Origin of the sequence: Cellulomonas sp., assembly GCF_035634735.1 — a bacterium.
In the GTDB taxonomy this organism is placed as follows: Bacteria; Actinomycetota; Actinomycetes; order Actinomycetales; family Cellulomonadaceae; genus Cellulomonas.
Genome location: NZ_DASQCJ010000130.1, coordinates 1 through 42,330 on the forward strand (window position 1 = coordinate 1; position 42,330 = coordinate 42,330).

Sequence of the window (42,330 nt, forward strand, 5' to 3'; positions counted from 1 at the left end):
CGCTCGCCCTCGGCCCCGCCGCCGCGCTGCTGCACCTCGCGCTGGTCGGGGCCGCCTGGGCGTACAACGCGCGGCTCAAGTCCACCCCCTGGTCCTGGCTGCCCTACGCGGTCGCGTTCGGCGGGCTCCCGTCGGTCGCGACCCTGGGCGTGCCCGGCGGCGCGGCACTCGCGCCGTGGTGGGTGACCGCGGGCGGCGCCCTCCTCGGGGTCGGCGCGCACCTCGCGAACGTGCTGCCCGACCTGGAGGACGACGCCGCGACCGGGGTCCGCGGGCTGCCGCACCGGCTCGGCCGGAGGCGGACCGCGTTCGCCGCCGCGGGGGTGCTGCTCCTGGCCGTGGCCGTCGTGGCGCTCGGCCCGCCCGGGGCACCGGGTGCGGTGGCCGCGGCGGGGCTCGCCCTGGCGGCGGCGCTCGCCGCGTCGGGCGTCGCCGTCGCGCTCGCCCGGCCCGCCAGCCGGTGGCCGTTCGGCGCGGCGATGGCGGTCGCCGCCGTCGCCGTCGTGCTGCTGGTGGTGCAGGGGTGACCAGCGCGGCGGGGCGGTCGGGACCGACCACCCCCCGACCGGTCGCGGACGCGAGGGTCGGAGGGCAGCATCGGGGCATGTCCCGCATCGCGGCCGTCGCCCCCGCGCTCCCCGAGCACGTCTACCCGCAGGCCGAGATCACGGCGGAGGTGGCGGGGCTGGTGACCCGGGACCCCCGGCGGCGGGCCCTGCTGGAGCGGGTGCACGCGTCCAGCGGCATCACGACGCGGCACACCGCGCTGCCGCTCGAGAAGTACGCGGGGCTGACCTCGTTCGGCGAGACCAACGACGTGTTCCTGCGCGAGGGCCTGGAGCTGGCCGCCCGCGCCGTGGCCGACGCCCTGCGCGCCGTGGGGCTCCGCCCGGCCGACGTGGACCACCTGTTCTTCACCACCGTCACGGGCGTCTCCGCGCCGTCGCTCGACGCGCTCCTGGTCGGCCGGCTCGGGATGCGGCCCGACGTGCGGCGGGTCCCGAGCTTCGGGCTCGGCTGCGCGGGCGGCGCCGCCGGGCTGGCGCGCGTCGACGACCACCTGGCCGGCCACCCCGACGAGGTCGCGGTGCTGCTGTCGGTCGAGCTCTGCTCGCTCACCCTGCAGCACGACGACGACTCGACCGCCAACCTGGTCGCGAGCGGGCTGTTCGGCGACGGCGCCGCCGCGGCCGTCCTGCTGGGCGACCGGCGCGCCGCGGCGCTGGGCCTGGACGGCCCGGCGGTGGTCGGCGCCCGCAGCGCGCTCTACCCGGGCACCGAGAACGACCTCGGCTGGCAGGTCGGCGGCTCGGGGTTCCGCATCGTGCTGTCCGGCGGCATGGCCGACACGGTCGCCGCGCACGCCGCCCCGGACGTCGAGGCGCTGCTCGCGCCGCTGGGCGCCGGCGTCGCCGACGTCGCGCGCTGGGTGGTGCACCCGGGCGGGCCCAAGATCCTCGACGGCGTGCAGGGCGCGCTCGGCCTCGGGCCCGACGCGCTCGCCGGGTCCCGCGCCGCGCTCGCCCGTGCCGGGAACCTGTCGTCGGCCGCCGTGCTGCACGTGCTGGCCGACGTCCTCGCCGGGCCGCCGCCGGACCCGGGGGCGCTGGGGGCGGTCCTCGCGTTCGGGCCCGGGGTGGGCGCCGAGCTGGTCGCGCTGCGCTGGTCGGGGGTGGCCGCATGAGCCCGCTGGCGTGGTTCGACGTGCTGGTGGCGCTCACGGCGCTGGAGCGGCTGGCCGAGCTCGTCGTCTCCTCGCGGAACGCCCGCTGGTCCTTCGCCCGCGGCGGCGTCGAGTCGGGGCGCGGGCACTTCCCGCCGATGGTCGCGCTGCACACCGGTCTGCTGCTCGCGTGCGTCCTGGAGGCGCACCTCGCCGACCGCCCGTTCCTCCCCTGGCTCGGCTGGCCCGCGCTGGTCCTCGTGCTGGCGAGCCAGGCGCTGCGCTGGTGGTGCATCGCGACGCTCGGCCCGCGGTGGAACACCCGGGTCATCGTCGTGCCGGGCCTGCCGCTCGTGGACCGCGGGCCGTACCGGTGGATCCCGCACCCCAACTACGTCGCCGTGGTCGTCGAGGGCATCGCGCTGCCGCTCGTGCACACCGCCTGGGTGACCGCGCTGGCGTTCACCGTCCTGAACGCGGTGCTGCTGCTCGGGTTCCGGATCCCCGCCGAGGAGCGCGCGCTGGCGGCCGCGACGGGCGGCGGCGACCCCGTGCCCGCGCCGGGCCGGTGACCGGGACGCCCGACGTCGACGTGCTGGTCGTCGGCGGCGGCCCCGTCGGGCTCGCGGCGGCCCTGGAGGCGCGCCGCGCCGGGCTGTCCGCGCTCGTGGTCGAGCCCCGCGGGACGCCCGTCGACAAGGCGTGCGGCGAGGGCCTCATGCCGCGGGCCGTCGACCTGCTCCGGCGCTGGGACGTCGACCCCGCGGGGCGGCCGCTCGCCGGCATCGCGTACGTGCGGGACGAGCTGCGCGCCGAGCACCGGTTCGCCGGGTCGCCCGGCCGCGGGGTGCGCCGGACGGTGCTGCACGCAGCGCTCGCGGACCGGGCCGCGGCGGCGGGGGTCGAGCGGCTCACGGCCCGAGTGGGCGACCTCGCGCAGGACGGGTCCGGCGTGACCGCCGCCGGCGTCCGGGCGCGGTGGCTGCTGGGGTGCGACGGGCTGCACTCGACGGTCCGGCGGCTCGCGGGGCTGGCGGACGGGCCGCGGGGCGGCGCGGGCGGGTCGGGGGCGGCAGGCGGGCGCGGGACGGCGGGCGGCGCGGGCGGCGCGGGCGGATCGGCGGGTGCGGGCGAGGCCGGCGCGCGCGGCGCCCGGGCCCGCGCGGCGCGCCGGTTCGGCGTCCGCCGGCACTACCGCGTCGCCCCGTGGACCGACCTGGTCGAGGTGCACTGGGGCCGGCGCGCCGAGGCGTACGTGACCCCGGTCGCCCCCGACCTGGTCGGCGTCGCCCTGCTCGGGCCGGCGCCGCTCGACGTCGACGCCGAGCTGGCCGCGATGCCCGCGCTCGCCGCCCGGCTGGCCGGCGCCCCGGTCGACGCCGCCGACCGCGGCGCGGGTCCCCTCCGGCAGCGCACCCGCGCGCGGACCGCGGGGCGGGTGCTGCTGGTCGGCGACGCGTCGGGCTACGTGGACGCGCTCACCGGCGAGGGGCTGCGGCTCGGCTTCGCCCAGGCGGTCGCGGCGGTCGCGCACCTGGACGACCCCGCGGGCTACGAGCGCGCGTGGGCCGCCGCCACCCGGGACTACCGGCTGCTCACCTCGACGCTGGTCGCGGTGGCGACCTCCCCGCTGCGCGGCGCGCTGGTCCCGGCGGCGGTGCGCCTGCCCCCGGTGTTCGCCGGCGCGGTCGAGCGTCTGGCACGCTGACCGCCCGGTGCGCGGGCCCGCGGCCGCCCCGCGCGCGGGCTCGCGGCCCGCCCCGCGCGCGGGCTCGCGCGAGCTCGCCGGTCGCGCACCTCACGACCCCGCGGAGCCGGCGGGCTCGCGCGCAAGGAGCGCGCTGGCGGCGCGGCGCCCTACGCGCGGGTGGTCGCCTTGCGGTCGCGCTTGTCCGCGTAGAGGTCGGCGTCGGCGCGCGCCAGCAGGTCCCGCGGGGCGTCGCCCGGCTCGTGCACCGCCACGCCCGCGCTGCACGGCAGCGGGGTCCACGCGCACGCCAGCGCGGCCCACCGGCGCGCCGCCGCCTCGTCGTGCCCGGGCAGCACCGCGACGAACTCGTCGCCGCCGAGCCGCCCGACGAACCCCGCGCGGTCGAGCTCCGCGTGCCAGTGCGCGACCAGGTCGGCCATGAGGTCGTCGGCGCCCAGGTGCCCGTGCGTGTCGTTGACCTGCCGGAAGTCGTCGATGTCGAGCGCGACCACGCCCAGCGGCTCGCCGCGCCGGCGCGCGCGCACCAGGGCGGCGTCGAGCCGCTCGTAGAACGGCCCGCGGGTCAGCGCCCCCGTCAGGTGGTCGGTGCCGCCCGCCTGCCGCAGCCGGTGCCCCTGCCAGCCGAGCAGCACGCAGGACAGCACGCACAGCGTCGCCATGCTGACGATGTTGGTCGCGTGCACCGGGGCGACGGCCAGCCACGCCCCCACCGCGATGGTCGAGGCCGCGGCGGCCACCACGACCGCCGCGCGCCGGGTGTCCAGCACGTACGCGGCGAGCTGCCCCGCCAGGATCACACCGAGCGCCAGGACGACCACGCCCTCGGTCGCGCGGCAGCTCGCGAGCACGCCCCCCGCCACGACGATGCCGGCGACCAGCACCACCTCGGTGCTGGTCGGGTGCGCGGGCAGGGTCACCGCGAGCACGGCCAGGACGGCGTACGCCGCGGCGGCGACCGCCCAGCGGGCCGTCGGCGTCTGCGGGTCGACGGGCGTGAGGCCGCCGACCGCCGTCAGGACCGAGACGACGAGCAGCGCCACGGCGAGCTGCGGACGCAGGTCCCCGTGCGGCGTCTGCTCCACCGTCGGCATGGCCCGATGGTCCCGTGTCCGCGTCCCGCGCGCGCCCGCGCGACCGGGTGAACTCGGTGACGTGCCAGGCGTCGCCCGGGCCCGCCGGCAAGCGCTCACCCGAACGGCGGCGGCCGCGCGCGGGCCGGCTTACCCGTTCGGCCGCGGGCGGTCTCGGCTACCGTCGCGCGGGTGACCGCCGCACCCCCGCCCGACGCCGCCGACCGCACCGCGACCGCCGACGACGGCACGCCGCTGCGCTGGCGCGAGGAGGGCGCCGGCAGCCCGGTCCTGCTGCTCCAGGGCCAGGCGACCGCGATGGCCGGCTGGGACCGCGTCGCGGCGGACCTCGCGACCGAGTTCCGCGTGCTGCGCACCGAGCAGCGCGGCGTCGCCGGCACCGCGCCCGGCCCGGGCGGCCGCGTCCCGGACGACCTGACGACCCGCGACCTGGCCCGGGACGTCCGCGCGGTGCTCGACGCGGCGGGCGTGGACCGGGCCCAGGTGGTCGGGCACTCGATGGGCGGCAAGATCGCCCAGTGGCTCGCCGTGGACGCGCCGGACCGGGTGGCGTCGCTGGTGCTGCTCGCGACGAGCGCCGGGGCCGGCGACGGGGTGCCGCGGGACGCGGAGGCGCACCGGCTGCTGCTCGGCGGCCGCGGCGGGGACGCCGCGGCGCGCACCCGGCTGTTCTTCGACGACGCCTGGGCCGCCGCGCACCCCGATGAGGTGCGGGCGTTCTTCGCGCTCGACGCCGGCCGGCCGACGCTGCGCGCGCTGTACCGGGCCAGCACGGAGCACGCCGCGCTCCCCGCCCTCGGGGCGGTCGTCGCCCCCACGGTCGTCGTGCACGGGACCGACGACCGGCTGGCGGCCCTCGCGTCCGCGGAGCGGCTGGCGGCGGCGGTGCCGGGCGCGCGGCTCATCGCCGTGGCCGGGGCGCGGCACGGGCTGCACCTGGACAGCGCGGAGGCCGCGGCGGCGGTGCGGGCGTTCCTGCGGGAGCACGCGGCGGGCTGACACGGGCCCGGGGCTGGCGCGCCGGACCGTCCAGGGCCTTGACTGGTCGCCCGGCCAGCCGCACCAGGGGGACGACATGACCAGCACCGACCGGCACGACCTGCGCGGGGCGCGCCTCGTCGAGGCCGACCTGCGCGGCGCCCGCCTGATCCGCGCCGACCTGTCGGGCGTCGTCATGCGCGGCGTCGAGATCGACGGCGGCGACATCGACGCACCCTGGCTGCTGGACGGCGGCTCGCTCCTGGTCAACGGGGTCGACGTCGCGCCGTACGTCGACGCCGAGCTGGACCGGCGGTTCCCCGGCCGGGCCCTGCGGCGCGCCGCGCACCCCGACGGCCTCCGGGCGGCCTGGGCCGCGGTCGAGGCGACCTGGGCGGCGACCCTCGCCCGCGTGGCCGCGCTGCCGCCGGGGACCGTGGACGTGCAGGTCGACGGCGAGTGGTCGTTCGCCCAGACGGTCCGGCACCTGGTCATGGCGACCGACACCTGGCTGCGCGGCGCCGTGCTCGGGGTCGAGCGCCCGTACCACCCGCTCGGCCAGCCGAACGAGGAGTACGCCCCCGACGGGCACGACCCCGCGGTGTTCGCGGCCGGCACCCCCGCGTGGGACGACGTGCTGGCCGTGCGCGCCGAGCGGGTCTCGATGGTCCGCGACTACCTGGCGGGCGTCACCGACCAGGACCTGGACGGGACCCGCCCGAACCCGTGGGCCCCCGAGCACCAGGAGACCGTGCTGTCCTGCCTGCACACGGTCCTCGAGGAGGAGTGGGAGCACCACCGGTACGCGGTCCGCGACCTCGACGCGCTCGCGGCCACCGCCTGACCCGGGCCCGCCCGACCCCGCCCGCCGGCCCCGCGCCGACCCCTCCACGGTGGAACGTCGTGACCGACACGCCGTCGGCGTGTCGGTCACCGCGTTCCAGTCAGCCCGGTCGGCGGGCGACCACGAGCCGGAACGCGTTCCGGAACCGGTACGAGCCGTCCGCGTGCCGGAACGGCGCCGCAGCCGCGACCACCACCGGTCCCCGGTCGGCGAGCCCCGCGGCGTCCTCGCCGAGCAGCAGCCCGCGCACCAGCGCGCCCGCGTCCGGCGCGGACCACGGCACGTCCACCAGCGCGACGTGCTCGACGGCCAGCCCGGCGCCGGCCAGCAGCGCGCGCACCGGCGCCTCCCGGCGCAGCGGCCCCTCGGGGCCGGGCTGCTCGCCGTCGTCCGCCGCCAGCGCCGCCTCGACCGCGTCGAGCTCGCACCGGTCCCGCTCCGCCCAGCCGCACACGGCGAGCAGCCCGCCGGGCGCCAGCACCCGCGCCGCCTCCGCCACCGCGGCCGCCGGGTCGTCCGCCAGGTGCAGCACGTTCACCGCCGCGACGACGTCGAACGCACCGTCCGGCCAGGGCAGGTCCTCGGCGTCCGCGACCCGGACGTCGGCCTCCGGGGCGCACCGCCGGGCACGCGCGGCCATCCCCGGCGCGACGTCGGCGCCCGCCGGGGTCGCGCCCCGGGCCGCCGCGGCCGCCAGCAGCTCGCCGGTGCCGCAGCCCACGTCCAGCAGGTGGGTCCCGGGGCCGGCGCCCACGGCGTCCAGCAGCGCCGCGCGCGCCGGGTCGGCGACGGCGCCCCAGGACGCGGCCCAGTCGTCGGCGAGGGCGGTCCAGGGGTCGTCGTCGGGCGCGGGGTCCGGGCCGGGGTCGTCGTGCACGGACCCAGTGTCGCCCGCCCGCGGCGTCCGCCCGCCCGCGTCCGCCCCGGCCCGGCCCGGCGTCAGCCCGCCCACACCCGCAGGTGGTCGAACCGCGCCGTCGCGCGCGGCGCCACCCCGTCCCAGCCGTGCGCGACCAGCCCGACCCGCAGGTCGGTGCCCGGCGGGAACGTCCACACGCCGCCGCCCACCCAGGTCGTCCCGTCGGTGCTGGTGAGCGCGCGCACCTCGTGCTCCCCCGCGTCGTCGGTGCGGTGCACGAGCCGGAGCCAGGTGGTGTCGCCCGGCGGGCCCACGATCGTCCCGCCGTAGGACAGCCGGCCCGCGTACGGCGTCTCGCGGCCGAACTCGGTCTGGCGGGTGTTCCAGATCGCGACGTGCGACAGCCGGGCGAACTCGTCGTCGCCCGCGTACGCGACGATCCCGGCCTGCTGGTAGTTCCGGACGTCGTCGGCGCCGAGGTCGACCTGCACGGCGGTCTCGGCGGTCCAGTCGCCGTCGGGGACGTCCCGGAGCAGCACGCCGGCGTCGTTCCCGGTGCCGGTCAGGTCGGCCTGCTCGACCGGCCAGACCAGGGCCCCGTCCGCGACGGTCACCTGCGGGGCGCGCACCGCGGTCCAGCCCGGCCCGAGGTCGCCGGCGGTGCCGCCCGGCGCCGCGTCGAACGTCACCTCGTCGACCAGCTCACCCGTCGACGGCAGCGGCTCGGTGTCCGTGACCGGCTGCGCGAGCGGCACCGCGCTCAGGTCGTCGACGTGCACGCCGGAGGTGCGCGCGACCGCGCCGGAGGCACCCGGCCGGAGGCGCTGCGGCAGGTCGAGCGTGACCACCGCGAGCGGGTCGCCGAGCCGGGCCTGGCTGACCTCGGCGCGGGCGAGCCGGCCCTCGACCTCGAGCGCGACCGCGTGCCAGGTGGACCAGTCGACCCCGGCGGGCAGCGGCACGGCGGCGCGCGCCGACCCGGACCGGAGGACGAGCTCGCCCGCCGCCGGGTCGAGGACCGCGCTCACCCCGCTGGGCGTCCGGGCGGCGCCGCGCAGCCCCGCCGGACCCGGCGCCGCCGCGGACCCGCCCGTCGAGCCGCCGCGCCCGAGCCCGAACCCGGCGACCACGCCGCCGGACGCGCCCGGGTTCAGCCGCACGTCGGCCTCCACCCGGACCGGCCCGGGCAGCCGTGCGCGGGTGAGCAGTGCGCCCTCCCCGACCGACACCGCGTGCGCGCCGCCCTGCGGGTCGCCCTCGACCGTCCGCCAGGCGTCGCCGCGCCAGCGGGGGCCCATGCCGCCGTCGAACCCCGCGACCGCGGGCCCGCCCGCCGCCGGGGCGGGCTGCGCGTCGTCGGACGCGCCGCGGCCCGCCCGGACCACCGGCCAGCCGTCCACCCAGTCCAGCCGGTCCAGCAGCATCGGCCGCCGGTTGATGCCGTCGGTGCCGTCCAGGTAGGGCTGCTCGCGGTCGATCGCGTGGTAGACGATCCAGTCCCGCCCGGCGAGGTCGGTGACGACGGCGTTGTGGCCCGTCCCGACCCACGCGTTCCCGTTCGGCGCGAGGACCGGCGTGCCGCCGGCGCGGGACTGCAGCAGCGGGACGCCCTCGCGGTCGACGTACGGCCCGGTCAGCGACGTCGAGCGCCCGACCTGCACGGCGTAGCCCGTGGTCGGGCCCGCGCAGCAGTTCGCCGTCGACGCGAACAGGAACCAGTACTCCCCGCGCCGCACGACGTACGCGCCCTCGAACTTGTTGTCGACGGCGATCTGCACCGGGTCGCCGACCGCACGGGTGCCGGTGCCGTCCAGCGCGGTCACCCAGATCCCGCCGTAGTAGGAGCCGTAGACCAGGTGCTCCGTGCCGTCGGGCCCGAGGACGTGCGACGGGTCGTACGTCCACAGGAAGTCGTCGGGCGCGCCGCTGCCGCCGGGGCGGGGGTCCACGACCGGGGCGCCGGCGTCCGTCCACGGCCCCGTGGGGGTGGGCGCGGTGGCGACGCCGATCGCCGAGTCGCCCGCGCCGGGGGTCAGGGTGGTCTCGGTGACGACGTAGTAGAGCCGGTACGCGCCGTCGACGTACCGCACGTCCGGGGCCCACAGCGCGGCGGGGTGCGCGGGGTCGGTGTCGGCCCACGCGGGCAGGGTGTCCTCGGTGAACGCGTCGCCGACGTGCTCCCAGGTGACGAGGTCGGCGGACCGGGACACCGGCAGCAGGTGCCGGGCGCCCTCCCCGGAGCGCAGCGGGTCGGTGGTGCCGTAGGCGTACCACCAGCCGTCCTGGCCGCGGATCACCGCGGGGTCGGCGAACGTGTCGGCGAACCCGGCGCTGACGGGGTTGGTGGACGTGCCGGGGGCGCCGGTCGGGGCCGCGCCGCCACCCCCGGGGAACCGGGCGTCGCCCACCGGGACCTCGGGGAACGCGGCCGCGGGCAGCGTCGCGGGCGCGCGCGGCGTCGCGGGGGCGGGGGCCGCCGCGGCGGCGGGGGACGCGGCCGGCACCGACCCGCCCACCAGCGCGAGCGCGAGGGCCGCGACGGGGGCGGCGGCGCGCAGGCCGGCACCCCCCGGGGCGTGCCGGGGCCGAGGGGTGCGCTGCGCCATCGCAGGCTCCTGCCGTTCGTGGGTCCGGAGCACCCTTGTACGCCCGGCGACGCACAGCCGCCACTCAGACGGGCGATCCGCCGGCGCACGATGCCCGGTTCGCCGGACAGAGTGGGCCCCGCTCCCCTAGCGTCTCCGGTGTCCCGGGGCCGCCCCGCCCGCCCCGGCCCGCCGACGAAGGGTCCCGCCGTGGTCCGGGTGCTGCCCGTCCTGATCCAGCTCGCGCTGCTGGTCTACTGCCTGATCGACTGCATCCAGACGGACTCGGCGCTGGTGCGCAACCTGCCGAAGGCCGCGTGGGTGCTGCTCATCGTCTTCCTGCCGCTGGTCGGCGGGGTGGCGTGGCTGGTCGCCGGGCGGCCCGCTCGGGGCGCCGCCGCGCGGTCCGTGCCCTGGCCGAGCACCGCGACGGCGGGCTTCCCCGAGTACGAGCGCCCGCGCGTGACCGGGCCCGACGACGACCCGGAGTTCCTCGCCGGCCTGCGCGACTCCGACGAGCGGCACGAGCGGATGCTGCGCGACTGGGAGGCGGACCTGCGCGCCCGCGAGCAGGGCCTCCGCGACGGCGGCCCGGCGGGCGACGACGGCACCCCGGAGCCGCGGCCCGGGTCCTGACCGGGCGACCACCACCCCCGCGGTGGAGCGTTCTGCCCGACACACCCCGGGCGTGTCCGGCAGAACGCTCCACCCGAGCCCACCCGAGCCCGCCCCGGCCGGGCGTCAGCGGCGCGAGGTCGCCCGCATCCGCCAGAGCAGCCAGAGGAAGTACGGGGTCCCGACCACGGCCGTGACCAGCCCCGCGGGCAGCTGCGCCGGCGCGATCGCCGTGCGCCCGACGACGTCCGCGACGCACACCAGGGCCGCCCCGAGCACGACGGTGAGCGGCAGCGTCCACCGGTGCCGCTTGCCGATCAGCATCCGCGCGGCGTGCGGCGCGACGAGGCCGACGAACACCACCGGCCCGATCGCGGCGGTCGCCGCGGCGGTCAGCAGCACGGCCACGCCCACGTGCAGCGACCGGGACCGCGGCAGGTCGACGCCGAGCACCCGGGGCGTCACGTCGTCCACCTGCACCAGGTCGAGGTCCCGGTGCGTGCGCGCGACGACGAGCACGCCGATCGCCAGCGCGACCGCCATCGGCACCAGCTGCGGCGTGCCGGCCCCGTACGTCGAGCCGCCGAGCCAGGTGATCGCCTTGGTCTGGTTCCACGGGTCGGTGCGCACCAGCAGCAGGGTCGTGACCGCGCTCGCCGCGGCGCCGGTGCCGAGGCCGACCAGCACCATCCGCCCGGACGACATGCCGGTCCCGGCCGTGGCGCCGAACACCAGCAGCCCCGCCAGGACCGCGCCGACCAGCGCGCCGGCGAACATCAGCGCGAACGACGGGGCGGTGGTGAGCACGATGACGACGACCGCGCCGAGCCCCGCGGCGTGCGAGACTCCCAGCACCCCGGGGTCGGCCAGCGGGTTGCGGGTGACGGTCTGCACCATCGCCCCCGCCAGGGCCAGGCACGCGCCCGCGAGCACGGCGGCCGCGACGCGCGGCACCCGGGAGTCGAGGATGATGTCCAGCCGCACGGACGCCTTGCCCGCGAGCCAGTTCGCCACGTCGCCGAGCAGCACCGTCGAGTCGCCGAGCAGCACGCCCGCGACGACGACGCCGACCAGCGCGAGCACGCCGGCGCCGAGCAGCACCGCGGGCGCGCGGCGGGCCAGGGCGCTGCCAGCGCGCAGCGTGACGAGGGTGTCCGGCTCGAGCGCGGCGCGCGCCCGGCGGGCCAGCACGACCAGGGCGACGGCGCCGATCAGGCTGGTGACGACGCCGGTCGGGACCGTGACGCCGGAGATCGGGCCGAACACGGCGCGCAGCGCGACGTCGGCGGTGAGCACGAGGGCCGTGCCGGCGACCGCGGCGGCAGGGATCAGCAGCCGGTGCCGGCCGAGCGGCCGGACCCAGGTGGCGAGCAGGCGCACGAGCAGCGGCGCGCACAGGCCGACGAACCCGATCGGGCCCGTGACCGTCACCGCGCAGGTCGCGAGCAGCACCGCGAGCAGCACGCCGACCAGCCGGGTCCGGGCGACGTCGATGCCGAGCGACCGCGCGGCGTCGTCGCCGAGGCCCAGCAGGTCGAGCCGGCGGCCGAGCAGCACCAGGCCCGCGAACGCGACGGCGACCACCGGCGCGACCGCGCGGACCGTGCCCATGCCGTTCTGTCCGAGCGAGCCCGCGCCCCAGGCGAACAGCCCCTGGGTCTCCCAGGGGAAGAGCACGAGCAGGGCCTGCGTCACCGACGACAGGCCGAGCGTGATGGCGGTGCCGGCGAGCACGAGGCGCACCGGCGAGGCGGCGGGGCCGCCGGACAGCCCGATGACGACGCCCGCCGCGGCGAGCCCGCCGGCGAACGCCACGACCACGCCGGGCAGCGCCCCGAGCGAGGCCCCGACCACCGCGGCCGCTGTGACCGCCAGGTGCGCGCCCGCGTTGACCGCCAGGGTGTCGGGCGCGGCGAGCGGGTTGCGGGCGACGCCCTGCAGCGCCGCGCCGGACGCGCCGAGCGCGCAGCCGACCAGCACCCCCGCGGCCAGCCGGGGCAGGCGCGAGGCCGTCACCACCGCGGCGGCCTGGTCCAGCCCGCCCTGCCCGGTGAGCGCCCGCCACAGCTCGCCCACCGTGACGTCGGCGGTGCCCTGGGTCAGGTGCCAGACGGCGGCCGCGACCAGCCAGAGGACCAGCAGCCCGAGCGCGACGACCAGCCGGACGGGCCGGCGCCGCGCCGAGGGCTCGAGGCCCCCGGCGGCACCGCGCCCCCCGCCCGCCGGTCCGGCGCCGGGCGCGGCAGGGGGCGCGGCGGCGGCGACGGGGCCGGTGGCGGGGGGCGAGGTGGTCACGGTGTCCCTCAGGGGTGGGCGGTGCGGGTGCGGGTCACTCGGCGGTCAGCTGGGCGACCAGGTCGTCCGACCAGCCGGCCAGCGACTCCGGGCCGCCGTAGGCCCAGATCCCGACGCCGGCGCGGTAGACGTGGCCCTGCTGCACGAACGGCAGCGACTGCCACACCGGGTTGCCCGCGAGGACGGTCTCGACGACGTCGTCCTCGTCGTCGTTGCCCCAGTAGAGGAAGCGGGTCTCGGCCGGCAGCGCGGTCAGGCCCTCGACGTCGACGTAGGACAGGCCGTACCCGTCGTCGCCCGGGTCCTCCGTGGCGGAGCCGAGGCCCATCGCGACGGCGACGGCCTGGAACGCGGAGCGCGGGCCGTGCATGCGGACCGTGACGTTCGCGCCCTCGGCGTACGGCGAGGCGAACACGACGGGCGTGCCCGCCAGGCCGGCGTCGGCGATCTTCTGCGCGTTGTCGGCGATGTGCGCCTCGGTGTCCGCGACGATCTGCTCGGCCTCGTCCTCCGCGCCGACCAGGGTGGCCACGCTGCGGAACGTCTCCTCGACGTAGCCCAGCGGGTCGGACGCGTCGGCGCCGTCGAACAGCGCCACCGGCGCGATGCGCTCGAACTGCTCGAGCGCGCCCTCCGGGATCGACGACGTCACGCCGATGATCAGGTCCGGCTCCAGGCCGGCGACGGCCTCGACCGAGGGCTCGCCGCGGGTGCCGACGTCCTCGGGCTCGCCCTCGAGCGGCACGACGGTGCCGACCCAGGACGTGTAGCCCTCGACGTCCGCCGCGCCGACCGGGGTGACCCCGAGCGAGGTGAGCATCTCCGTCTGCATCCACTCCAGCGACACGACGCGGGTCGCGGGCGCGTCCAGCTCGACGGTCTCGCCGCGGTCGTCCGTGATCGAGACCGGGCCGCCGGCCGCGGCCGCGCTCGTGGCGTCGGTCGCCGGCTCGTCGGTGGTGCCGCAGGCCGCCAGCGCGGCCAGCGCGCCGACGGCGACGAGCGCCGTGAGCGTGCGTCGGGTGGTCATCGTTCCTCGTGTCTGCGCGGGAGGGGTGGGCGCCCGCGCGTCGCGCCCTGGGCCGCGGGGAGGCGCGGCGGGTGGTGGTCGGTGGTCGTGCTCGGGGGTGGTCGTGCTCCGGGGCGGTCGACCGCCGTCAGGCGCCGACCGGGGCGGGGTGCGGCGACCGGGCGGGTTCCGCGCGGCGGCCGTCGAGCCGCCGCAGCAGCAGCCGCGGCGCGTGCACGCTGACGTGCCCGGTCCCCGCGTCGGTGCGCACGACGATGTCGATGTCGTAGACCTCGCTGAGCAGTGCGGAGGTCATCGCGTCCTCGGGCGCGCCGTCGGCGACCACGCGGCCGCCGTGCAGCACCAGCACGCGGTCCGCCACGGCGGCGGCCTGCTCGAGGTCGTGCAGCACCACGCCGACCGCGACGCCGTGCACGTCGGCGAGCTCCCGGACGAGCTCGAGCACCTCGACCTGGTACCGCAGGTCCAGGTGGTTGGTCGGCTCGTCGAGCAGGAGCACGCCCGTGTCCTGGGCCAGCGCGGACGCGAACCAGACCCGCTGCACCTGGCCGCCCGACAGCGCGTCGACGTCGTCGCCCGCGAGGTCGGCGATCCCGGCGAGCGCCAGCGCGCGGTCCACCGCGGCCCGGCCCTCGGGGTCGGTGCCCCGCCAGCCCTGCCGGTGCGGGTGCCGGCCGAACTCGACCGCGTCCCGGACGGTGATGCCGGCGGGCGTGGGCCGGGACTGCGCCAGCAGCGTGACCCGCCGGGCGAAGTCGCGGGCGGACAGCGCGTGCGCGTCCCCGTCCTCGACCGTGACCCGGCCGGCGGACAGCCGCTGCAGGCGCGCCATGCCGCGCAGCAGGGTCGACTTGCCGGAGCCGTTCGGGCCGACCAGCGCGGTCACCCGGCCGGCGGCGAGCTCGACGCTCGCGCCGGTCACGACGGGGTCGCCGCCGTAGCCGATGCTGACGTCGGCGGCGGCCATCGCGGCGGGGTTCACGGGCACGAACCGGGACATTAGCGAAGGCTTACCTCAGAAGTCCATCCGCGTCCGGGTCGTGGCGCCGGCCGCGGGACGGCACCGGCCCGCCGGGCGGGGTCGCGGCGGCTCGCCTAGCGTGGCCGGGTCCGGTCCCCGACGCGCGGAGCGTGGTGCAGTGATGAACGGTCCCCGGCGGCACGACGTGCTCGTCATCGGCGGCGGCAACGCCGGCCTGTCGCTCGCCGGCCGGCTCCGGCGGGACGGCTGCCGCGACGTGGCGGTGGTCGAGCCGCGGTCGGTGCACCACTACCGCCCCCTGCTCTCCTACGTCGCCTCCGGCACCGCGACGCTCGCCGACCTGCGCCGGCCGCAGGACGAGGTGGTCCCGTCGGGCGTCCGGCGGTACGCGGGCACCGTGTCGTCCGTGGACCCGGCCCGGTCGGTGGTCCTGCTGGCCGACGGCACCGAGCTCGGCTACGGCGACCTCGCGGTGTGCCCCGGCTCCGAGGTCGACTGGGACGCGGTGCCCGGCTCGCGCGAGGCGGTGGCGACCGCGCACGCCGCGACGAGCTACCTGCCCGAGCAGGCCGAGAAGACCTGGACCATGCTGTCGTCGCTCCGCTCGGGCCGTGCCGTGTTCGCGATCTCCGACCGGCACGTGCCCTGCGCCCCCGTCGGCCTGAAGCCGCTGTTCGCGGCCGTCGACGTGTGGCGGCGCACCGGGGTCCTGGACGACGTCGAGGTCGAGCTGCTCGTCGAGGGGCCGCACCTGGTCCGGCACGCGGACGCCGACCGCCGGCTGCGGGCGGCGGCGGCCGGGTACGGCGTGCGGGTCCGGACCGGGACCACGGTGCGGTCGGTGGACGCCGAGGGGCGGACGCTGGCGCTCGACGGGCCGGAGGGCGCGTCGTCGCTGGCGTACGACGCGCTGTACCTCGCGCCGCCGCACCGGGCGTACGGCTGGATCGCGGAGAGCGGCCTGGCGGCCGAGGACAGCGAGGGCTTCGTGGCCGTCGACCCGGAGACCCTGCAGCACGTGGCGCACCCGCGGGTGTGGGGCCTCGGCGACGCCGCGACCGTCGGCACGCTGCCGTCGGGCGGGGCGCTGCGCAAGCAGGTGCCGGTCGTGGCGCACAACATCCAGGCGCGCCGCACCGGCCGCACGATGCACCGCTACGACGGCTACTCGGTCGCCCCCGTGACCACCTCGCGGCGCCGGCTGCTGCTCGCGGAGTTCGACCGCGACGGCCGCCCCGAGCCCTCGCTGCCCGTCGTGGACCTCGCGCGGCCGCGCCCGAGCCTGCTCGTGTTCGACCGGTACCTGGAGCCGCTGATCTACTGGCACAAGCTGATCCAGGGCCGCGTGTCCTGACACGCGCGGCGGGCTGGTGGCAGGGTGGGCGGCGTGCAGATCGACGACATCCCGGTCCGGACCCTCCGCGGCGAGGACACCACGTTCGGCGCGCTGACCGACGGGCGCGTGGCCCTCGTGGTCAACGTCGCGTCCCGGTGCGGCCTGGCGCCGCAGTACGAGCAGCTCGAGGCGCTGCACCGGTCGTACGGCGCGCGCGGGTTCACCGTCGTGGGCGTGCCGAGCAACCAGTTCCTGCAGGAGCTCGGCTCGTCCGACGCCATCGCCGAGTACTGCTCCGCCACCTGGGGCGCGACGTTCCCGATGCTGGAGAAGACGCCGGTGAACGGGCGGCACGCGCACCCGTTGTACCGGGCGCTGCACGAGGTCCCCGACGACGCGGGCAAGGCCGGGCGGATCACCTGGAACTTCGAGAAGTTCCTCGTCGCGCCGGACGGGCGGGCGCGGCGGTTCCGGCCGCGGGTGCTCCCGGACGCGCCGGAGGTCGTGGCCGCGATCGAGGAGCTGCTCCCGGAGCGCACGCCGGGCGCGTGACGCGCGGGCCGGCGACCGGCGCGCCCGCCGAGTTCGCCGGTTCCGCGGCCCAGGGCGCTGCGCAACCGGCGAACTCGCGCGCAACCGGCGAACTCGCGCCGGGTCAGCTGCCGGCCGACGCCGCGACCGTCGTCGCTGCCATCGCCGCGGTCATGGCCGCGGTGGACGCCGTGATCGCGTCCTGCACCGCCTTCGCGGCCCAGGCGCCCTCGGCGACGTCCTTGGCGCGGCGGCGGACGTCCCGGGCCGGCACTCCCCCGCGGTCCACGGCCGACGGCGCCGCCCCGACCGCGTGCAGCAGCGCGACCAGCGCCCCGGTGCGCGGGTCGGGGTCGAGCCCCTGCACCAGCACCGCCGTCAGCCGGGCGCGGACCTCGTCCTCGTGCCGGCCGTCGGCCTCGGGCCACCGGGTGCGCGGGAACAGCCCGAGCACCTTGTCGTCCTCGCGGCGCAGGATCCCGCGCTCGGCGAGCCTCGTGGCGAGGGCGTCCCGCGCGCCCTTGCCGAGCCGCGTCACCAGGTCGGAGGCCGCACGCTCCCGCTCGGCGACGCGCCGCAGCGCCTCGGCCAGGAGCGGGTCGGACACCGCGGCCCCCGGCGTCACGGCGACCTTCGCGCCGGACCACACGCTGGTCCGCTCCCGGACGTGCACGGCCTCGGCGAGCGCGAGCTCGACCAGCAGCGCACCGCCGAGCGCGACGTCGACGTAGCTCGACGTCGGGGTGCCCTTCGCGTCGTCCAGGAGCAGGAGCAGCAGGTCCTCGGCGATGAGCGTGGTCACGCGGGCGAGCCTAGCGAGGGGACGCCGGGCGCACGCGGCGGGCAGCCGACGCCGCCGCGGGCGCCCGGCCCGCACGGCCGGGACGGCCCCCACGCGAGGCGGCGGCCCGCACAGGTCCGCGCGCCCTCCACGCGCCCGGACGGACCCGCCCCCGCGCGCCGCCTCAGCCCGCCAGGTGCCCCCACCGCGCCGCGAGGTCCCGCCACGGCCCGACCGCCGCCACCGCGCCCTCCTCGAGCACGACGACCCGGTCCGCCCGCGCCAGCGCCGCCCGCTTCGACGTCGCGCCGACCACCGTCGTGCCGCGCTCCCGCAGGGCCGACCAGAGCTCGATCTCCGTGCTCGCGTCGAGCGCGCTGGACACGTCGTCGGCGAGCAGCAGCTCCGCGTCGGTCGCCAGGGCCCTGGCGAGCGCCAGGCGCTGCACCTGGCCGCCCGAGAGCCGCACGCCGCGGTGGCCGACGAGCGCGTCCGGCCCGCCCGCCTCGGCGACGTCCTCGGTCATCCGGGCGGCGTCGAGCGGGCCCGCCACGGCGCGCTCGTGGTCGAGCCGGACGTTCTCGGCGAACGTCCCGGACAGCACCCGCGGTACCTGGGCCACGTGCGCCACCCGGCCCGGCCGCAGGAACGCCTCGGCGTCCTCGACGTCGGCGCCGTTCCACCGGATCCGGCCGGTGTGCGCCATCAGCCCGGCGAGCGCCGACAGCAGGCTCGACTTGCCCGCGCCGACCCGACCGAGCAGCAGCACCAGCTCGCCGCGGCCGACCGTGAGGTCGACGCCCGCGACGCCGATCGTGCCGTCGTCGTGCACGGCGCCGACCCCGCGGAGCTCGAGGGTGTCGAGCCGGTCCCGCGCGTCCGGCCCGGGGAGCGGCGCGGTCCCGGCCGGCAGGTCGACCCCGGGCGTCTCGGCCACCAGGTCGGCGCCCGCGGCGAACGACGCGGTGGCGCGCTGCCAGGACCGGGTGCCGGGCGCCTCGGTGACGACCGCGCCCGCGACGACCCCGAACCAGTTGAACCCGGCGACGGCACCGGCGACCAGCAGCGTGCTCGCGAGGTCCCAGACCCCGGCGAGCAGCGCGCCCCAGGCCACGACCGCGCCGACCTGCACCATGATGATCGGCACGCCGTCGAGCACGGCCTGCACCCGGTGCTCGAACACCGCGGCCTCGACCCGGCCGCCGTCGACCCGCCGCAGGTGCGCGTGCACCTCCGGCGTCCGCGCCGCGAGCTTGACCGTCCGGGCCGCGTCGAGCGCGGACACGAGCGACCGACCGAAGCCCGCGCGCGCGGCGGCCGAGCGGGTGGCCGAGCGCCCCGCGACCCCGCGGCCGGCGAGCGCGCAGGCCGCGCTCACGACCAGCACCGCGAGCAGCACGCCGCCCGCGAGCAGCGACCAGCTCAGCACCGCCGTGACCGCCACCAGCACCAGGCCGTTGACGAGGTCGACCCACCGGTCGGCGTACTGCACGAACCGGTCCGCGTCGAGGGCGCGCGCGACGACCTCGCCCGGCGGGGTGCGGCGCAGCCGGTGCTGCCGGGTCTGCCCGACCAGCACCGACATCCGCACCCGGAGCAGCAGCTCGATCCACCACTTCGGGTACAGCCGGAACGCCAAGGAGCTGCACGGCGCCACGAGCAGCAGCGTCACGGCCAGCGCGACGACGAGGCCGGTGGTCGGCTCGCCCGCGCGCAGGCCCTCGACGGTGTGGCCCCACAGGTAGCCGGTGACGGCCCCCTGCGCGGCGAACAGGCTCGACAGCAGGAACAGCAGGCCGCCGAGCAGGCCCCACCGGGGCTTGACGACGAGCGCGTGCGCGATGCCCCGGGCCAGGCTGGGCCCGGTCCCGGGGTCGCGCAGCGCGGGCGGCGGGCCGGTGCGCCGGCGGGCGCCGACCTCAGCGCCGGTCCCGGCGGGACCCGCCAGGTCCGCGACCGCCTCGGTGGCCCGCGCCCCCGCCGCCCCCGCGCCGCCGGTCGCAGCGCCGACCGCGCCGGTCGCAGCGCCGACCCCGCCGGACGCCGCGTCGACCCCGGAGCCCGTCGCGTCGACACCCTCGGCGTCGAGCGCGTCCGCGTGCCCCTCGACCCGGCTCGCCTCGAGCAGGGCACGGAACGGCCCGTCGGCCCGCGCGAGCACGGACCGGGGGCCCTGCTGCACGACGCGCCCGTGGTCCAGCACGACCACCTGGTCCGCCCGGTCGACGGTGCCGAGCCGATGCGCGACGAGGACGCCGGTCCGCCCGCCCAGCAGCCGCGCGGACGCCGCGACGACCCGGGCCTCGGTCAGCGGGTCCATCCGGGCGGTCGCCTCGTCGAGCACGACCACCTGCACGTCCCGGACCAGCAGCCGCGCGAACGCGACCAGCTGCTCCTCCCCCGCGGACAGCGAGGTCCCGCCGGGGCCGAGCAGGGTGTCGAGCCCGTCGGGCAGCCCGGCAACCCAGTCCGTGAGCCGCAGCTCGCGCACGGCGCCCTCGACGTCGGCGCGCGGGACGTCGGCGAACAGCGTGATGTTCTCGGCCAGCGTCCCGGCGAGGATCTCCGTCCGCTGCGTCACCACGCCGACGGCGCCGCGCAGGGCCTGGAGGTCGAGGTCCCGCACGTCGACGCCGCCGAGCAGCACCGAGCCGGGCTCCGGCTCGACCGCCCGGGACAGCAGGGACGCGAGCGTCGACTTGCCCGACCCGGTGCGCCCGACGAGCGCGACCGTCTGCCCCGCGGGCACCCGCAGGTCGACGCCGCGCAGGGCGAAGGTGCCCTCGGCGTAGGAGAAGTGCAGGTCGCGCAGCTCGAGGTCGAGCGGCCCCGGGGGCACGGCGCGACCGCCGGCGGGCTCGGGCTCGGTGCCGAGCAGCTCGCGGATCCGGACGATCCCCCCGATGCCCTCCTGCACGTCGGGCAGGTGCCGGGCGAGCTGGTCGAACTGCCCGACGAACGACGCCGTGACCAGGAAGAGCGTGACGAGCTGCGCCACGGACAGGTCGCCCGCGCCGGCCAGCACGACGCCGGCGACGACGACGCCCGCGAGCAGCGCGTGCAGCAGCGTGCCCGCCCGCGCGGTCATCCGGGTCTCGACGGCCAGGACCCGGTCGAGCATCCGGTGCACCAGGGCGGAGGCCTCGGCCAGCCGCCGCACCGCGAACGCCTGGCCCCGGCTGGTCCGCAGGTCGTCCCGGGCCGCGACGGCCTCCTCGAACGCGGCGGCGTTGTCGGTCCACGCGCGCTCCTCGACGACCTTGCGGCGCGCGATCTCGCCCAGCGACGGCCGCACCACGAGCACGGTGACGCCGCCGAGCAGCGGGAACAGCACCCAGGCCGGCCACCAGGTCAGGCCGCCGACGATCCACAGCGGCACGCAGCCGACGACCGTGCGACCCAGCCCCCACACCTGCCGGCGCACGAGCGTGCCGACCGCGTGCGTGTCGTCGTCGACCCGGTCCAGCACCTCGCCGACGGCCTGCTCCGTGAGCGTGCCGAGCGGCTGGTGCAGCGCGGCGCTCAGCAGGTCCCCGCGCAGCCGGCCCTCGGCGCGGTCGACGACCCCGGCCCACGCGACCTGCCCGACGGTGTCGACCAGCGCGGCGCCCACCAGGCACGCCGCGAGCAGCCACAGCCCGGCGGCCGTCGGGTGCTCGGCGAGGTCGCCCGCGACGACGGTGCCGAGCGCGGCGCCGACCGACGCGATGGTGAGCGCGACGAGCGCGAGGGCGGCGACCGGGCCGCGCAGGCGCCGCCAGTCGAGGCGGCGCGCGGGGTCGAGAGGCGCGCGCGGGGCCCGGTCGGCGGTGGCGTCGACCGGGGGCGGGGCGGTGGTGGTTCCGAGCATGGTCCGACGACCCTAGGGCGGCCCACCCACACACCCGAAGCGCATTTCGGCGGCGCGCCCCGCGCCGCCGCCGCTACGGTCGCCGCATGATCACGTGGGCGACGGCGTTCCTCGACTCGACCGCGGCCGACTGGGACCGCACGCTCGCGTTCTGGCAGGCCGCGACCGCCTCGACGCTGTCGCCGTTCCGCGGGCCCGACCACGCGTTCGTCACCCTCGTCCCCGCCGAGGGCGAGGGGTTCCTGCGGGCGCAGCGGGTGCGGTCGGGCCCGGGCGGCGTGCACCTCGACCTGCACGTGCCCGACGTCCGCGCCGCGGCCGACGCCGCCGTCCGGCTCGGGGCGCGCGAGGTGGCCGCCTCGGACCACGTCGTGCTCGCCTCGCCGGGCGGCCTGCCGTTCTGCTGCGTCGACGCGTACCCGGCCCGGCGGCCCGCCCCGGTGACCTGGCCCCGGCCGGGCGGCGGGACGCACGCCAGCCTGCTCGACCAGCTGGCGATCGACGTGCCGGCGGAGCACTGGGCGGTCGAGCGGGCGTTCTGGGCGGCGTTCACCGGGTGGCCCGAGCAGCCGACGGCGCCGGGCGCGTCGCTGGTCCCGCTGCGCCGGCCCGGTGGCCTGCCCCTGCGGCTGCTGCTCCAGCGCCTCGACGAGCCGGCCGGCCCGGTGCGCGCCCACCTCGACCTGGCCTGCACCGACCGCGCCGCGGAGACCGACCGGCACGTCGCGCTCGGCGCGCGGGTCGCGGACGTGCGGGCGCGGTGGACCGCGCTCGCCGACCCCGCCGGCCGGCGGTACTGCCTGACGGACCGCGACCCCGGCACCGGCGCGCTGACCTGACCCGCGCGGTCGGGCGGCCGACCCTGGTCGACGGCCGGCGCCGCCGCTAGCGTCGGGCCCGGTGAGGTCGCGGGTGGGCCCGGCAGGGGCCCGGGGCGGAGCGCGGAGGAGGACCCGTGGGCACGGTGATCATGTACGGCTCGGTGTCGCTGGACGGCTTCGTCGCCGACCGGGACGACCAGCCCGGTCCGCTGTTCGACTGGCTGACCGCGGGCGACGTCCCGCTGGACGAGAGCGGGGCGCTCACCGTGTCGCCGGCGTCCGCCGACCACACCCGCGCCTACTGGGACAGCATCGGGGTGACCGTCGTCGGCCGGCGGGTGTTCGACCTGACGGACGGCTGGGACGGGACGCCGCCGAGCGGGGTCGAGCACGTGGTGGTCGTGACGCACCGGCCGCCGCCCGCGGGGTGGGACCCGGCGGCGCCGTTCCACTTCGTCGACGGCGTCGAGGCGGCCCTGGCGCGGGCGCAGGAGCTCGCGGGCGACCGCGTCGTCGAGGTCGCCGCGGGCGACGTCGGCGGCCAGGTCCTCGCCGCGGGCCTGGTCGACGAGGTGCGGATGGACGTCGCGCCCGTCGTCCTGGGGTCGGGCAGGCGGTTCTTCGGGCCGGTGGCCGGGCAGCAGCTGCTGGAGGACGCGGACGAGGTGATCCGGGGCAGCCGGGTGCTGCACCTGCGGTTCCGGGTGCGCCGATGATCAAGAACCCTTGATCAAGCCTTCTTGAGGGTCATACGCTCGCGGCATGGAGCGCCCGCAGCCCGCCGACACCGCGGCCGACCGCGCGTCCGCCGACGCGCCCGACCGCACGCCTGCGCCGCGCCCCGACTCGGACCCGGCCCGGATCCGGGCGCTCGCGCACCCGTTGCGCCTGCGCCTGCTCGACCTCCTGGACGCGGACGGCGACCTGACCGCGACGCAGTGCGCCGCGCTCACCGGCGAGTCGGTCGCGAGCTGCTCGTTCCACCTGCACACGCTCGCCCGGCACGGCTACGTCGAGGCGGCACCGCCGCGCGGGCGGGAGCGGCCGTGGCGGTCGGTGCGCGAGCGGCCGAGCCGGTACGACCCCGAGCGCCCCGGCTCGCTGCGCGCGGTCGCCGAGGTCGCCCGGCTCACCGTCGACAAGGAGGCCGACCGCCTGCACCGGTGGCTGGACGCCTCCCCGCGCGAGGCGGACGAGTGGCTGCTCGCCTCCGGCCTGCACTCGTCGGCGTTCTGGGCCACGAGCGACGAGCTCCGCGCCCTGTCGGCGGAGCTCGAGCGGCTGACGGACCGGTTCGCGGGCCGCTCCGACGACCCCGACCTGCGCCCGCCGGGCGCCCGGCACGCACGGTTCTTCGGCGTCGTGAGCGTCGACCCGGACGCGGAGCCGGACCGGTGACGTCGGAGGTCGCGCCGCCGCACCCCCGCGCCGCGCTGCGCTCCCCCGCCTTCCGGCTGCTCACGGCCGTGTGGGTGGCCGCGAACCTCGCCGACTCGCTCCTCGCGCTGATCCTGGCCGTCTGGGTCAAGGACCTCACCGGCTCGGACGCGGCGGCGGGCCTGACCCTGGCGGCGTTCGGGCTCCCCGCGCTCGCGACCCCGCTGATCGGGCACGTCGTCGACCGGGTGTCCCGCCGGCGGGTGCTCGTCGTCGCCTACGCGGTCGGCGCCGCGGCGCTGCTCGTGCTGCTGCCCGTGCGCGGGGCGTCCGGCGCGTGGGTCGTCCTGGGCGTGACCGTGGTCTACGCGGCGCTCGGCTACACGACCGGCGCGGCGCAGTCGGGGCTGCTGCGCGACCTGCTGCCGGACGCGGCCCTGGCCCCCGCGAACGGCCGCCTGACCGCCATCGACCAGTCGTTCCGCCTCGCGATGCCAGTGGTCGGGGCCGTCGTCTACGCGGCCGCGGGCCCGCGGCCGCTCGTGGTCACCGCCGCGGCGGCGTTCGCGGTGTCGGCGGTGCTGGCCGCCCGGCTGCGCGTGCGGGAGACGCCGCCCGAGCCGGGGCACGAGCCGTTCGCCCGCTCCGTGACGGCCGGGTTTCGGCACCTGCGCCGCACGCCGCCGCTCGGCCGGCTGGCCGTGACGCTCGGCATCGGGTTCGGCGTGACGGGCGCGATCAACGGCGTGGCCTTCGCCGTCATCGACCGGGGGCTCGGCCTGCCGCCCGAGGCGCTGGGGCCGCTGACCAGCGCCCAGGCCGTCACGGCGGTGGTCGCGGGGCTCACCGCCGACCGGCTGATCGCCCGGTGGGGCGCCACCCGGCTGGTGGCGGTCGCGCTGCTGGTCGCCGCGGCCGGGGTGGTGCCGCTCGCGGGGTCGAGCCTGATCGGCGTCGCGCTCGGGCTCGGGGCGCTGGGGGCCGGGGTGACCTGGGCCGTCGTGGCGTTCGTCACCGAGCGGCAGCTCCGCACGCCGCCGACCCTCCAGGGCCGGGTGCAGTCCGCCGGCGCGCTCGTGCTGAACGCGCCGCAGCTCGCGCTCGCGGTCGCCGCGGCCGCGGTGGTCGACGCCGTGGACCACCGGGTGGTGGTGCTGGCGTGCGCCGCGGGCCTGCTCGGCTCGGCGCTGCTCGCGGCGACGGCCCGCCGCGCCGGCCCGGCGGCCGCGGCCGCGCAGCCCGCGCAGCCCGCGCCCTGAGCCCCCGCACGCCCGGCCCCGGCACGCGGGGCACCGGCGCACGCCCCTGATTCTCGCGTCGACACCCGATCGGGTGTCGACGCGAGAATCGGGTGCGGACCTTGGTCGACCGCCGAGCCCACGCCCCCGCACGCACGCCCCCGGGGGTCACGCCTCCGGCAGGTGCTCCCGCGCCCACAGGGCCGCGCTCGTCCGGTCCGCGACGCCCAGCAGCCGGAACACGTGCCCGACGTGCACCTTCACGGTCCGCTCCGCGATGCCGAGCTCGCGCCCGATCTGCTTGTTCGCCAGCCCGCGCGCGAGCAGCCGCAGCACGTCCCGCTCCCGCGCGCTGAGCCGGTCGGCGGGCCGCGGCGCCGCGGCGGACGGGAGCAGCGCGCCCGCCACCCGCGGGTCGAGCGGCGCGTAGCCCTGGGCGGCCGACCGCACCGCCGCGACCAGCTCCTCCGGCTCGCAGTCCTTCAGCAGGTAGCCGACGGCCCCCGCGCCGACCGCCGAGGACACCCGATCGTGGTCGGAGAACGACGTCAGCACGACGACCCGCGTCCCCGGCCGGGCCGCCAGCACCCGGCGGGTCGCCTCGACGCCGTCGGTCCCCGGCATGGACAGGTCCATGAGGATCACGTCCGGCGCCAGGTCCGCCGCCAGCGCGACCGCCGCCGCGCCGTCGGCGGCCTGCCCGACCACCCGCATCCCGTCCGCGGCGTCGACGAGCCCGGCCAGCCCCGACCGGACCAGGTGGTGGTCGTCGGCGAGCAGCACCGTGATGTCCCGGGTCATCGCACCTCCACGTCGGGGTCGACCGCCAGGCGCCAGCGGGTGCCCGCACCCGGCGCCGAGTCGACCGTCAGGTCCGCGCCCGCCGCCGCGGCCAGGTCGCCCAGCACCGGCAGGCCGAGGTGCCCCTCGGGCGGGCTCGCCAGCGTGGCGGCGGCGTCGAAGCCCGCGCCGTCGTCCGCGACCTCCAGCACCAGCAGCCCGCCGGCGCGGGCGAGCGTCACCCGCACCTCGTCGGCGCCGGCGTGCGCGACGGCGTTCCGCACCGTCTCCTGGGCGACCCGGTACACGAGCTGCTGCGCGTCGACGCCGATCCCGGCCAGCGCCGCCTCGGGCGCGTCCACGGTCACCCGCACCCCGCGGGCCGCGAGCCCGCCGGCGAGGTCGGCCAGCGCCGCGCCCAGGCCGGCGGTGCGCAGGCTCGGCGGGTAGATGTCGACGAGCAGCGACCGGAGCCCGCGGATCGACGTGCGCACGGTCCCGCTCGCGGCCCGGACGTCCGCGGCGACGTCCGGCGCCCCGGCGCGCTCGGCGCGCTCCGCCGCGCCGGCGAGGGCGAAGGACGACGCCGCGAGCTCCTGCACCACGCCGTCGTGCAGGGTGGCGGCGATCCGACGACGCTCGGCGTCCGACGCGTCGACCGCGCTGCGCAGCAGGCGCTCCCGCTGCTCCTGCCCGCGCCGCAGCCGGTCGAGCAGCGTCCACAGCACCGGCAGCAGCAGCACGAGGAGCAGCAGCAGGCTCGTCACGGTGATGCCCGCGAACCCGCGCCACACGGCGGCGGCGCGCTCGGTGACGACGTCGTACCGGCTGTAGGTCTCGAACAGCAGCACGGTGCCGTCCGGCGTCCACACGGGGCGGTAGACCTCGAGCAGCCGACCCTGGTCCCGCTCGAACCGGTTCTCCGGCTCGTCCAGGTCGCTGACCTCGGCCTGGGTGGCCGGGTCCGCGAGCACCGCGCGCTCGTCGTCGCCGAGGCCGAACTCGTCGCCGATGAGCCGGGGCTCGTCCGAGTACACGATCCGGCCGGACTCGTCCCAGAGCTTCACCCGCACGACCGCGTCGCCCAGCACCCGGTCCCGGACCACCGCGTCGAGCGCCGCCAGGGCCTCCGGGTCGCCGGTGGTCACGCCGTCGGTGAGCGCGGGCTGCACGACGGCGTGGGCCAGCAGGTCGGTGCTGCGCGCGGCGTCGTTGACGGACTCCTGCTCGGCGATCCGGCGGCTCGCGCCGAGGCCCAGCACCGCGACCAGCACGAGCACGACCGCGGCCGCCGCGCCGACCTGGAGGAACACGCGCCAGGTGCGGACCGGGGCGACCGAGGCGGCGGGCGGCGCGCCGCGCCTGAGGACGACTCGGCCGTCCTCGGCCGCGCGCGCGGGCGTCTGCACAGGCGCCACCCTAGGTGCTGCGGGCACCGGTCAGTCGTCGCTGCCGTGGCCGCCGCGCCCGTCGCCCCGGTCGTCGCCGCCGTGGTGGCCCGAGTCGTCCGAGCCGTGGTGGCCCGAGTCGTCGGAGCCGGACCCGTGGTGGCCGGAGTCGTCGGCCCCGGTCGCGGGCGCGGCGGGGGCGGCCGGGGCGGCGGGGGCGGCCGGGACCGCCGGCGCGGCGGGGGCCGTCCCGTTGACGCGCCGGTCGTCCCCCGGCTCGAACCGGTCGTCGCGGTCGACGCGGCCGCCGTCGTCCTCGGGCACGGCCGACGGCGACGACGACCCGGACGGCGTCACGCCGTCGGACGGCGACGTGGCCGCGCCGGTGCCGTCGGCGCGCCGGTCGTCGCCGGCCTCGGTGCGCAGGTCGCGGTCGGTCGCCCCGCCGCGGTCGTCGGCGGTCGGCGCCTGGGTGGGGACGGAGACCGGGACCTCGCGGCTCAGGCTCGGGTTGGCGGTGAGGCCGACGACGGCCGGCACGATCGCCAGCGCGGCGGCGGCGGTGAACACCAGGGTGCGCTTCACGGGGGACTCCTCGGGTGGTGGGTGGATCCGACGAGTCAGTTCTCCCGCGCCGCGGGTCTGCCGCGCGATCGGACGTTGGTACTAGTACCCCCTCACGCCGCGGGGGTGGCGGGCCGATGAGAGGAGCAGGACCGCTGCGCACCAGGGCGCCGGCCCGGGCGAGGAGGCGGTGGATGGGCCGTTCTGCCAGGGCGACGGTGTCGCCCGCCGCACCGGCCGGCCACCGCCTCACCCGACGACACCTGCGAGCCCGGGAGGCGGACGCCGCGCCGGGGTCGGGTCCCGGCACCGTGGTGCTGCGGCCCCCGCGGTGGCCCGTGTGGGGCGTGGCGGCGGTCCTCGCCGCGCCCCCGCGACGGGACCGCGGCGAGTCGCTCGTCGCCCACGCGCTGGCGCACGGCGCCGCGTCGGGGCCCGCGCTCGCCCTGTACGCCTGGTGGGCCCTGCTCGCCGCCGTGGCCACGCTCACCGTGACCCGGTCCGCCACGACGCTGCGCGCCCGCGGCGACGGCTCGCTGGAGCTGGTGGTGCAGGGCCCTGTCCGCCGCTCGACGTACGACCTGCGGCAGGTCCGGCGCGTCGCCCTGGTGCGGATCGAGCTCCCGGGCGGCGCCAGCCGGCGCCGGGCGGTGCTGCTGGACGCGCGCGGACGGGTGGTCGCGGCACCGCGGACGCACCGAGACCTGTGGGTGCGGGCGGACGCCGAGGCGCTGCTGGGGCCCGTGGGGATCCTCGTCGACCGCCAGACCCGCCGCGTGAGCGCCCGCGCCCTCGAGGCGACCTGCCCCGGGTCCACCCGGTGGGTCGACCGCCTCTCCGGGTGGCACCTGCTGGCCGGCGCGCTCGCCCTGTCCGCCGCCGCGTTCGCGCTGCTCGTGCTGGCCGGGGACTGAGCGTGTCCCACGACGACGTCCGGCGCGGCACGCGGACCGCGACACCGTCCGTGCGGCGGTCGCGCCGGAGCCGAACGGGCGCGTGGGAGTCGCCGACGCCCCCGACGCGCGTCGTCGAGCGGCCGTCCCGCCCGCGGGTCCTCCTCGTCGCGGCGCTCGCGGCGGTCATCCCCGCCGCCTCCCGCACCCGAGCGCCCAGCATCCTGGACCACGCGCTGGCCGCGGGGCCGGGGAGCCGGCCGTGGCTCGCGGTCCTCGCGTTCGAGGTGCTGGTGGCGACGTGGACCGTGCTGGTCCTGGCGCGCTCCGCGACGACCCTGACCGGCACCGCGGGCGGCCCGCCGGTGCTCGAGGTCCGCAGCGCCCTGCGGCGCCGCGTGACCACGCTCGGCCACGTGCGGCGCGTCGTGCTCGTGACCGTCGCCCCCCGTGGGGGCTCCACCGCGCAGCGGGCGCTGCTCGTCGACGGCGCGGGGCGCGTCGTCGCGCCGCCGACGCACAGCCGCGGGTTCTGGCTACGCGCCGACACCCGGTCCCTGCTCCGTGCCGCCGGGGTGGCCGTCGACTGGGACCACCGGCGGAGCGCCCCCGGCGAGCTCGAGGCGGCGTACCCGGGGGCGTCCACCTGGACCGACCGGCACCCCGTGCTGCTCGCCGTCCTGGTGGCCTTCGGCTGCCTCGCGGGCCTGATGACCGTCGGCTGGCTGCTCGACGCCTGACCTCCGTCCCGCCGCCGGTCAGGGCCCCGTCAGCGCCGGCGGTCGACCAGGAGCCACGCCCCCGCGCCGAGCACGACCGCGGCGAGCGCGACCGACGGCCACGCCCCGAGCGCTCCGGCGAGCACGTGCGAGGCGACGAAGCACGCCGCCCCGAGCAGCACGACGGCCACGACCCGCGCGGCCCCGGCCGTGGCCCAGGACCGCCACGCGCACCACGCGACGCCCAGCACGAGGACGACCCCGCCGAGCGCGCGGACGCCGGTGCCCTGCGCGACGGCGAACGCCGCCACGAGGGTGACCGCCGCCAGGACGGCCGTCGGCACCGCGGCGAGCGGGCCCCGCGCCGGGGCGGGCCGGGACGGCGCGACCGCCCCGGCACCGCCGACCGCACCGGCACCGCCGCCCGGCGCGGCCCCGCCGCCCGGCCCGGCCCCGCCGCCCGCTGCCTGCCCGGCCGGAGCCGTCACGCGTCCTCCCCGACGACCGCGCCCGCGAACTGCGACTGGTACAGCCGGTGGTACGCGCCGCCGGCCGCGATGAGCTCGTCGTGCGTGCCCTTCTCGACGATCGCGCCGTGCTCCATCACGAGGATGAGGTCGGCGTCCCGGATGGTCGACAGCCGGTGCGCGATGACGAACGACGTCCGCCCCTGCCGCAGCGAGGCCATCGCCTGCTGCAGCAGCTTCTCGGTGCGGGTGTCGACCGAGGACGTCGCCTCGTCGAGGATGAGCACCGACGGGCGCGCGACGAACGCCCGGGCGATGGTGAGCAGCTGCTTCTCCCCCGCCGACAGGTTGGCGGCGTCCTCCTCCAGCACGGTGTCGTAGCCGTGCGGCAGCGAGTGCACGAACCGGTCGACGTAGGTCGCCTGCGCGGCGGCGAGGATCTCCTCGTCGGTCGCCGACTGCCGGCCGTACCGGATGTTCTCGCGGATGGTGCCGGCGAACAGCCACGGGTCCTGGAGCACCATGCCGGTGCGGGCGCGGGCGTCGTGCCGGGACAGCGTCGCGATGTCCTGGCCGTTCACCAGGATTCGGCCGCCGTCGAGCTCGTAGAACCGCATGAGCAGGTTGACCAGGGTCGTCTTGCCGGCGCCGGTCGGGCCGACGATCGCGACGGTCTGCCCGGGCCGGACGGTGAACGACAGGTCGGAGATCAGCGGCTGGTCGGGGCTGTACGAGAACGCGACGTGCTCGAACTCGATGGTCCCGTCGCCCTCGGCCGGGGCCGGCGCCTGCGGGTCGTCCTCGCGCTGCTCGTCCTCGTCGAGCAGCTGGAACACCCGCTCGGCCGACGCGGTGCCGGACTGCACGACGGCGGCCATGCCGCCCAGCTCGGACAGCGGCTGGGTGAACATCTGCGCGTACTGGATGAACGCCTGCACGCTGCCGAGCAGCATCGTGCCGTTCGCGACCATGAGGCCGCCGAGCACCGCGATGCCGACGTAGGTGAGGTTGCCGACGAACGACATGCCGGGCCAGATGATCCCGGACAGGAACTGCGCCTTGAACGAGGCCTGGTACAGCTCCTCGTTCTCCGCCTTGAACTTGTCCGCGAAGTCCTGCCGGCGGCCGAACACCTTGACCAGCGCGTGCCCGGAGAACGACTCCTCGACGCGCGCGTTCAGCCGGCCGACCTTGCGCCACTGGGTGCCGAACGCCTTCTGCGACCGCGGGCCGATGACGCCGAAGATCACGCCCATCAGCGGGATCGACACCAGCGCGACCAGGGCGAGCTGCCACGAGATCGAGAACATCATGATCAGCACGCCGATCACGGTGAGGATCGAGGTCAGCGCCGTGGAGAGCGACTGCTGCATCGTCTGCGTGATGTTGTCGATGTCGTTGGTGACGCGGGAGATCAGCTCGCCGCGCTGCACCTTGTCGAAGTAGGCGAGCGGCAGCCGGTTGATCTTGGTCTCGACCTGCTCGCGCAGGCGGAACATGGCCCGGACCATGATCGCGTTGATGATGTAGCCCTGCAGCCACATGAGCAGCGCGCCCGCCACGTACAGCGCGAGCACGGTGAGCAGCAGCCGGCCCAGCAGGTCGAAGTCGATGCCGGCGCCCGGCACCAGGCCGTCGACCGCCTCGATCATCGCCGCCATGCGGTCCTGGCCCTGGGCGCGCAGCGCCTCGACCGCCTGCTCCTGGGTCACCCCGGCCGGCAGCTGCCGGGACAGGAAGCCGGTGAACACGGCGTCGGTGGCCCGGCCGAGCACCCGCGGCGCGAGCACGGTGAGCACGACGCCCGCCGAGCCCATCAGGGTCACGGCCACCAGAGCCCACTTGTACGGGCGCAGCAGCCCGAGCATCCGGCCGAACGACTGCCCGAAGTTGTCCGCCTTGCCCGGCGCGACCGAGTCCCAGGAGTCGGACGCGAGGCGCGCCTGCTCCCCGAGCTCGATCTCGAGCTTCTCGTCGTCGGTCAGCTCGGGCTCGGCCGGCTTGGTCCGCGTCTTCTGGTCGCTCATGCGCCGGCCTCCACCGCGAGCTGGGACTCCGCGATCTCGCGGTAGGTCTGGTTGGTCGCGAGCAGCTCGTCGTGCGTGCCCAGCCCGGCGACCCGGCCGTCCTCGAGGACGAGGATCTGGTCGGCGCCGGTCACCGTCGACACGCGCTGGGCGACGACGATCTTGGTGACGTCCGGCAGCTCGCGCCACAGCGCCTGCCGCAGCCGGGCGTCGGTCGCGAGGTCGAGCGCGGAGAACGAGTCGTCGAACAGCAGCACGGCCGGCCGGCGCACCAGCGCGCGGGCGATCGCGAGCCGCTGCCGCTGGCCGCCGGACACGTTGGTGCCGCCCTGCGCGATCCGGGCCTCGAGCCCGCCGTCCATCTGCGAGACGAAGTCGCTGGCCTGGGCGATCTCGAGCGCGCGCCACAGGTCGGCGTCCGTGGCGTCCTCCTGGCCGAGGCGCAGGTTGGACGCGACGGTCCCGGCGAACAGGAACGGCCGCTGCGGGACCAGGCCGATGCCCGCCCACAGGTCCTCGACGTCGCGGTCCCGGACGTCGACCCCGCCGACGCGCACCGCGCCGCCGGTCGTGTCGAACAGCCGCGGGATCAGCGAGACCAGCGTGGTCTTGCCGGCGCCGGTCGAGCCGATCACCGCGACGGTCTGCCCCTGCCGGGCGGTGAACGAGACGTTCGACAGCACCGGGTGCTCGGCCTCGGGGTACGCGAACGTGACGTCGTCGAGCTCGACCTCGCCCGGGCGCGGGGTGGCGCGCACCGGCTCGGCGGGCTCGGCGAGCGTCGACTCGCTGGTCAGCACCTCGGTGATCCGCTCGGCCGACACCGCGGCGCGCGGGATCATCACGGTCATGAAGGAGGCCATGAGGACCCCCATGAGGATCTGGCCGATGTACTGCATGAACGCGAGCAGCGTGCCGATCTGCACGTTCCCCGCGTCGACCTCGATGCCGCCGAACCAGATCACCCCGACGACGGTCACGTTGAGCACGAGCATCGCGAGCGGGAACAGCACGACGAACAGCGACCCGATCTTGCGCCCGACGACCATGATGTCGGTGTTCGCGACCCGGAACCGGTCGGCCTCGATGTCCTCGCGGACGAACGCCCGCACGACGCGCACGCCGGTGAGCTGCTCGCGCATGACCCGGTTGACCGCGTCGAGCTTGGTTTGGAACGAGCGGAACAGCGGGACCATCCGGCTGATGATCAGGCCGGCGATCAGCAGCAGCGTCGGCACCGACACGGCGATGAGCCAGGACAGCCCGACGTCCTGCCGCAGCGCCATGACGACACCGCCGATCGCGAGCATCGGGGCGCTGACCAGCATGGTCGCGCCCATCATGGCGAGCATCTGGACCTGCTGGACGTCGTTGGTGTTGCGCGTGATGAGCGACCCGGCGCCGAACCGGGAGATCTCCCGCTCCGAGTAGCCGCTCACCCGGCCGTAGACGTCGTCGCGCAGGTCGCGCCCGACCTGCATCGCGGCCCGGGCGGCGAAGTAGGTGGCGATGATCGCGGCGACGATCTGGCCGAGCGACACCGCCAGCATGAACCCGCCGGTGCGCCAGATGAACCCGGTGTCCCCCAGGGCGACGCCCTCGTCGATGATCCGGGCGTTCAGGCTGGGCAGGTAGAGCATGGCCAGCGCCGAGCAGAGCTGGAACACCAGCACGCCGAGCAGCAGCCAGCGGTAGGGGCGCAGGTAGCGCACGAGCAGACGGGCGAGCACGTCATCTCCAGGGGTCGGCGGGCGACGAGGTCCGCGACCACGGGGCGGCGGGGGGTCCGTCCGCGATCGGCTTCGACAGGGTACGCACTGCCACCGACACCCACCGCCACCTTTTCGCCCGCCCCGGGCCGCGCGGAGTCTTGTCCCGCGCGGGGCCGCGCTCTAGGGTCGCGATTGTCCGACTTGTCCCATATGTCCCTACCGCGGACTCCGGCCACGGGTACCCGGTGCAGCGTCCTCCCTGCCGCCCGCCGCGGGCCGGCGGAGCGGACGCCGCCCCAGGACGGCGGGCCGGCCGCGCGCGGGGCGCGACCGAAGGACTGACAGCGATGTCGAGCACCGGGGCGCACCGCGCCACAGCCTCCCGCCCCGGAGCCGCACGCGTCCACCGCGCCGCTCCCGGCGCGCGCACCCGCCGCACCCCACCCCGGCGCCCCCGCGCCCGGCGCGGCCCCCGGCTGCCGACTCCCCCGGACGGTGAAGCATGCCCGCTCCCCTCCCCTGGCCCCGCGTCCTGCTCGGCGGCACCCCCGTCGACCTGCTCGACACCGGCGGCGCGGTCGACACCGTCGTCGGCCACGCCACCCGGGGGGCCGGCTGGCCGCTCGGCGTGATGAGCGCCAACCTCGACCACATCCACCACTTCGGCTACCACGGGCCGTCCTCGCTGGTGCCGTTCGCGTGGGCGCACCCGGGCGCCGGCGACCCCTACCCCGGGGGCCCGCCGGCCACCGACCCGCTCGACGGGCGCCCGCCGGTCCGGTGGCTCAACCTGCTCGACGGGGCGCCGCTGGTCCGCCGCGCGGAGCACCTCACGGGCCACGCCTGGCCCCGGCTCGCCGGCAGCGACCTGATCGCTCCGGTGCTGGACCGCGCGGCGGACGTCGGTCTGCGGGTCGGGTTCTTCGGCGGGCGCCCGGAGGTCCTGGACGCGCTCGCGGAGCGGCTGGCGGCGGACCGGCCGGGGCTGGCGGTCGCCGGGATGTGGGCGCCCCCGCGGCGCGACCTGGACGACGCCGCGGCCTGCCGCGCCTGGGCCGCCCTCGTGCGGCACGCGGGCGCCGACGTCGTGGTCGTCGGGCTCGGCAAGCCCCGGCAGGAGCGGTGGATCGCGCGGTACGGCCCGGAGACTGGCGCGTCCGTGCTGCTGGCCTTCGGCGCGGTCGTCGACTTCCTCGCCGGCGCGGCGCAGCGCGCGCCCGAGGCGGTCCGGGACCACGGCTGGGAGTGGGCGTGGCGGCTGGCGCACGAGCCCCGCCGGCTCGCCCGGCGCTACCTGCTCGACGGTCCCCCGGCGTACGACGTGCTCGCCCGGCGCAGCTTCGTGCTCGTCCCCGGCGCGCCCGAGGCGGTGGCGCGGCCGTGACGGCGCAGGCGGAGCGCCGGGCGACCGCCGGGCCCGCGTTCGCGGCGGTCGGCGCGCCGGCGGAGCTGGGCGTGGTGGTCGTGACCTACGACAACGAGGCGCACCTGGACCGGCTGCTGGGCAGCCTGCGGCTCGCGGCGGCGACGACGCCCATGCGCGTGGTCGTGGTCGACAACGGGTCGGCCGACGGCACCGTGCGGCGCGCCCGGGCCCACGCCGACGTGCTGACGCTGACCGGGCACGGCAACGTCGGCTACGCGGGCGGGATCAACCTGGGCCTGGCGCGGCTGGGGGACGTCCCGGCCTGCCTCGTGCTCAACGCCGACCTGGTCCTCGAGCCCGGCGCGGTGCCGGCCCTGCTGGCCCGGCTGCGGCGGCCCGAGGCGGGCGTGGTGCTGCCGCTGCTGCTCGACCGGGCGGGCGCCGTCCAGCCCTCCCTGCGCCGGGAGCCGTCGGTGACCCGCTCCCTCGGCGACGCCGTGCTCGGGCGGTTCCTGGGCGACCGGCCCGGCTGGCTCTCCGAGACGGTGCGCGACCCCACCGCCTACGCCTGGGCGCACCCCGTCGACTGGGGAACCGGCGCCGCCGTCCTGGTCCGCGCCGAGGCGGCCCGGGCGATCGGGCCGTGGGACGAGCGGTTCTTCCTCTACTCGGAGGAGACCGACTACTGCCGGCGCGCGCGGGAGGCGGGCTGGGAGGTGTGGTTCGAGCCGGCGGCGCGGGTCCGGCACGCCGCGGGCGGGTCGGGCCGCGGACCCGAGCTCACCGCGCTGCTGCAGGTGAACCGGGTCCGGTACGCGCGCAAGCACCGGGCCGCGCCGCTGGCCGGGGCGACGCTCGCGGTCACCGCCGCGGCGTCGCTCGCGCGCACCTGGGACGCGGGGCACCGGTCGGCGGTGCGCGCGCTGCTGCTGCCCGGCGCGCGGCGGGCGCTGCCGCGCGGGGTGCCGACGGGGCTGGCGCAGGCGGGCGGGGCGGGCGAGGCCGCCGGGGCCGACCGGGCCGACGGCGCCGGCGTGGCACGCGGTCCGGCGGGCGGGGCCGGGACCCTCGGGGTCCCGGCGCTCGGGGTCCCGGAGGCCGCGGCCCCGGCGGTCGCTGCCCCGGCGGCGCCCGTCGGCGGCACCGTGGTGATCCCCGCGCACGACGAGGCGGCCGTCATCGGCCGCACCCTGGCGGGCCTGGCGCCGTGGGCCCGCGCCGCGGGGGTCGACGTCGTCGTCGTGTGCAACGGATGCACCGACGGCACCGCGGACGTGGCGCGCCGGTTCCCCGGCGTGCGGGTGCTCGAGCTGCCCGAGGGCTCGAAGCCCCGCGCGCTCGACGCCGGCGACCGTGCGGCGCGCGGCTTCCCCCGGGTGTACCTGGACGCGGACGTCGCCGCGACCCCCGCGGCCGTCGCGGCGACGCTCCTGGCCCTCGCGGACGGGCCGTGGCTCGCCGCGCGGCCGCCCGCCGCGCTCGACCTCGCCGGTGCCTCCGCCGCGGTGCGCGCGTTCCACCGGGCGCGGGCGCGCCTGACGGCGCCACGGGACGCGCTCTGGGGTGCCGGCGTGTACGGGCTCTCGGCGGCCGGGCACGCCCGGCTGGGACGGTTCCCCGACCTCGTCGCGGACGACCTGTGGGTCGACGCGCTGTTCGCGCCCGGGGAGAAGCGGGTCGTCGACGCGCCGCCGGTGCGGGTGGTCGCGCCGCGGACCGCGCGGAGCCTCGTGCGGGTGCTCGCGCGCACCGCGCGGGGCACGGCCCAGGTGCGGGCGCGGGCGGCGACCGGGTCGCCAGGTGCGGCGCGCGCCGGCGGGGCCGCCGCCGGCACCGTCCCCGGCATCGACACCGTGGCGGGACCGGTCCCGGGACCCTCGCGGACCGCGGGCGCGCTGCTGCGCACCGTGCGGGGACCGCGCAGCGCGCTCGACGCCGCGGCGTACGCCGCCCTGGTCACCCTGGGCCGGCTGCACGCGCGGCGCGGGGCGGGCTGGGAGCGCGACGAGAGCAGCCGCCGGTGACCGCCGTGCGGAGCGCCGGCGCCGCGCCGGGCCCGGCCGCCGCGGTGCGCCCCGCCGCCCCGAGCGCGGCCGCCGGCGCCGCGGCCGCGACCCCCGCCCCGGACGCCCCCGCGCCCGCCGCGCCACCCGCCCCCGTCGTGCTCGGCTACCTCGTCCCCGAGTTCCCCGGCCAGACGCACGCGTTCTTCTGGCGGGAGGTCGCCGCGCTGGAGCGGGCCGGCGCCCGGCCCGTCCTCGTCTCCACCCGCCGGCCGCGGCGTGCCGCGCCGCACCCGTGGGCGGCCGCGGCGGCGGCGCGCACCACCTACCTGGCGGACCCGTCGCCGCGGGCGCTCGCCGGCGCGGCCCGGGAGCTCGCCCGGGCCGTCGCCGCGGGCCGGACCGGCGCGGTGCTGCGCGAGGCCCGCGCGGCGGCCGGCGGCGACCGCGCGACGCCCGAGGCGCCCCCGGCGCGGACGAGCTCCGCCACCGCGCCCGACGCGCCCGACGCGCCCCCCGCCGTCCCCCGCCCGGGCGCCCTCGTCCGTGCCCCCGCTGCCGCCCGTCCCGCCCTGCGCGTGGCCCGCCCCGCCCGCCCCGCCCTCCGCGCCGCCCGCCCCGCCCTGCGCGCCGCCGGCCTCACCCTCGCGGCCGCCCGGCTCGCGGCGCTCGCCCGCGCCGGCGGCTGGCAGCACGTGCACGTGCACTCCTGCGGGGACGCCGCGCAGGTCGCCGCGCTCGCCCGGCTGCTCGGCGGCCCGCCCTACAGCCTCACGCTGCACGGCCCGCTCGCCGACTACGGCGGCAACCAGCGGGGCAAGTGGCGCGGCGCGGCGTTCGGCCTCGTCATCACGGCGGGCCTGCGCGACGAGGCGCGGGCGGCGCTCGGCCGGGACCTCCCGGCGACGGTGGGCGTCGCCCCGATGGGCGTCGACCCCGAGTCCCCCGCCCCGGACCGTCGCTACCGGCCGTGGCCGGGCACCGGGCCGCTGCGGTTGGTCGCGTGCGGGCGGCTCAACCCCGCCAAGGGCCACGACGACCTGGTCCGCGCGGTGCGGCTGCTCGTCGACGGCGGGCTGGACGCGCGGCTGGTCGTGCTCGGCGAGGACGAGCGGGGCGGCGCGGGGTACCGCCGGGACCTCGAGGCGCTGGTCGACCGCCTCGGGCTCGCCGACCGGGTGCGGCTCCAGGGTGCGGTCGGCGAGGACCGGGTGCGCGCCGAGCTGGGTGCCGCGCACGTGTTCGCCCTCGCGAGCCACGCGGAGCCGCTGGGCGTCGCGGTGATGGAGGCGCTCGCGGCGGCGCTGCCCGTGGTGGTGTGCGCGGGCGGCGGCGTCGGCGAGCTGGTCGTCGACGGCCGGACCGGGCTGCTCGTGCCCCCGCGGGACCCGGCCGCGCTCGCGGCGGGGGTCGCGCGGGTCGCGGCCGACCCCGCGCTGGCGACGGCCCTGGGCGCGGCCGGCCGGGCGCACGTGGTCGCCCGGTACGGGAGCGACCGTGGGGCGCGCACCCTGCTCGGCCTCGTGGCGGGCGCGAGGCCCGGCGCGGTGCCCGGCGCGGGCGACCCCGCCCGCGCGACACCCGCCGCGCCGGGCGGCGGCGCGCGGTGAGCGCCGTCCGCCGGGCCTGCACCGGCCTCGCCGTCGCCGGGGTGTGCTTCGGCTCGTGCGCGGGCCCCGCGGGCGACCCGACCGGGTCGCCCTCCCCCGGCCCGGAGCCGTCCTGGTCCGCCCCGCTCGCCTGGCGCGAGGTCGACGGCGGGCCGGGCTTCTACGACGGCTTCGACCCGACCCTCCCGCCCGACCAGCGCGCGTTCCCCGTCGGGGTGTGGCTGGAGAGCGTCACCGACCCGGGGGACGTCGCGCTGGACCGCTCCGCCGGCCTGACCACCTACGTCGACCTCACGACGGACTCGGACCTGGCCCTGCTCGACGGCACCGGGCTCGCCGCGCTCGTCGGCCGGGAGGACCCGCGGGCGGCCGGGGGCGTCCTCGCCGACGAGGTCGACATGTGGGCGGGCGCCGGCGACAACGGCTGGACCGGGCTGTGGCCCGGCCAGGGCGAGGTGTGCGAGCCGGCGAACACCCCGTGCGGCTACACCGTGCAGGCCGCCGTGCGCGCGGGGCTGCCCGCCGGCGCGCTGACCTACGCCAACTACGGCAAGGGCGTCGCGTTCCGGCTCGACGACGCGGAGGCCGCCCGGTTCGTCAACGACTACGCCGACGTCGTCTCCGCGGACACCTACTGGTTCACCGACCCGCACATCTGCGGCGGGCACGAGGGCGGCCTGCTGCTCGCCGGCGGCCAGCCGCTCACGGAGCAGGAGTGCCGGCGCCCGGGCAACTACGGGCGGACGGTCGACCGGGTCCGCTCCCTGGTGGACCCGCCGCGGAGCCGGCCGGTGTGGGCGTTCGTCGAGCTCGGGCACCCGTTCTCCGAGGACGACGCCCCGACGATCACCGGCCCGCAGGTCCGCGCCGCCGTGTGGAGCAGCGTCATCCACGGGGCCCGCGGCGTCGTCTACTTCAACCACAGCTTCGGCGGCGACTGCGAGTCGTTCCACCTGCTGCGCGAGCCGTGCGGCGCCGACGTCCGCCCCTGGGTGACCGACGTGAACCGGCAGCTGGCCGCGCTCGGGCCGGCGCTCGCGGCGCCGTTCCTCGACGGTGCGGTGCTCGCCGACGGGCCTGTGGACACCGCGGTGAAGGTCGACGGGGACACGCAGTACCTGTTCGCGGCCGCCACGGGCGACGGGGAGGCGACCGTGCGGTTCGACCTGCGGTGCGCCGCGGACGGTGCCGTCACGGTGCTCGGCGAGGACCGGGCCCTCGCGATCGACGGCGGCGCGTTCACGGACACGTTCGCCGACGGCCTCGCCGTGCACCTGTACCGCTACGACCACGCCCCGGGCGCCGCGCCGGGGTGCGCCGCCCCGTGACGGCGGTCCTGCCGCGCTCGCCCGCGCCGCCCCTCGACACCGGGGTCGCGCACGGCCGCGACGCGGGCGTGCCGCTGCTGCTGCGCGCCGCCCTGGTCGCGATCGGGGCCGCGCCCGCCAGCATGGTGATCGCCCCGATCGGCGCGGCGGGCACCGTGGCGATGCTGCTCACGCTGCTGCTCGGCGCGTTCTGGGTGGTCTCCTGGGCGTGGGGCCTGCACGACCCGCTCCCCGCGCGGCACCCGGGGCGGCTCGCGGTCGCGGCGCTGCTGCTGGCCACCGTCGCCTCGTCCGCGGCGCTCTGGCTCGGGACGACCGGCGGCAGCACCGTGGTGACCCGGGCCGCCGGCGAGCGGTGGCTGCTGCTCGTGCTGGCCAGCGCGACCCTCGTGACGGTGATCCCGGAGTGCGCGCGGTCCGTCGCCGCCGCGGCGCAGTGCGCCCGGGCGCTGCTGGACGGGGTCGTGGTCTGCTGCCTGGTCGCCCTCGTGCAGTTCCTGCTGCACGTCGACCCGGTCGACTGGGCCCCGTGGGTGATGCCGGGCTTCACGCCGAACGGCGGCGACACCCCGTTCCAGCCCCGCGGCTCCCTCGTCCGCGTCGCCGGGACGGCCTTCTCCCCGATCGAGCTCGGCGTGGTCGCGTCGATGCTGCTGCCGCTGTCGCTCTGGCAGGCGGTCTACGACCGGACCGGCCGCCGGTGGGTGCACCTGCTCCGGACGGGGCTGCTGGTGCTCGCCGTCGCGATGAGCATCTCCCGGTCGGGGATCCTCGGCCTCACGGTCGCGACGGTCGTCGTCCTGCCGTTCCTGCCGCGGGTCGCCCGGCACTGGGTGCTGGTCACCGCGCCGGTCGCCGTCGCCGGGCTGTTCCTGTCCGTGCCCGGGCTGGTGAGCACGCTCGGCGGCGCCCTGGGGGCCGACTCCTCCGACCCGTCGATCTCGACCCGGCTCGACAACTACCCGCGGGTGGTCGCGATGTTCGACGCGCACCCCCTGCTGGGGCTCGGTCCCGGCAACTACATGCCCGACGACGCGCTGCACATCCTGGACAACCAGTACCTCAACTCGCTGGTGACGACCGGCGCCGTCGGCGTCGCCGCCACCGTCGTCTACCTGGTCCTGCCGGGGGTGACCGGCCTGCACGCCGCCGGCGCCGCGCGCTCGCCCGCGCTGCGCTGCCTCGCCGGGGCGCTCGCCGCCGGCACCCTCGCGGGCGCGGTCTGCTCGCTCACGTTCGACTCGCTGTCCTTCCCGGTCTTCGCGCTGGCGTTCCCCGCGCTGGTCGGGCTCTCGGGGGCGGCCTGGCTGCTGGTGCGTCACGAGGAGGACCCGTGGACCCGACCGACGTCCTGAGGACGCTGTGGCAGCAGCGGCGGTACGTGCTGCCCGCGCTGCTGCTGGCGCTCGGCGCCGCCGCATACGTCTACGGCTTCGCGCCGCGCAGCTACGAGGTCACCTCGACCTACGCGCTCGTGAACCCGGCGGTCCCCACCGCCGAGGAGCTGGAGCGCGACCCGGCGCTCGCGGCCCTGAACGCGGACAACCCCTACCTGCGCTCGGCCGACACGAACCTCATCACGGACGCGCTCATCGCCCGGCTCGGGGCCGCGTCGACCGTGAAGCAGCTCCAGGCCGACGGCGTCGGCACCGACTACGGCGTGGGGCCGGGCGTCGGCGGCAACGGGTTCGTCGTCGACATCACCGGCGTCGGCCCCACGCCCGAGGCGGCGATCGCGACCACGGCGGCCGTCGGCACGGTGCTGGAGACCGAGCTCGACGACCTGCAGCGGGTCAACGGCGCCGACGACCGGTACCTGTTCACGCCGCTGCTGCTCGCCCCGCCCGACGACGCGACCGAGCAGTTCTCCAGCCGGCTGCGGGCCGTGATCGTCGTGCTGCTCGGGGGCGCCGTGCTCGTGTTCGGGGCGGCGAGCCTGGGCCGCTGGCGCTCGGGCGTGCGGGCGCGGCGGGCGGCGGCGCGCGCCGCGGCGGACGTGACGGTGGATCCGGAGGTGCCGGGCGGCCGCGGCGGGGACCCGGGCGCGGGGGCCCGGGCGCGCGCGGTGGCGGCGCGGCCCGCCACGACCCGCGGCCGCAAGCGGGCGCCGACCCCGTCCCGCGGGGCGAGGCCCGGGGGCTCGGAGCGCGGCGCGGCGTCGCGGGCGACCGGGGCGGAGCGACCCGGTGCCCCGCCGGAGGCGGAACGGCACGGTGCCGCGGCCGAGGCGGCGGCCGCGGGCGAGCCGGAGCCCGAGGCCGGGCCGTCCGCCCACCCCGCGGGCCCCGTCCGCGCCGGGAGCACGGCGCGCCGCACCGGCCTGCCCACCGCGAAGCGCCGCGGCTGACCTCGGACGCGCGGTCGGCGTCGCCGACGCCGTCCGACGCGCTCCACCCGGATCGAGGCGGGCGGGGCCGGGGAGCCGAGGCCCCGCGCACGGCACCGCGGCCCGCCGCGCACCCCCGCGCGCGTCAGCCGGGGACGCGGTCCGCGATCAGCCGCCGGCGCAGGTCGAGCGCGGTGCCCGACTTCGCCGACACCATCACCGCCACGTCCCGCAGCCGGACCCGCGCGAGGAACGCCGCGAGGCCGTCGCGGTCGAGCGGCGCCTCGTCGGAGTACGCGGGGCAGCGCATGTCGTCGGTGTGCGGCACGGCGCGGTGGCGGCCCTCGACCTCGTCGAGGTACACGCCGTACAGCACCATCTCGGAGACGTGCAGCTCGCGCCCGACCGCGGCGGCCCAGGGCAGCCCGGTCACCGCCTCGACGCGCGCGAGCATCCGGCGCACGACGGCCGGCTCCCAGACGCACGGCCAGCACACGTAGTCGGGCCGCGCCGCCTCGTCGCCCGGGGGCAGGCCCAGCAGCCGGCGGGCGACCTCGTGC

The 42,330-nt window shown here is 78.4% G+C and carries 35 protein-coding genes and 1 pseudogene; 21 read left to right on the forward strand and 15 right to left on the reverse strand.

Translation table 11 applies throughout. The features are described 5' to 3' along the window. From VER05_RS11355 to VER05_RS11370, 4 genes are all read left to right on the forward strand, one after another. The coding region (locus tag VER05_RS11355) for a UbiA family prenyltransferase (protein WP_324845464.1) at positions 1-527 on the forward strand (527 nt) is incomplete at its 5' end. 77 nt (positions 528-604) lie between these two features. Continuing rightward, the gene (locus VER05_RS11360) at positions 605-1,684 is read left to right on the forward strand and encodes a type III polyketide synthase (protein WP_324845465.1); all 1,080 of its coding nucleotides are present in this window, start codon (positions 605-607) and stop codon (positions 1,682-1,684) included. Next, on the forward strand, positions 1,681-2,235 hold the full coding sequence (locus VER05_RS11365; RefSeq protein WP_324845466.1) for an isoprenylcysteine carboxyl methyltransferase family protein: 555 nt from the start codon (positions 1,681-1,683) through the stop codon (positions 2,233-2,235). Before VER05_RS11360 ends, VER05_RS11365 begins: the two co-directional genes overlap by 4 nt. Next, entirely contained in the window at positions 2,232-3,371 is a 1,140-nt protein-coding gene (locus tag VER05_RS11370) for an NAD(P)/FAD-dependent oxidoreductase (RefSeq protein WP_324845467.1), read from the forward strand. The genes VER05_RS11365 and VER05_RS11370 overlap by 4 nt, the downstream gene beginning before the upstream one ends. Before the next feature lie 149 nt (positions 3,372-3,520). Here the strand turns inward: VER05_RS11370 and VER05_RS11375 are convergent, their stop codons facing one another. Next, the gene (locus VER05_RS11375; protein WP_324845468.1) at positions 3,521-4,465 is read right to left on the reverse strand and encodes a GGDEF domain-containing protein; all 945 of its coding nucleotides are present in this window, start codon (positions 4,463-4,465) and stop codon (positions 3,521-3,523) included. Between the two features lie 171 nt (positions 4,466-4,636). On the opposite strand from VER05_RS11375, the gene VER05_RS11380 reads away from it, so the two are divergent. Together VER05_RS11380 and VER05_RS11385 are read left to right on the forward strand one after the other, a co-directional pair. Continuing rightward, positions 4,637-5,464: an alpha/beta hydrolase gene (locus VER05_RS11380; protein ID WP_324845469.1), complete on the forward strand. Its 828-nt coding sequence runs from the start codon at positions 4,637-4,639 to the stop codon at positions 5,462-5,464. A 76-nt stretch (positions 5,465-5,540) separates the two neighbouring features. Further along, a complete protein-coding gene (locus tag VER05_RS11385) occupies positions 5,541-6,287 on the forward strand; it encodes a DinB family protein (protein ID WP_324845470.1) in 747 nt (248 codons plus the stop codon). 100 nt (positions 6,288-6,387) lie between these two features. Here VER05_RS11385 and VER05_RS11390 read toward each other — a convergent pair whose 3' ends face one another. Continuing rightward, entirely contained in the window at positions 6,388-7,164 is a 777-nt protein-coding gene (locus VER05_RS11390; RefSeq protein WP_324845471.1) for a class I SAM-dependent methyltransferase, read from the reverse strand. Between the two features lie 62 nt (positions 7,165-7,226). After that, positions 7,227-9,752 (reverse strand): family 43 glycosylhydrolase, encoded by a 2,526-nt coding sequence (locus tag VER05_RS11395; RefSeq protein WP_324845472.1) that lies wholly within the window; start codon positions 9,750-9,752, stop codon positions 7,227-7,229. Between the two features lie 189 nt (positions 9,753-9,941). Here VER05_RS11395 and VER05_RS11400 point away from each other — a divergent pair, with 189 nt between their 5' ends. Further along, a complete protein-coding gene (locus tag VER05_RS11400) occupies positions 9,942-10,367 on the forward strand; it encodes a PLD nuclease N-terminal domain-containing protein (protein WP_324845473.1) in 426 nt (141 codons plus the stop codon). A 105-nt stretch (positions 10,368-10,472) separates the two neighbouring features. Here VER05_RS11400 and VER05_RS11405 read toward each other — a convergent pair whose 3' ends face one another. The 3 genes from VER05_RS11405 to VER05_RS11415 all read right to left on the reverse strand — a co-directional run bounded on the left by VER05_RS11405 (position 10,473) and on the right by VER05_RS11415 (position 14,671). Further along, the gene (locus VER05_RS11405; RefSeq protein WP_324845474.1) at positions 10,473-12,641 is read right to left on the reverse strand and encodes an iron ABC transporter permease; all 2,169 of its coding nucleotides are present in this window, start codon (positions 12,639-12,641) and stop codon (positions 10,473-10,475) included. Between the two features lie 34 nt (positions 12,642-12,675). Further along, positions 12,676-13,671 carry an iron-siderophore ABC transporter substrate-binding protein gene (locus tag VER05_RS11410; protein ID WP_324845475.1) on the reverse strand — a complete coding sequence of 332 codons (996 nt, stop codon included), beginning with the start codon at positions 13,669-13,671 and terminating at the stop codon, positions 12,676-12,678. A gap of 127 nt (positions 13,672-13,798) precedes the next feature. Next, positions 13,799-14,671 (reverse strand): ABC transporter ATP-binding protein, encoded by an 873-nt coding sequence (locus tag VER05_RS11415; protein WP_324845476.1) that lies wholly within the window; start codon positions 14,669-14,671, stop codon positions 13,799-13,801. Positions 14,672-14,813: 142 nt separating this feature from the next. Here VER05_RS11415 and VER05_RS11420 point away from each other — a divergent pair, with 142 nt between their 5' ends. Together VER05_RS11420 and VER05_RS11425 are read left to right on the forward strand one after the other, a co-directional pair. Further along, positions 14,814-16,007 (forward strand): NAD(P)/FAD-dependent oxidoreductase, encoded by a 1,194-nt coding sequence (locus VER05_RS11420; RefSeq protein ID WP_324845477.1) that lies wholly within the window; start codon positions 14,814-14,816, stop codon positions 16,005-16,007. Positions 16,008-16,040: 33 nt separating this feature from the next. Then, on the forward strand, positions 16,041-16,541 hold the full coding sequence (locus tag VER05_RS11425) for a glutathione peroxidase (RefSeq protein WP_324845478.1): 501 nt from the start codon (positions 16,041-16,043) through the stop codon (positions 16,539-16,541). A 103-nt stretch (positions 16,542-16,644) separates the two neighbouring features. Here the strand turns inward: VER05_RS11425 and VER05_RS11430 are convergent, their stop codons facing one another. Together VER05_RS11430 and VER05_RS11435 are read right to left on the reverse strand one after the other, a co-directional pair. Continuing rightward, positions 16,645-17,322, reverse strand: coding sequence for a GOLPH3/VPS74 family protein (locus VER05_RS11430; RefSeq protein ID WP_324845479.1), 678 nt, complete (start codon positions 17,320-17,322; stop codon positions 16,645-16,647). A gap of 163 nt (positions 17,323-17,485) precedes the next feature. Then, on the reverse strand, positions 17,486-21,151 hold the full coding sequence (locus tag VER05_RS11435) for an ABC transporter ATP-binding protein (protein ID WP_324845480.1): 3,666 nt from the start codon (positions 21,149-21,151) through the stop codon (positions 17,486-17,488). 86 nt (positions 21,152-21,237) lie between these two features. On the opposite strand from VER05_RS11435, the gene VER05_RS11440 reads away from it, so the two are divergent. The 4 genes from VER05_RS11440 to VER05_RS11455 all read left to right on the forward strand — a co-directional run bounded on the left by VER05_RS11440 (position 21,238) and on the right by VER05_RS11455 (position 24,608). After that, positions 21,238-21,990 carry a VOC family protein gene (locus tag VER05_RS11440; protein ID WP_324845481.1) on the forward strand — a complete coding sequence of 251 codons (753 nt, stop codon included), beginning with the start codon at positions 21,238-21,240 and terminating at the stop codon, positions 21,988-21,990. Between the two features lie 116 nt (positions 21,991-22,106). Then, positions 22,107-22,688, forward strand: coding sequence for a dihydrofolate reductase family protein (locus VER05_RS11445; protein ID WP_324845482.1), 582 nt, complete (start codon positions 22,107-22,109; stop codon positions 22,686-22,688). Between the two features lie 46 nt (positions 22,689-22,734). After that, positions 22,735-23,370 carry a helix-turn-helix domain-containing protein gene (locus VER05_RS11450; RefSeq protein WP_324845483.1) on the forward strand — a complete coding sequence of 212 codons (636 nt, stop codon included), beginning with the start codon at positions 22,735-22,737 and terminating at the stop codon, positions 23,368-23,370. Next, positions 23,367-24,608, forward strand: a complete 1,242-nt coding sequence (locus VER05_RS11455; protein WP_324845484.1) for an MFS transporter — start codon at positions 23,367-23,369, stop codon at positions 24,606-24,608. Before VER05_RS11450 ends, VER05_RS11455 begins: the two co-directional genes overlap by 4 nt. A 147-nt stretch (positions 24,609-24,755) precedes the next feature. Here VER05_RS11455 and VER05_RS11460 read toward each other — a convergent pair whose 3' ends face one another. Genes VER05_RS11460 through VER05_RS11470 form a run of 3 tightly spaced genes read right to left on the reverse strand, consistent with a single transcriptional unit; the run spans position 24,756 to position 27,340 of the window. Next, positions 24,756-25,388: a response regulator transcription factor gene (locus VER05_RS11460; RefSeq protein ID WP_324845485.1), complete on the reverse strand. Its 633-nt coding sequence runs from the start codon at positions 25,386-25,388 to the stop codon at positions 24,756-24,758. After that, positions 25,385-26,776 carry a sensor histidine kinase gene (locus VER05_RS11465; protein ID WP_324845486.1) on the reverse strand — a complete coding sequence of 464 codons (1,392 nt, stop codon included), beginning with the start codon at positions 26,774-26,776 and terminating at the stop codon, positions 25,385-25,387. Before VER05_RS11465 ends, VER05_RS11460 begins: the two co-directional genes overlap by 4 nt. A gap of 30 nt (positions 26,777-26,806) precedes the next feature. Beyond that, a complete protein-coding gene (locus tag VER05_RS11470; RefSeq protein WP_324845487.1) occupies positions 26,807-27,340 on the reverse strand; it encodes a hypothetical protein in 534 nt (177 codons plus the stop codon). A 326-nt stretch (positions 27,341-27,666) separates the two neighbouring features. Between VER05_RS11470 and VER05_RS11475 the strand changes: the two genes are divergently transcribed. Both VER05_RS11475 and VER05_RS11480 read left to right on the forward strand, forming a co-directional pair. Further along, positions 27,667-28,233: a hypothetical protein gene (locus tag VER05_RS11475; protein WP_324845488.1), complete on the forward strand. Its 567-nt coding sequence runs from the start codon at positions 27,667-27,669 to the stop codon at positions 28,231-28,233. Between the two features lie 2 nt (positions 28,234-28,235). Beyond that, positions 28,236-28,952 (forward strand): hypothetical protein, encoded by a 717-nt coding sequence (locus tag VER05_RS11480; RefSeq protein WP_324845489.1) that lies wholly within the window; start codon positions 28,236-28,238, stop codon positions 28,950-28,952. Positions 28,953-28,981: 29 nt separating this feature from the next. Here VER05_RS11480 and VER05_RS11485 read toward each other — a convergent pair whose 3' ends face one another. The 3 genes from VER05_RS11485 to VER05_RS11495 are packed head-to-tail and all read right to left on the reverse strand — an operon-like array spanning position 28,982 to position 33,155. Beyond that, positions 28,982-29,419, reverse strand: coding sequence for a hypothetical protein (locus VER05_RS11485; protein ID WP_324845490.1), 438 nt, complete (start codon positions 29,417-29,419; stop codon positions 28,982-28,984). Beyond that, complete coding sequence (locus VER05_RS11490; protein WP_324845491.1) at positions 29,416-31,425, reverse strand: ABC transporter ATP-binding protein; 2,010 nt, start codon at positions 31,423-31,425, stop codon at positions 29,416-29,418. Before VER05_RS11490 ends, VER05_RS11485 begins: the two co-directional genes overlap by 4 nt. Then, on the reverse strand, positions 31,422-33,155 hold the full coding sequence (locus VER05_RS11495; protein ID WP_324845492.1) for an ABC transporter ATP-binding protein: 1,734 nt from the start codon (positions 33,153-33,155) through the stop codon (positions 31,422-31,424). Before VER05_RS11495 ends, VER05_RS11490 begins: the two co-directional genes overlap by 4 nt. A 484-nt stretch (positions 33,156-33,639) precedes the next feature. Here VER05_RS11495 and VER05_RS11500 point away from each other — a divergent pair, with 484 nt between their 5' ends. Genes VER05_RS11500 through VER05_RS11525 form a run of 6 tightly spaced genes read left to right on the forward strand, consistent with a single transcriptional unit; the run spans position 33,640 to position 41,791 of the window. Next, complete coding sequence (locus VER05_RS11500; protein ID WP_324845493.1) at positions 33,640-34,521, forward strand: WecB/TagA/CpsF family glycosyltransferase; 882 nt, start codon at positions 33,640-33,642, stop codon at positions 34,519-34,521. Next, a complete protein-coding gene (locus VER05_RS11505; protein ID WP_324845494.1) occupies positions 34,518-36,527 on the forward strand; it encodes a glycosyltransferase family 2 protein in 2,010 nt (669 codons plus the stop codon). Before VER05_RS11500 ends, VER05_RS11505 begins: the two co-directional genes overlap by 4 nt. Beyond that, positions 36,524-38,116, forward strand: coding sequence for an exopolysaccharide biosynthesis GT4 family glycosyltransferase EpsE (gene epsE, locus VER05_RS11510; RefSeq protein WP_324845495.1), 1,593 nt, complete (start codon positions 36,524-36,526; stop codon positions 38,114-38,116). The genes VER05_RS11505 and epsE overlap by 4 nt, the downstream gene beginning before the upstream one ends. Then, positions 38,113-39,444: a hypothetical protein gene (locus tag VER05_RS11515; RefSeq protein ID WP_324845496.1), complete on the forward strand. Its 1,332-nt coding sequence runs from the start codon at positions 38,113-38,115 to the stop codon at positions 39,442-39,444. The genes epsE and VER05_RS11515 overlap by 4 nt, the downstream gene beginning before the upstream one ends. Further along, positions 39,441-40,799 carry an O-antigen ligase family protein gene (locus VER05_RS11520; RefSeq protein ID WP_324845497.1) on the forward strand — a complete coding sequence of 453 codons (1,359 nt, stop codon included), beginning with the start codon at positions 39,441-39,443 and terminating at the stop codon, positions 40,797-40,799. Before VER05_RS11515 ends, VER05_RS11520 begins: the two co-directional genes overlap by 4 nt. Then, positions 40,778-41,791, forward strand: coding sequence for a hypothetical protein (locus tag VER05_RS11525; RefSeq protein WP_324845498.1), 1,014 nt, complete (start codon positions 40,778-40,780; stop codon positions 41,789-41,791). The genes VER05_RS11520 and VER05_RS11525 overlap by 22 nt, the downstream gene beginning before the upstream one ends. A gap of 124 nt (positions 41,792-41,915) precedes the next feature. Here VER05_RS11525 and VER05_RS11530 read toward each other — a convergent pair. After that, positions 41,916-42,330, reverse strand: a pseudogene (locus VER05_RS11530) (hypothetical protein); the annotation flags it as partial.

Coding starts and splice junctions, on each gene's coding strand:
- VER05_RS11490 (WP_324845491.1), bottom strand. CDS start 31,425: ATGAGCGACCAGAAGACGCGGACCAAGCCGGCCGAGCCCGAGCTGACC.
- VER05_RS11410 (WP_324845475.1), bottom strand. CDS start 13,671: ATGACCACCCGACGCACGCTCACGGCGCTCGTCGCCGTCGGCGCGCTG.
- VER05_RS11440 (WP_324845481.1), top strand. CDS start 21,238: ATGATCACGTGGGCGACGGCGTTCCTCGACTCGACCGCGGCCGACTGG.
- VER05_RS11500 (WP_324845493.1), top strand. CDS start 33,640: ATGCCCGCTCCCCTCCCCTGGCCCCGCGTCCTGCTCGGCGGCACCCCC.
- VER05_RS11415 (WP_324845476.1), bottom strand. CDS start 14,671: ATGTCCCGGTTCGTGCCCGTGAACCCCGCCGCGATGGCCGCCGCCGAC.
- VER05_RS11435 (WP_324845480.1), bottom strand. CDS start 21,151: ATGCTCGGAACCACCACCGCCCCGCCCCCGGTCGACGCCACCGCCGAC.
- VER05_RS11420 (WP_324845477.1), top strand. CDS start 14,814: ATGAACGGTCCCCGGCGGCACGACGTGCTCGTCATCGGCGGCGGCAAC.
- VER05_RS11395 (WP_324845472.1), bottom strand. CDS start 9,752: ATGGCGCAGCGCACCCCTCGGCCCCGGCACGCCCCGGGGGGTGCCGGC.
- VER05_RS11450 (WP_324845483.1), top strand. CDS start 22,735: ATGGAGCGCCCGCAGCCCGCCGACACCGCGGCCGACCGCGCGTCCGCC.
- VER05_RS11365 (WP_324845466.1), top strand. CDS start 1,681: ATGAGCCCGCTGGCGTGGTTCGACGTGCTGGTGGCGCTCACGGCGCTG.
- VER05_RS11375 (WP_324845468.1), bottom strand. CDS start 4,465: ATGCCGACGGTGGAGCAGACGCCGCACGGGGACCTGCGTCCGCAGCTC.
- VER05_RS11385 (WP_324845470.1), top strand. CDS start 5,541: ATGACCAGCACCGACCGGCACGACCTGCGCGGGGCGCGCCTCGTCGAG.
- VER05_RS11460 (WP_324845485.1), bottom strand. CDS start 25,388: ATGACCCGGGACATCACGGTGCTGCTCGCCGACGACCACCACCTGGTC.
- VER05_RS11360 (WP_324845465.1), top strand. CDS start 605: ATGTCCCGCATCGCGGCCGTCGCCCCCGCGCTCCCCGAGCACGTCTAC.